Annotated in this window: 51 protein-coding genes (3 of these 51 running past the window's edge); 18 read left to right on the top strand and 33 right to left on the bottom strand. The window is 71.1% G+C overall.

What is annotated here, in order from left to right; genetic code table 11:
• From HUO13_RS25480 to HUO13_RS25470, 3 genes are all read left to right on the top strand, one after another.
• On the top strand, window positions 1-212 hold the final stretch of the coding sequence (locus tag HUO13_RS25480; protein ID WP_211897577.1) for a sugar phosphate isomerase/epimerase family protein. The gene continues 655 nt to the left of window position 1, outside the view; only the last 212 of its 867 coding nucleotides appear in the window; the start codon falls outside the window, past its left edge; the stop codon is at window positions 210-212.
• Window positions 213-380: 168 nt separating this feature from the next.
• Entirely contained in the window at window positions 381-968 is a 588-nt protein-coding gene (locus HUO13_RS25475) for a winged helix-turn-helix domain-containing protein (RefSeq protein WP_249124041.1), read from the top strand.
• Complete coding sequence (locus tag HUO13_RS25470) at window positions 866-1,456, top strand: IS630 family transposase (RefSeq protein ID WP_211897576.1); 591 nt, start codon at window positions 866-868, stop codon at window positions 1,454-1,456. Before HUO13_RS25475 ends, HUO13_RS25470 begins: the two co-directional genes overlap by 103 nt.
• A gap of 29 nt (window positions 1,457-1,485) precedes the next feature.
• Here the strand turns inward: HUO13_RS25470 and HUO13_RS25465 are convergent, their stop codons facing one another.
• The 3 genes from HUO13_RS25465 to HUO13_RS25455 form a co-directional block, all read right to left on the bottom strand.
• A complete protein-coding gene (locus HUO13_RS25465) occupies window positions 1,486-2,250 on the bottom strand; it encodes a hypothetical protein (RefSeq protein ID WP_211897575.1) in 765 nt (254 codons plus the stop codon).
• Window positions 2,251-2,660: 410 nt separating this feature from the next.
• Window positions 2,661-4,775: an ATP-binding protein gene (locus HUO13_RS25460; protein ID WP_249124040.1), complete on the bottom strand. Its 2,115-nt coding sequence runs from the start codon at window positions 4,773-4,775 to the stop codon at window positions 2,661-2,663.
• A gap of 7 nt (window positions 4,776-4,782) precedes the next feature.
• Window positions 4,783-7,140, bottom strand: a complete 2,358-nt coding sequence (locus HUO13_RS25455; RefSeq protein WP_349253337.1) for an ATP-binding protein — start codon at window positions 7,138-7,140, stop codon at window positions 4,783-4,785.
• A gap of 188 nt (window positions 7,141-7,328) precedes the next feature.
• On the opposite strand from HUO13_RS25455, the gene HUO13_RS25450 reads away from it, so the two are divergent.
• Window positions 7,329-9,638, top strand: a complete 2,310-nt coding sequence (locus HUO13_RS25450; RefSeq protein WP_249124039.1) for an ATP-binding protein — start codon at window positions 7,329-7,331, stop codon at window positions 9,636-9,638.
• A 58-nt stretch (window positions 9,639-9,696) separates the two neighbouring features.
• Here HUO13_RS25450 and HUO13_RS25445 read toward each other — a convergent pair whose 3' ends face one another.
• Complete coding sequence (locus HUO13_RS25445) at window positions 9,697-10,536, bottom strand: TauD/TfdA dioxygenase family protein (RefSeq protein WP_211897573.1); 840 nt, start codon at window positions 10,534-10,536, stop codon at window positions 9,697-9,699.
• A 165-nt stretch (window positions 10,537-10,701) separates the two neighbouring features.
• Here HUO13_RS25445 and HUO13_RS25440 point away from each other — a divergent pair, with 165 nt between their 5' ends.
• A complete protein-coding gene (locus tag HUO13_RS25440) occupies window positions 10,702-11,703 on the top strand; it encodes a methyltransferase (RefSeq protein ID WP_211897572.1) in 1,002 nt (333 codons plus the stop codon).
• Between the two features lie 8 nt (window positions 11,704-11,711).
• On the opposite strand, the gene HUO13_RS25435 is transcribed toward HUO13_RS25440, so the two are convergent.
• From HUO13_RS25435 to HUO13_RS25405, 7 genes are all read right to left on the bottom strand, one after another.
• Window positions 11,712-12,959 carry an FAD-dependent oxidoreductase gene (locus HUO13_RS25435; protein WP_211897571.1) on the bottom strand — a complete coding sequence of 416 codons (1,248 nt, stop codon included), beginning with the start codon at window positions 12,957-12,959 and terminating at the stop codon, window positions 11,712-11,714.
• Window positions 12,956-14,617, bottom strand: coding sequence for a prenyltransferase/squalene oxidase repeat-containing protein (locus HUO13_RS25430; RefSeq protein WP_211897570.1), 1,662 nt, complete (start codon window positions 14,615-14,617; stop codon window positions 12,956-12,958). The genes HUO13_RS25435 and HUO13_RS25430 overlap by 4 nt, the downstream gene beginning before the upstream one ends.
• The gene (locus tag HUO13_RS25425) at window positions 14,614-15,570 is read right to left on the bottom strand and encodes a UbiA family prenyltransferase (protein ID WP_211897569.1); all 957 of its coding nucleotides are present in this window, start codon (window positions 15,568-15,570) and stop codon (window positions 14,614-14,616) included. The genes HUO13_RS25430 and HUO13_RS25425 overlap by 4 nt, the downstream gene beginning before the upstream one ends.
• A gap of 59 nt (window positions 15,571-15,629) precedes the next feature.
• Window positions 15,630-16,637: a polyprenyl synthetase family protein gene (locus tag HUO13_RS25420; protein ID WP_211897568.1), complete on the bottom strand. Its 1,008-nt coding sequence runs from the start codon at window positions 16,635-16,637 to the stop codon at window positions 15,630-15,632.
• Window positions 16,634-17,668 (bottom strand): aminotransferase class I/II-fold pyridoxal phosphate-dependent enzyme, encoded by a 1,035-nt coding sequence (locus tag HUO13_RS25415; protein ID WP_249124038.1) that lies wholly within the window; start codon window positions 17,666-17,668, stop codon window positions 16,634-16,636. The genes HUO13_RS25420 and HUO13_RS25415 overlap by 4 nt, the downstream gene beginning before the upstream one ends.
• A 257-nt stretch (window positions 17,669-17,925) precedes the next feature.
• Window positions 17,926-19,119, bottom strand: coding sequence for a glycosyltransferase (locus HUO13_RS25410; protein WP_249124037.1), 1,194 nt, complete (start codon window positions 19,117-19,119; stop codon window positions 17,926-17,928).
• On the bottom strand, window positions 19,116-19,253 hold the full coding sequence (locus tag HUO13_RS25405; RefSeq protein WP_211897566.1) for a hypothetical protein: 138 nt from the start codon (window positions 19,251-19,253) through the stop codon (window positions 19,116-19,118). Before HUO13_RS25405 ends, HUO13_RS25410 begins: the two co-directional genes overlap by 4 nt.
• A 591-nt stretch (window positions 19,254-19,844) precedes the next feature.
• On the opposite strand from HUO13_RS25405, the gene rox reads away from it, so the two are divergent.
• Entirely contained in the window at window positions 19,845-21,272 is a 1,428-nt protein-coding gene (rox, locus tag HUO13_RS25400; protein ID WP_211897565.1) for a rifampin monooxygenase, read from the top strand.
• Between the two features lie 228 nt (window positions 21,273-21,500).
• On the opposite strand, the gene HUO13_RS38165 is transcribed toward rox, so the two are convergent.
• Entirely contained in the window at window positions 21,501-21,632 is a 132-nt protein-coding gene (locus HUO13_RS38165) for a hypothetical protein (protein WP_282974552.1), read from the bottom strand.
• A 262-nt stretch (window positions 21,633-21,894) separates the two neighbouring features.
• Between HUO13_RS38165 and HUO13_RS25395 the strand changes: the two genes are divergently transcribed.
• Window positions 21,895-22,989, top strand: a complete 1,095-nt coding sequence (locus tag HUO13_RS25395) for a hypothetical protein (RefSeq protein WP_211897564.1) — start codon at window positions 21,895-21,897, stop codon at window positions 22,987-22,989.
• Window positions 22,990-23,386: 397 nt separating this feature from the next.
• Complete coding sequence (locus tag HUO13_RS25390; RefSeq protein ID WP_211897563.1) at window positions 23,387-24,853, top strand: DHA2 family efflux MFS transporter permease subunit; 1,467 nt, start codon at window positions 23,387-23,389, stop codon at window positions 24,851-24,853.
• Window positions 24,854-24,965: 112 nt separating this feature from the next.
• On the opposite strand, the gene HUO13_RS25385 is transcribed toward HUO13_RS25390, so the two are convergent.
• The 10 genes from HUO13_RS25385 to HUO13_RS25340 form a co-directional block, all read right to left on the bottom strand.
• Window positions 24,966-27,284 (bottom strand): PQQ-dependent sugar dehydrogenase, encoded by a 2,319-nt coding sequence (locus tag HUO13_RS25385; RefSeq protein ID WP_211897562.1) that lies wholly within the window; start codon window positions 27,282-27,284, stop codon window positions 24,966-24,968.
• A gap of 100 nt (window positions 27,285-27,384) precedes the next feature.
• On the bottom strand, window positions 27,385-28,074 hold the full coding sequence (locus HUO13_RS25380; RefSeq protein ID WP_211897561.1) for a hypothetical protein: 690 nt from the start codon (window positions 28,072-28,074) through the stop codon (window positions 27,385-27,387).
• A gap of 19 nt (window positions 28,075-28,093) precedes the next feature.
• Window positions 28,094-29,008, bottom strand: coding sequence for a sugar phosphate isomerase/epimerase family protein (locus tag HUO13_RS25375; protein ID WP_211897560.1), 915 nt, complete (start codon window positions 29,006-29,008; stop codon window positions 28,094-28,096).
• Complete coding sequence (locus HUO13_RS25370; RefSeq protein WP_211897559.1) at window positions 29,005-30,171, bottom strand: dihydrodipicolinate synthase family protein; 1,167 nt, start codon at window positions 30,169-30,171, stop codon at window positions 29,005-29,007. Before HUO13_RS25370 ends, HUO13_RS25375 begins: the two co-directional genes overlap by 4 nt.
• On the bottom strand, window positions 30,168-31,319 hold the full coding sequence (locus tag HUO13_RS25365) for a Gfo/Idh/MocA family protein (RefSeq protein ID WP_249124036.1): 1,152 nt from the start codon (window positions 31,317-31,319) through the stop codon (window positions 30,168-30,170). Before HUO13_RS25365 ends, HUO13_RS25370 begins: the two co-directional genes overlap by 4 nt.
• Complete coding sequence (locus HUO13_RS25360; protein ID WP_211897558.1) at window positions 31,316-32,116, bottom strand: ABC transporter ATP-binding protein; 801 nt, start codon at window positions 32,114-32,116, stop codon at window positions 31,316-31,318. Before HUO13_RS25360 ends, HUO13_RS25365 begins: the two co-directional genes overlap by 4 nt.
• Window positions 32,106-32,861 (bottom strand): ABC transporter ATP-binding protein, encoded by a 756-nt coding sequence (locus HUO13_RS25355; RefSeq protein ID WP_211897557.1) that lies wholly within the window; start codon window positions 32,859-32,861, stop codon window positions 32,106-32,108. The genes HUO13_RS25360 and HUO13_RS25355 overlap by 11 nt, the downstream gene beginning before the upstream one ends.
• Window positions 32,858-33,919: a branched-chain amino acid ABC transporter permease gene (locus HUO13_RS25350; RefSeq protein WP_211897556.1), complete on the bottom strand. Its 1,062-nt coding sequence runs from the start codon at window positions 33,917-33,919 to the stop codon at window positions 32,858-32,860. The genes HUO13_RS25355 and HUO13_RS25350 overlap by 4 nt, the downstream gene beginning before the upstream one ends.
• A 4-nt stretch (window positions 33,920-33,923) precedes the next feature.
• Window positions 33,924-34,808 (bottom strand): branched-chain amino acid ABC transporter permease, encoded by an 885-nt coding sequence (locus tag HUO13_RS25345; protein ID WP_211897555.1) that lies wholly within the window; start codon window positions 34,806-34,808, stop codon window positions 33,924-33,926.
• A 7-nt stretch (window positions 34,809-34,815) separates the two neighbouring features.
• A complete protein-coding gene (locus tag HUO13_RS25340) occupies window positions 34,816-35,997 on the bottom strand; it encodes an amino acid ABC transporter substrate-binding protein (RefSeq protein WP_211897554.1) in 1,182 nt (393 codons plus the stop codon).
• Window positions 35,998-36,221: 224 nt separating this feature from the next.
• On the opposite strand from HUO13_RS25340, the gene HUO13_RS25335 reads away from it, so the two are divergent.
• Window positions 36,222-37,256, top strand: coding sequence for a LacI family DNA-binding transcriptional regulator (locus HUO13_RS25335; RefSeq protein WP_211897553.1), 1,035 nt, complete (start codon window positions 36,222-36,224; stop codon window positions 37,254-37,256).
• A 72-nt stretch (window positions 37,257-37,328) separates the two neighbouring features.
• On the opposite strand, the gene HUO13_RS25330 is transcribed toward HUO13_RS25335, so the two are convergent.
• Together HUO13_RS25330 and ykgO are read right to left on the bottom strand one after the other, a co-directional pair.
• Window positions 37,329-38,087, bottom strand: a complete 759-nt coding sequence (locus HUO13_RS25330; RefSeq protein WP_249124035.1) for a glyoxalase — start codon at window positions 38,085-38,087, stop codon at window positions 37,329-37,331.
• Between the two features lie 164 nt (window positions 38,088-38,251).
• Window positions 38,252-38,374, bottom strand: coding sequence for a type B 50S ribosomal protein L36 (gene ykgO, locus HUO13_RS25325; protein ID WP_009943488.1), 123 nt, complete (start codon window positions 38,372-38,374; stop codon window positions 38,252-38,254).
• Window positions 38,375-38,471: 97 nt separating this feature from the next.
• On the opposite strand from ykgO, the gene HUO13_RS25320 reads away from it, so the two are divergent.
• The 3 genes from HUO13_RS25320 to HUO13_RS25310 all read left to right on the top strand — a co-directional run bounded on the left by HUO13_RS25320 (window position 38,472) and on the right by HUO13_RS25310 (window position 40,850).
• Window positions 38,472-39,554, top strand: a complete 1,083-nt coding sequence (locus tag HUO13_RS25320) for a DUF4185 domain-containing protein (protein WP_249124034.1) — start codon at window positions 38,472-38,474, stop codon at window positions 39,552-39,554.
• Between the two features lie 173 nt (window positions 39,555-39,727).
• Window positions 39,728-40,186 carry a DUF6010 family protein gene (locus tag HUO13_RS25315; RefSeq protein ID WP_249124033.1) on the top strand — a complete coding sequence of 153 codons (459 nt, stop codon included), beginning with the start codon at window positions 39,728-39,730 and terminating at the stop codon, window positions 40,184-40,186.
• A gap of 19 nt (window positions 40,187-40,205) precedes the next feature.
• Window positions 40,206-40,850, top strand: coding sequence for a GOLPH3/VPS74 family protein (locus HUO13_RS25310; protein ID WP_211897550.1), 645 nt, complete (start codon window positions 40,206-40,208; stop codon window positions 40,848-40,850).
• A gap of 56 nt (window positions 40,851-40,906) precedes the next feature.
• Here the strand turns inward: HUO13_RS25310 and HUO13_RS25305 are convergent, their stop codons facing one another.
• From HUO13_RS25305 to HUO13_RS25295, 3 genes are all read right to left on the bottom strand, one after another.
• Window positions 40,907-42,058, bottom strand: coding sequence for a M20 family metallopeptidase (locus tag HUO13_RS25305; RefSeq protein ID WP_211897549.1), 1,152 nt, complete (start codon window positions 42,056-42,058; stop codon window positions 40,907-40,909).
• 40 nt (window positions 42,059-42,098) lie between these two features.
• Window positions 42,099-43,643, bottom strand: a complete 1,545-nt coding sequence (locus HUO13_RS25300; protein ID WP_432757771.1) for an AbgT family transporter — start codon at window positions 43,641-43,643, stop codon at window positions 42,099-42,101.
• A 282-nt stretch (window positions 43,644-43,925) separates the two neighbouring features.
• Entirely contained in the window at window positions 43,926-44,498 is a 573-nt protein-coding gene (locus HUO13_RS25295; RefSeq protein WP_211903134.1) for a TetR/AcrR family transcriptional regulator, read from the bottom strand.
• A 228-nt stretch (window positions 44,499-44,726) separates the two neighbouring features.
• Between HUO13_RS25295 and HUO13_RS25290 the strand changes: the two genes are divergently transcribed.
• From HUO13_RS25290 to HUO13_RS25280, 3 genes are read left to right on the top strand one after another with little or no spacing between them, the layout of a single operon-like run.
• Window positions 44,727-45,179, top strand: coding sequence for a (2Fe-2S)-binding protein (locus HUO13_RS25290; RefSeq protein ID WP_211897548.1), 453 nt, complete (start codon window positions 44,727-44,729; stop codon window positions 45,177-45,179).
• Complete coding sequence (locus tag HUO13_RS25285; protein ID WP_211897547.1) at window positions 45,166-46,125, top strand: FAD binding domain-containing protein; 960 nt, start codon at window positions 45,166-45,168, stop codon at window positions 46,123-46,125. The genes HUO13_RS25290 and HUO13_RS25285 overlap by 14 nt, the downstream gene beginning before the upstream one ends.
• Window positions 46,125-48,296 (top strand): xanthine dehydrogenase family protein molybdopterin-binding subunit, encoded by a 2,172-nt coding sequence (locus HUO13_RS25280; protein WP_211897546.1) that lies wholly within the window; start codon window positions 46,125-46,127, stop codon window positions 48,294-48,296. Before HUO13_RS25285 ends, HUO13_RS25280 begins: the two co-directional genes overlap by 1 nt.
• Before the next feature lie 44 nt (window positions 48,297-48,340).
• On the opposite strand, the gene HUO13_RS25275 is transcribed toward HUO13_RS25280, so the two are convergent.
• The 3 genes from HUO13_RS25275 to HUO13_RS25265 are packed head-to-tail and all read right to left on the bottom strand — an operon-like array spanning window position 48,341 to window position 51,286.
• Window positions 48,341-48,853, bottom strand: a complete 513-nt coding sequence (locus HUO13_RS25275; protein WP_211897545.1) for a methylamine utilization protein — start codon at window positions 48,851-48,853, stop codon at window positions 48,341-48,343.
• Window positions 48,850-49,347 carry a MauE/DoxX family redox-associated membrane protein gene (locus HUO13_RS25270; protein WP_211897544.1) on the bottom strand — a complete coding sequence of 166 codons (498 nt, stop codon included), beginning with the start codon at window positions 49,345-49,347 and terminating at the stop codon, window positions 48,850-48,852. Before HUO13_RS25270 ends, HUO13_RS25275 begins: the two co-directional genes overlap by 4 nt.
• Before the next feature lie 37 nt (window positions 49,348-49,384).
• Entirely contained in the window at window positions 49,385-51,286 is a 1,902-nt protein-coding gene (locus tag HUO13_RS25265) for an ABC transporter ATP-binding protein (RefSeq protein ID WP_211897543.1), read from the bottom strand.
• Window positions 51,287-51,584: 298 nt separating this feature from the next.
• Here HUO13_RS25265 and HUO13_RS25260 point away from each other — a divergent pair, with 298 nt between their 5' ends.
• Together HUO13_RS25260 and lanL are read left to right on the top strand one after the other, a co-directional pair.
• On the top strand, window positions 51,585-51,755 hold the full coding sequence (locus HUO13_RS25260) for an SflA family class IV lanthipeptide (RefSeq protein WP_009943505.1): 171 nt from the start codon (window positions 51,585-51,587) through the stop codon (window positions 51,753-51,755).
• Window positions 51,756-51,855: 100 nt separating this feature from the next.
• A complete protein-coding gene (gene lanL / locus HUO13_RS25255) occupies window positions 51,856-54,450 on the top strand; it encodes a class IV lanthionine synthetase LanL (RefSeq protein WP_211897542.1) in 2,595 nt (864 codons plus the stop codon).
• A gap of 55 nt (window positions 54,451-54,505) precedes the next feature.
• Here lanL and HUO13_RS25250 read toward each other — a convergent pair whose 3' ends face one another.
• Window positions 54,506-54,826, bottom strand: a complete 321-nt coding sequence (locus tag HUO13_RS25250) for a GYD domain-containing protein (protein WP_249124032.1) — start codon at window positions 54,824-54,826, stop codon at window positions 54,506-54,508.
• A 160-nt stretch (window positions 54,827-54,986) separates the two neighbouring features.
• Window positions 54,987-55,739, bottom strand: a complete 753-nt coding sequence (locus tag HUO13_RS25245) for a LysR family substrate-binding domain-containing protein (protein WP_211897540.1) — start codon at window positions 55,737-55,739, stop codon at window positions 54,987-54,989.
• Between the two features lie 61 nt (window positions 55,740-55,800).
• Here HUO13_RS25245 and HUO13_RS25240 point away from each other — a divergent pair, with 61 nt between their 5' ends.
• On the top strand, window positions 55,801-56,191 hold the 5' portion of the coding sequence (locus HUO13_RS25240) for a DUF5997 family protein (RefSeq protein ID WP_211897539.1). 8 nt of this gene lie beyond the right edge of the window; 391 of the gene's 399 nt are visible here — the first part of the coding sequence; it begins with the start codon at window positions 55,801-55,803; the stop codon falls past the right edge of the window.
• Window positions 56,153-56,191, bottom strand: the end of a protein-coding gene (locus HUO13_RS25235; protein ID WP_211897538.1) for a hypothetical protein. It continues 177 nt past the right edge of the window; the window shows 39 of its 216 coding nt (coding positions 178-216); its start codon lies beyond the right edge, outside the window; it ends in the stop codon at window positions 56,153-56,155. The two genes, HUO13_RS25240 and HUO13_RS25235, sit on opposite strands and share 47 nt — an antisense overlap.

Genomic DNA, 56,191 nt, shown 5'->3' with positions numbered 1-56,191 from the left:
GCTACATCCTCAACCCGCCCGGAACTCCCGCGCGCATCCACCAGCACCTCGACATCGGGCAGGGCGAGGTGGACTGGGACGTGTTCTTCGGGACGCTGCGGGAGATGAACTTCGACGGCATCGCGACCGCGTGCGTGTTCGCGTGGGAGGAACGCGCCGTCGACTCCTCGAAGTTCATGCTCGAGCGGATCACGAAGGAACTCGTGCGCTGACGGGTGTTCCGCCCGTTCGACTCCGGTAGCTCCTGCCCGCCCCCATGCGCCGACCGCGCGTGGGGGCGGGCAGGTTCCATTCCTGTGGTGATGCAGAACCTAATGATCTTTCGGTAATAGGGCGAGTCGCTGTGCGTGGTTTGTGTTGTGCGGTGAGATGATCGTGGTGTGCCGAAGTCTTCACGATCGACGGGCAAGCAGGCCCGTGAGAGCAAACCTGTTGCTGCTAGACGGGATTTCGAGGCGTTGCGCCAGCGGCGGATGCGAGCGGCGGAGATGTTCGATCGCGGCGAGCGGCAGGTCGATGTGGCTTCGACGTTGGGGGTGTCGGCGCAGACCGTGTCGAAGTGGTACCGGGCGTGGTCGGCCGGTGGTCGTGAAGGGCTGGCCGGTGCCGGTCGTGCCGGGCGGGTGCCCAGGCTGTCCGATGAACAGCTGGCCGAGGTGGAGGCGGAGTTGCTCAGAGGCCCACGTGCCAACGGGTTTTCTACTGAGATGTGGACGTTGGCCCGGGTGGCTGAGGTGATTGAACGCCTCACCGGTGTCCGGTATTCGCTCACGCAGACCTGGACGATCCTGCGCGAGCGGTTGGGCTGGAGTCGCCAGCGTCCGGCGCGCAAAGCCGCCGAGCGCGATGACGAGGCGATCGAGGAATGGGTCAAGGCCGAGTGGCCGCGGATAAAAAGGGGGCCCGGCGCCGAGGAGCCTGGATCTGCTTCCAAGACGAAAGCGGTTTCTCTCTGCTGCCCGCGGTGAGGGCCACCTGGGCGCCACGAGGCCAGACCCCGGTGCTGCGGCACCGGTTCTCCTGGAAGCGCATGTCGATGTCCGGCGCGCTGGCCTACCGACAGGATCGCAGTGCAGCGGTGTTTGTGTTTCAGATCAAGGAGGACAGCTACAACACCACCTCCCTGATCGAGTTCCTCACCGACCTGCACACCCACCTCGACGGAGAGCCGGTCACGCTGATCTGGGACGGGCTGCCCGCCCACCGGTCCAAAGCCATGAAAGCCTGGCTGGCCACACAGCGGCATTGGCTTGTCGTCGAACGACTTCCCGGATACGCACCCGACCTCAACCCGGTCGAACAGGTCTGGGGCAACCTCAAAGCCACCGAACTGGCCAACCTCTGCCCCAACGTCATCGATGAAGCTCATGCCGCTGCGGAGACCGGACTGGAACGCATCGGCAACAGCTACCAACTGTGCTACTCCTTCCTCGAACACACCGGCCTCCGCCTATGAACCAAGATCACCCAAATACCGAAAGATCATTAGTGGTCGGTGGGTACGGCGATTTCGCCGTCCTCTCGGATCAGCCGGTCGAAGACCTCGTCCGGCATCCACACGCGGTGCGGGTAGCCGGTGCCCCACGAGTTCAGGAACGGCACGGCGCCGAGCTCGTCCGCGCGCGCGTTGCCGAGCACCGAATGCACCTCGTCCACCGAACGCGCCCAGCGGAACACCTTGATGCCGTCGCCGGCGTCGGGGACGTAGCCGCTGCGCCGCGTGTGGTTGTGACCGGCGAAGGAGTCGTCCCAGTCGACGTGGCCGGCCGATGCCAGGACCTCGGCCGCGGCGCGGCAGGACGTGCCGTTGTCGTCGCCCGGGTTGGTCTCGGCCCACTGGTCGCGCTCCTTGGCCCGGTCCCACAGCCACCTGGCGGTGTAGATCTCCTTGTTGAGGATGCTCATGCACCGCGACCAGGCGAACCCGACGCAGGCGCCCTCGCTGCCCTGGTCGTAGAACTCCCACCACTCGTCCTGGTCGGGTTCTCCGCCGGGTTCCAGGCAAACCGCGTGGCCGCCCCGGATCGCGGTGAGTGACGCCGGTCCGCCCCGGGCCACGAACTCGACACCACGGCGGTCGGGTTCCGGCTCGTCGAACTCGGCGTACCAGTTGACGCCGATCACCACCGGCACGTGCACGGGCCGGGTCCGCGCGGTCAGCGGGTAGCTTTCGACGTGGTGCCAGTCGTCCGGGATGAACCGCCCCAGCCGCTGGTCGTCCGGATCTCTCTCAATAGGTCTGTAGCGCATGGTCCCCTCCGTTCATCGCTCGCACCGGCCGCGCCGGTGTGGGGACGGCTTTTTCCTCGGTCCGCGTTCGATCCCGTTCGTGCGAAAGCACTTCAGCGAGGAGGAGGCCGGGCCGCCGGGCGCTCGTGGGCGCTGCGCGGGACGATGGCCAGGCCCCCGGTGGAACCTGGTCGCGGCGATGCCGATGAGCTCGATCACGGTGAACCACCCCTGGCACCACGTGTTCCGCGAACTCGTTTCACCTTGGTGCGGCGGTGTTTGCCGATCGCCGGACGTCCTCAGCGGACTCGGGCCCGACGCTAGCAACCGCGATGCGCCCGCAGTACGGCAAATGGTCCTCAATCCACGGACACGGTCGAGCTGCGACGCCTGGTGAGCCGTCGCGCCGGCTCACCGAAGGTGCGCCAAGGTCACGCTTCCTCGCTCTGTTGGAGGGCGTAGGACGTCACCTCGGGCACGGTGAGCTTCCTGCCGTCTTCGAAAGCGTCCTCGAAAGCCCGCGGGCCGAGGGTCTTGCGCGCTTGTTCCTCGCTGACGTGGTGCCGGGTCACGTACGGCGCGAACCCGAACAACGGCGTGCCGATCTCGCTCCACAGGGTGTGGCTGGCGCCCAGCAGCCGGGCGGTGCGGTCGGCGTCGTGCTCCGTCGCGGCCCAGGCGAGCAACTCGACGGACAGGGCCACGCCGACCAGGTCGTTGAGATGTTGTTTGATCCGCAGGCATTCCCGGGCGTAGGAGCCGGCCCGCCGGGTGTCGCCGTCGGTCCAGGCGGCGACGCCCAGCACCCACAGCGCCCAGGAACGCGACCAGGGAACCTTGTACGGGGGTCGCAACGCCAGGCATTCCTCGCAGAGGGCGCGCGCCCGCTCGGTGTCGCCGAGCAGCAGCACGGTGCTGGCCAGGATGGGACGGCTCACCGCGGTCACCGCGCTGGGCACGCCGAGGGTCTTCTCCTGCTCCAGGGCCTGTTCCAGGTACTCCACCGCGATGTGCTGGTTGCCGCGCATGTGCTCGGCGTAGCCGGACACGCACAGGGCGGAGGTGAGCTCGGAGGTCTCTCCCGTCCGGCGTGCGAGGTCGCGGGCCTCGTCGAGCATCGGCAGCGCACTGCCGACATCGCCCTGCAGGGTCGTGATCCAGGCGTTGGCCCACAACGCCTTGGCCCTTTCCGCGCACGGTTCCGTCGCGAGCGCGAGCAGGTGGTCCAGCCAGTGGCGCCCCTCGGCGACCCAGCCGCCGCCCACCCAGCAGAACCACAGCGCCCCGGCCAGCCTCAGCCCCTCGCGCTCCTCACCGGGCGTGGTGAGGCAGAACTCCAGCGCCGCCCGCAGGTCGGCGTGCTCGGAGCGCATGCGCTCGTGCCAGTCCTCCTGCTGCGGACCGAACCACCTCGCTTCCGCCCGCTCGGCCAGCCACCGGTAGTGGTCCCGGTGGCGGCGGCGCAGGCGGTCGCTGTCGCCGGACTTCGCAAGCCGCTGCGCACCGTACTGGCGGGTCGGGTCGAGCAGCCGGTAGCGCGTCCACCCGGCCCGGTCCCTCCGGCTCAGGACCGACTTGTCCAGGAGCGAGACCACCAGTTCGAGCACTGCCTCCCGCGGCACCGCGTCGTCGGAGCACACCGCTTCGGCGGACTCGAGGTCGAAGTCCGCCGCGAACACCGAAGCCCGCGCCCACAACGTCCGCTCGGTGGGGGAGCACAGCTCGAAGCTCCAGTCGAAGCTCGCCCGCAACGTCTCGTGGTACCGCGCCACCCGGGCCCCCTGGTCCGGTATCTCCTCCTGCTCGGGCCAGTTCCGCAGGCCGGTGAGGATCTGCTCGACCGACATCGTCCGGAGCCACTTCGCCGCCAGCTCCAGGGCGAGCGGCAGTCCCTCCAGCCTGCGGCAGATGGCGGCGACCGCGCCGCAGTTCGAGGCGTCGACGGTGAAGCCGGGGACCAGGACCTTGGCGCGCGCGGTGAACAGCTCCACCGAGGCGCTGGCCAGCACCGCCTCCAGGGGCAGCGGGCTGTCGTCGTCGGGCACCGGCAGCGGGGGCACGGTCACCACGTGCTCGCCTTCGGCGCCCAGGAGATGGCGGCTGGTGATCAGGATCCGCAGCCGGGGGGCGGTCTTGAGCAGGGCGGTCACCAGCGTGGCGCACTCCTGCACCAGGTGCTCGCAGTTGTCGAGCACCAGCAGCAGACGCCGGGACTCCAGGTACTCCGCCAGCGAGTCGATCGGCCGCCGCAGGGAGTAGTCGCCGACGCCGAGGGTCTCCAGCACGGTGTGCGGCAGGAGTGCGGGGTCCTCCAGCCCGGCCAGGCCCACCAGCCACACCCCGTCGGGGAACTTCCGCCGCACCTGCGCGGCCACGCGCAGGCCCACGCGCGACTTGCCGACCCCCGGAGGTCCGGTGACGGTCAGCAACCTCGCCTGCGACAGCGTCCGCTTGCCCAGGGCCACCTCGTCGCGGCGCCCCACGAAGCTGCTGTCCTCTTCCGGCAGGTTCCCCACGTGCCGCCGCGAACCCCCTGCGCTGGTCATCTCCGGCTCACCCACTTCGGCCGTCGCGGGCGTTCTGCTGGTGGGCGCTCTGCTTCGCCATCCAAGCCGCGACCTGGTTCCGGGAGTTGAGTCCGAGCTTGGTGAAGATGTGCTCCACGTGGGCGTCGACGGTGCGCTTGGCGATGACCAGCCGGGAGGCGATCTCCTTGTTGGACAGGCCCTGGGTGACCAGCTCGGCGATCTCCCGCTCGCGCCGCGTCAGCGGTGAGCTGGACCCGGCCCCACCGCCGCGGCCTGCCTTGGGCTTCTCCTCCAGGGCGTAGGCCGTCGCCGCGGGGAGATCGAGTCCGCGCCCGTACCGGAAGGCGTCGTCGAATCCGGCGTCGCCGAGGGCCTGCCGCGCCCGGGCCTCGGCCTGGTCGTGCCAGTCGAGGTAGTAGGCGAACCCGAAGAGGAACTCGCTGAGCGGTTCGAAGAGCCTGCGGCTGACCCCGAACAGCGTCGCGGCCCGTCTCGGCTTGCCCCCGGCCGCCGCGATCCAGCCCAGGACCTCCACGCACAGGGCGACGCTGATCGGGTCGTGGAGGACCCGTTCGATCTTCAGCGACTCGCGCACGTTGTCGTCGGCCGGTCGCGGCTCGCCCCGCGCCCACTGGGCGAGGCCGAGTATCCAGAGGGTGCGCGACAGGCTCCAGCGCTCGCCGCAGGACTCGCACATCTGCCTGCACTCCTGGCACAGCGCCACGGCGCGGTCCAGGTCGCCGCGCGTGCACACGGCCAGGGCCAGGTAGAACATCGTGAGGGCGAGGTTGGCGTTGGGTTCGCCCGCGGCCCGGTGGTGGACCAGCGCTTCCTCCAGCAGCTTGACCCCGCGGGCGTGGTCGCCGTGCATCAGCTCGGCCAGGCCGGTCATCTGGAGCCCGCGCACGAGCGCGGCGTCGTCGCCGAGGAGCTGGGCGAGGTCCTGGCACTCCTCCAGCATGGCCAGGGCCGCGTTGTTGTCGCCCTGCCTGGTGGCGATGTAGCCGTTGACCCACAACGCCTTGACCCGCTCGGGACCGGGCTCCGCGTCGAGGGCCAACGCCTTGTCCAGCCAGTGCCGCCCCTCGGTGAGCAGGCCGTGCGCGATCCAGTAGAACCACAACGCGCCCGCGAGGCGCTGCGCGGTTCGCGCACCACCGGGCTCGGCGAGGCAGAACTCCAGCGCCGCCTGGATGTTCGGATGCTCGGCGTGCAGGATCTCCAGCCATTCGAGCTGGCGGGGACCGAACCAGTCGGCCTCGACCCTCTCCGCCAGGCGCAGGTAGTAGTCGCGGTGCCGCAGCCGGAGCGCGGCCTCGCCGTCGGATTCGCGCAGCCGCTGGTGTCCGTACTGGCGCACCGTTTCGAGCAGGCGGTAGCGGACCGCGGAGCCGGTTTCCTCGCGCGCCAGCAAGGACTGGTCCACCAGTCCCGCCACGCAGCCGAGGATCTCGTGCGGCGGCAGGTGCTCGTCCGCGCAGACCGCTTCGGCGGCCTCGAGGCTGAAGCCCCCGGCGAACACCGACATCCGCCGCCACAGCGCCTGCTCCTGCCTGGAGCACAGGTCGAAGCTCCAGTCGAAGGTCGCGCGCAGCGTCCGGTGGTGCGGAGGATCGATGCGGCTGCCTCCGGTCAGCAGGCGGAAGCGGTCGTCCAGGCGCGAGAGGATCTGCTCCATGGACAGTGCACGCATCCGCACGGCGGCCAGCTCGATCGCCAGCGGCAGTCCTTCCAGCCGCTGGCACAGCCGGGCCGCCGTCGCCAGGTTGTCGGAATCGACCGCGAATCCGGGGAGCACCGCGGCCGTCCGCAGTTCGAACAGCGACAGCGCCTCGTAGCGGACGTCGCCCGGTGCGGATCGCTCGTGGGCGTCCTCGGCGTCCAGCACCGACAGCGGGGGCACCTGCCAGACGTGTTCGCCGGCCGCGCCGAGCGGCTCCCGGCTGGTGGCGAGGATGCGCAGGCCGGGAGACACCGCCAGCAGAGCGGTCACCAGCCGCGCGCACTCGTCGACCACGTGCTCGCAGTTGTCCAGGAGCAGCAGAAGCTGCTTGTCTGCCAGGTAGTCGGCAAGCACGGTTTCGGCGTCGCGCGTGGACAGCTCGCGCAGCCCCAGCGACGCGGCGACCGCGGCGCCGAGCACGGAGGGAGCCTGGAGCCGGGCCAGCTCGACCAGCCACGCCCCGTCGCGGAAACCCCGCTGCGCGCCCCTGGCCACGCGCAACGCGAGCCGGGACTTGCCCACTCCGCCCACCCCGGTCAGCGTCGTCAGCCGTGACGACGACAGCATGGCCCTGACCTCGGCCATCTCCCGCCGACGCCCCACGAAGCTGGTGACGTCGGAAGGAAGACCTCCGGACCTCCCGCGCGGCGATGGGTCCACCGCCCAACTGTACGACCGCCCGGGCCCGCGGGCCTGACCTCGGCGAGCGGCTGCGGCCCCAGGTCGCGGAGCCGGTCCGGGCCCGCGTGGTGGCGCGGAGGAAGTCGGGAGGTATACGCTCCGCCAGAGCGACCCCAGGCAGCAGGGCCGGGGCGACCAGGTCAACAGCCGCAAACCAGGTACCAGTGGTGTCGCCGCCGACGGTCGGGAACCTTCCCCTTGATCTGACCAGCTTCGTCGGGAGACGACGGGAGCTGGCCGATGCGAGATCGCTGCTGGCGCGCTCGCGCCTGCTGACCCTCACCGGTGTCGGTGGCGTGGGCAAGACCCGGCTGGCGCTCCAACTGGCGGGCAGCGTCGGCAAGGCGTTCCCGGACGGGGTGTGGTGGGTCGACCTCACCAGGCTCTCCGGGCCGCGTCTGCTGTCGCGGGCCGTCGCCGAAGCCGTCGAGATCCGGGAGCACTCCCGTCGGGACCCCCTTCTCGTGCTCTGCGAGCACTTCGCCGACCGGCGCGCCCTGCTCGTGCTGGACAACTGCGAGACGATGTCGGACGAGTGCGGCAGCGTGGCCGACGCGCTGCTCAAGCAGGCGCCGGAGCTGCGCGTGCTGGCGACGAGCCGGGAGCGGCTGAACATCCCCGCCGAAGTGCTCATGGTGGTCCCGCCGCTGTCGCTGCCCGCGGAGTCCGGCGGGCCGGGCCAGGAGCAGTCCGAAGGTCTCGAGCTGTTCGTCAGGCGCGCCCAATCGGTCCAGGCCGAATTCAGGACCGACAGCGGCAACCGCGCGGTGGTGGAGGACATCTGCCGCAGGCTCGACGGCCTGCCGCTGGCGATCGAGCTCGCCGCCGCCCGCGTGCGGGCGCTCTCGCCGGAACAGATCCTGGAGCGGCTCGACGACCCGTACCGGCTGCTCAGCGGCGGGACGGCGGGCGCGGAGCCCCGGCACCGGACCCTGCGGGCGCTGATCGACTGGAGCTTCCAGCTGTGCACCGAGCCCGAGCGGCTGCTCTGGATGCGCTCGTCGGTGTTCGCGGGCAACTTCGACCTGGAGGCGGCCGAGGCGGTGTGCCAGGGCGACGGCATCGCGCCCGGGAGCGTCGTGGACCTGGTCACCGGGCTGATCGACAAGTCCATCCTGCATCGCGAGCAACACGGGAGCGTCTCGCGGTACCGGCAGATCGAGACGATCCGCCAGTTCGGCCGCGAGCGGCTGGCCGGCACCGGGGAGGAGCAGCTCGTGCGGCTGCACCACCGGCAGCACTACCAGCGCATCGCCACCCGCACCTGGTCGGAGCGGTTCGGGCCGCACCAGGTCGACTGGTTCGCCCGGCTGCGGCTGGACCACGCCGACCTGCGGGTCGCGCTCGAGGACTGCGCGTCGGATCCCGCCGCGGCGTCCGACGGGTTGCGCATGGCCGCGGACCTGCTCTACCACTGGCTCAGCAGCTTCTACCTCGACGAGGGCCGGGGCTGGCTGGACGACTTCCTCGCCCTCGCCTCCGCACCGTCCACGACCCGCGCCGACGCGCTGTGGGTCAACGGCTGGCTGGCACTCATCCAGTCCGATTTCAGCGCCGCGGGGTCGATGCTGGCCGAGGCCCGCGCCCTGGCGACGCGACTCGGCGCCGCGGAGGCGCTGGCCTACACCGCCCTGTTCTCCGGCATGGCGGCGAGCTTCGACCACGATTCCCAGGCAGCCCTGGACCTGTACCAGGAGGCCCTCGACAGGCATCGCACCGCGGACAACCCGCACGGGGTCGCCTCGACCCTGATCAGGTCGGCGATGGCCTACTCCCACCAGGGTGACTCCGCGCGAGCCATCGCCCTCGCCGAGGAGTGCCTCGCGGTCTGCGACGCGGCGGGCGACGTGTGGCACAAGGCCTACGCGCTGACCGCGCTCGGCATCGAGGTGTGGCGGCAGGGCGACATCCGGCGGGCGGAGGTGCTGGAGCGGGAGAGCCTCGGGCTCAACCACGAGCTCGACGACCGCCTGGGCATCGTGCTGAACCTCGAGATCCTTGCGCTCGTCGCCGAGACCGACGGCCGCGGCGAACACGCGGCCCGGCTCTTCGGCATCCTGCGATCGCTGAGCCGCTCGCTCGGCGTGTCGCTGCGCGCGTACACCCACCTCGCCGACGACTACGACGAATGCGTGCGACGACTCCGAAGCACTCTGGGCGAGCGGGGCTACCAGGCGTTGCTCGACGAGGGCGCGTCCCTCACCCTCGAAGACGCGCTGCACCTCGCCGCGCAGGAGGAGCCGCGACCCGACGAGCGGTCGGGCGCCGGCGACGCGCCGCGGCTGACCCGGCGTGAACGGGAGGTCGCCGAGCTCGTCGCCCAGGGCATGAGCAACAAGGAGATCGCGGCCAAGCTCATGATCGCCTCGCGCACCGCCGAGAGCCACATCGAGCACATCCTGGTCAAGCTCGGGTTCACCTCGCGCGCCCAGATCGCCACCTGGGTCGCCGACCGCTCGAGGCTGGACGCGGAGTGACCGGGCGCCGGCGGCCGGCCCGGTGTGCCGACCACCGGATCGGCACACCGGGCCGAGGTCACCGGCTGGTGGACGCGCTCAGCTCACCCGCCTCGTGGTGGGGCCAGCGGGGCGGTTCACCGACGGGCTTGTCGCCGAGCACGGTGACGCGGCGGCCGACGCGGCGGCCCGTGTAGTCGTTGACCGCGTAGTGCTGGGTGACCCGGTTGTCCCAGACGGCGATCGCGCCGGGGACCCAGCGGTAGCGGCACACCCGTTGCGGGCTCTCGGAAACCTCGAACAACTGGCGTAGCAACGCGTCGCTCTCCCCGGAGGTCAGCTGCGGGATGCGGCGGGTGAACATGCGGTTGACGTACAGCGAGCGGCGGCCGGTTTCCGGGTGCGCGCGCACCACGGGATGCTCGGCCTCGCTGCGGAACGAGCCGTTCGGGTGCTCGAAGACGTGCACGGCGGTGAGCCCGTCGAGCAGTTCGCGCACTGGCGCCGACAGTGCCTCGTAGGCCAGGTACTGGTTGCTCCACATCGTGTCGCCGCCTGACGGCGGGCACTCCACGAGCTGCAGCACCGACGCGATCGGCGGGGAGGGGCTGAACGTGACGTCGGTGTGCCAGACGTCGGCACGCGCCCCCTGCTCGGAGTCCAGCACCACCAGCTCGTCGTGGCCGGGCAGCTTCGGCAGGAACGGGTGCACCTCCAGCTCGCCGAAACGGCGGCCGAACGCCTTGTGCGCCTCCGGTTCGAGCCCGGCAGCGTCGGGGAGGAACAGCACGAGGTGTTCCAGCAGCAGTTCCCGCACTGCGGTGAAATCGGAGTCGGTCAGCGCGTCGAGCGGCACGCCGCGCACTTCCGCGCCCAGCGCCCCGGACACCGGGCGCACGTCGAAACGGTTCTCGTTCATTGTTTTTCCGCCTTTCTCGGACGTTTTCAGGCAGCGCGAAATGGCCTTTCGTCAACCGGCCGGAATGCTCCGGAAATGGTTGACGGGAATTGTTCGCGACTGACACGCTGGCCGTGCCGGACCTTTTTCCGGCGGTCCCCGGACTCCCTCGTCGAAAGGACGCCCATGCCGCACGACGCCGCCGCTGAGCTCGCCCGTCTCGTGGACCTGGCAACCCCGTTCGCGATCCGCACCGCGGTCGCCCTGCGGCTGCCCGAGCTGGTCGAGGCGGGCACCACCGGCCTGGCGGAGCTGGCCGCGGCGAGCGAATGCGACGAGGACTCGCTGGCGCGGCTGCTGCGGCACCTGGTCGCCGTCGGCCTGTTCGACGAAACCGCGCCGGGGACCTACGGGCTCACCTCGCTCTCGCGCGAGCTGCTCGGCGAGGACCAGCGCTGGCAGCGCGGCTGGCTCGAGATCGACGGTCCGGGCGCGAAGATGGACCTCGCCTACACCGGGATGCTGCATTCGGTGCGCACCGGCGAATCCGCCTACGGCCGGGTGCACGGCGTCGACTTCTGGGCCGACTACCAGCGCGACGAGCGGCTGCGGCTGTTCTTCGGCGCGATCATGGCCGCGCACGCCTGGCAGACCGGCCCGGCCGTGGCCGCGGAGTACGACTGGTCCGGGGCCCGGCGGGTGCTCGACGTCGGCGGCGGGACCGGGGCGCTGCTCGCGGACGTGCTGCTCAAGCACTCGCACCTGACCGGCGCCGTGCTGGACCTGCCGCCGGTGCGTCCGGAGGCCGAGCAGGCGTTGGCCGACGCGGGGCTCTCCGGACGCGCGGAGTTCGTCGGCGGCAGCTTCTTCGACCCGCTGCCCACCGGCTACGACGTGCTGCTGGTCTCGCGGGTTCTGACCGACTGGAACGACGAGGACGCCGCGAAGATCCTGCGCCGCTGCGGCGAGGCCGCCGGGCCGCAGGGGCGGGTCCTGATCGTCGAAGTGCTCGCGGGCGAGGAGCACGCGAAGAACAACTCCTCGTTCGACCTCCAGTCGCTCACGCTGCTGGGCGGCCGCGAGCGCACCGTCACCGGCTTTCACGGGCTGGCCGCGGCCGCCGGTCTGCCGGTGCACGCCACGCACCGCCTTCCGGGCGGGTTGGTCGTGGTGGAGTGCGCGGGCTGACACCACGCTCACGCCCAGGACGGGAGCCGCCGGGCCCGCGGGTCCGGCAGCACCCCGAGCTGGTGCAGCCGGTCCAGCGGCGTCAGCGGGTGCACGCCGAGCCCGGACATCGTGTGCATCACCGTGTAGCGGATGCGGTCGTTGCCGCCGGTGCCGCGCAGCGCCCGGCGGCCGGCGAACCGGCCCACCCGCGACAGGTCCGTGATCATCCTCGCCGCGTTGTGGCTCGTCCGGCCGATGTGGGCCAGGTTCTCCCGGCGCGCGGCCGAATACCGCGCCAGCGCGTGGTCGACGGCGGCCGGGGCGAGCGAACCGCCCTGCCGCAGCACGGTGGCGAGCTCGTGGGCGTCGGCGATGGCGCTGTTCATGCCCTGCGCGGCCATCGGGTGCACGGCGTGCCCGCTCTCGCCGGCCAGCGCCAGGCCCGGTGCGGAGAGCGTCGGCGCGAGGAACCGGGACACCGGTAGCACCTGCCTTCCGGTGAGGTTCGCGCGTATCGACGCCTCCAGCGGTGCGAGCGCGGGAGTCTCCCGGACCAGGTCGCCGACCCAGCGGTCCAGGCCGTCGGCGTCCAGCCCGCGCAACTCGTTCGCGCCGGCCTGCGCGTAGAGCCGGATCCGGCCGTCCGGCAACGGGTAGCGCAGCCGCAGCCCGCTCGGGGTGACGTAGGCGGAGAAGTCCGGGTCGACCTCCGGTGCGTCGTGCAGCTCCAGCGCGACCAGCCGGTGCGGGTACTCGTCGCGGCGGACCTCGATGCCGGCCTCGCGGCGCAGGCGGGACGACATGCCGTCGGCGGCGACCACGAGCGCCGCCTCGACGACGTCGTCGGCCAGCCGGACGCCGGTGACCCGGCCGCCGGCGGAAACCAGGCCCGTCACCAGTTCCCCCCGTCGGAGCTCGACGGTGTCGGGCAGGGACTTCGCCAGCGCCTCGAGGATCACCGGGTAGTCGTGGGCGAGCAGCCAGTTGTTCCGCGCGGGCAGGCGCGCGTAGTCGAGAACCATCCGCGCGCCGCCGCCGGCGTCGCGTGCGACCAGCTTCTCCAGCCGCAGCGCCCCGGCCGCCTCCAGCCGCGGCGCGACGCCCCACTCGTGCAGGATCGCCAGCGCTCCCGGCTGGAAGACCTCGCCCTTGGCGACCGGCCGGACCCGCTCCTGCTTGTCCAGCAGCAGCACGCGCCTGCCCAGTCGTCCCAGTGCGCACGCGGCCGCCAGCCCGGCGACGCCGGCGCCGCACACCACGACGTCGTAGGTCATCGCGCCACCGCCTTCCGGTAGCGGGCGAGGGCCCGGAGCGCGAGACCGTGCGCCAGCGCGGGGTTCGGGTACCGGGAGACGTGCCGCACGTACTCGTTGACGTTGGCCGCCGGCCAGCCGCCGGTGGGCAGCCGGTGCTCCAGCAACCAGTCCACACCGGACCGCACGGCTTGCGGCTCCGCTCCGGCGGCCAGCAGCGCCGACACCGCCCAGCCGGTCTCCTCGACCGTCCCGGGCGCACCGTCGCCGGTGCCCCACGAGCCGTCGGCCAGCCGCGTGCGTTCCAGCCACGCCCGCGCGCGACCTGCCGGTTCGCCGTCGGCCGCACCGGCCTTGGCCAGCGTCTGGAGCACGGCCGAGGTGCCCGCGGTGTGCATGCGGTACCAGACCGACTCGAAGCTCCCGTCCGGTCGCTGCGCCTTGCCCAGCCAGCGCAGCGCCCGGCGCACGCGGCGGTCTTCGGTGGGCACGCCCGAGTCCAGCAGCCCGTCGACGGCCTGCGCGGTCATGTGCGGGCACGGCCCGCTGTTGGCCACCCTGGTGTTGCGCACGCACAGGCCCCACGAGCCGCGGGTGTCCTGTTGCAGCGTCAGCCACGTGACGCCGCGGCGCACCGCATCGGCCTGGTCCGCGCCGGGCAGGTGGCTCAGCGCGGACAGGATCTCGCCGGTCTCCAGCGTCGCGGGCCAGCCCCGTGAGCCCGACCAGCCCCAGAAACCGGGCGGGCAGCCGAACGCGGTGAACGGCCGGTCCTGTTGCAGGCGCAGGAAAAGCTCCTTGACCGGGACCAGCCGGGGGTCCCGCGCGTAGCCCGCTTCGACCAGGCCGGCGGTGGCGTACATCGACCACGTCAGGTCCAGCGGCCCGCTCGACCACGAGCCGTCGGGTGCGGCCATCCGGCGGAACCAGCCGACGGCGCCGTCGACCATGTCATCACCCAGGCCGGCGCGCGCGAGCCCGGCGCAGACCAGTCCGGTCACCCAGGCGTCCTCGCACCAGCCACCCGTGCTGCCCTCGTGCTCGTAGACCTGCCGGATGACCGCGAGGGCGTTCGGCTCCGCGAGTTCCGACAACGTGCGCTGGAGGCGGGTCAGCGGCTTGTGCCGCGTCTGGGCCAGCCCGAGCGCGGAGACCATCGGGGCGCGCAGGTCGAACAGCTTCCGGTACAGCCCGGGCAGCAACGCGAGCTCGAGCGGGAACCGCCGCATCCCGCGCGGGTCGAGCCAGCCCGCGAACCCGTAGAACTGGCGGCACCACGCGACGACCTCCGGGTGCGGGATCGCTTCCAGGCCACCGAATCCGCGCATCCACTCCTGGCCTGCCTCGACCGCGGCGGCGTTGCCGCGCGGGTCCACCAGGTGCAGCACGGCCGAGGCCACGGCCGTCGGCCCGGCCTCGGACGCCTCGCCGGGCACCATCGCCCAGCCCCCGTCGGCTCCCTGGGTGCGCTTGAGCCAGCCGACGCCTGCCCCGATCAGGTCCGCCGACCCTCCGGGGTCGGCGAAGTGCAGCGCGCACACCGCGCCGACCGTGCCGAGCGTCGAGGTCAGGCTCGCGCCGCCGTAGTCGAACACCCCGTCCTCGCGCTGCGCGGCGAACAGCGCCTCGGCGCCCTCGTCGATCGCCTCGGTGATCCGGTCGGCGCGTAGGAAGGTCATCCCCAGTCCTTTCCCCCGGCCGCCACCGCGGCGGGCGGGAACTCGTGGCGTGCGCGCATCAGCGCCTGGGTGAGCAGCGAGAACAGCAGGACCGGCAGCACGAGCGCGACCGCGAAGCGGCCGCCCGCGGCCCCTGCGAAGACCGCGGCGGCGAGCACGAGGCGTTCGGCCACCAGCAGCTCGTGCGCGCGCAAGGCCGCCCGCGCACCCACGACGTCGCCCGCGCGCACCAGCGGCGCGAACGCGATGACCCCGGTGGTGGCGGCGACGGTGGTGAGCGCGAGCTGCGCGACCGGATCGGCCGTGGCCCATGCCGTGCCGAGCGCGACCAGCGCGACGCCACCGGCATAGAGGCGCAGGGCGAGCCGCACGGCGTGCCGGGCCCCGCGCTGGACCGCCACCGAGCGGTATCCGCCCGCGCGGTCGCCGTCGACGTCGCGGACGGTGCCCACCAGGTTCGACGCGGTGTCGTGCAGGAGGAAACCCACCGCCACCGGCAGCAGCGGCCACGGCGGCAGCGGCGCGGCCACCATCGCACCGATCACGAGCGTGAGCGCGGTGAGCGAGCCGCGCGTGATGTTGCCCGCGATGCCGCGTCTCTTGAACACCTTGCTGTAGCCCACGATTCCGGCCATCGCCACGGCGAACAGCGGCACGATCCGCCAGTTCGCCCACACCACCAGCCCGGCCGAGAGGGCCGCGCACGCCAGGCCGCCGTACAGCGCGGCCTCGGTGGACAGCCGTCCCGACGGGATCGGCCGGTGCGGTTTGCCGATCGCGTCGAGGCAGCGGTCGAAGTAGTCGCCGAGGTAGTGCCCCGACAGCCAGCCCAGCGCCGGTGCCAGCGCCGCGACGACCAGCGCGTCCGGCCGGCCCGCACCTCCGCCCACCGCGCAGCCGGCGAGCCCGAGCAGCGCCGGATAGCACGACGTGTAGGGCCGCCAGGTCTGCACGTGCGCGAGGACCGACCGGCCGATCCGGCGGCCCAGCGCCGCGATCGGCGGCGCCGCGGTCAGCGGTCCCTCCGCACGGCCAGCTCGGCCACCGCGCCGAGCAGACCGGCGGCCTCGGCGGACCGCAGCGCACCGAGCCCGGACCTGGCCAGCCGCACCTCCTCCTGCGCGTGCGCGAGCGCGAGGTCCAGCGCGCCGGTGGCCACCACGACCTCGCGCATGGCGGCCAGCGCCGCACCCGGCCCGAGTCCGCCGGCCAGCACCCGCTCGATCCGGCGCCGCTCGGCAGGCCCGCCCTCGCGGTGCGCCAGCAGCACCGGGAAGGTCGGACGGAGGTTCGACACGTCGCTGGTGTCCGGTTTCCCGGTGACCGCGGGGTCACCGAGGAACGGCAGCAGGTCGTCGTACATCTGGAACGCGAGACCGGTGTGCTCGGCGAACTCCGCGACGACGGCGACCTCACCGGGCGTGCCGCCGCCGAGCACCGCACCGGCCTGGCACGCACCGCGGAACAGCGCGCCGGTCTTCAGCGCGGCCATCCCGAGGTACGCCGCCAGGCCACTGCCCGGTGCGCCGGCCGCGGGTGGCACCAGCAGCGCCTCCTGCATCTGGCCGCGGCACAGGTCCTCGCCCGCCCGCGCGAGGATGCGCACCGCGGACAGCACGTCGGCCTCGGGCACCGGGCATTCGGCGAGCGAACCGAACAGCCTGATGATCAACGCGTCCCCGGTGATGATCGCGTCGGCAACCCCGTAGCGCGCGTGCACCGACGCCCGCCCGCGGCGCGTGTCGTCGCCGTCGATGATGTCGTCGTGCACCAGCGTCGCCGCGTGCAGGTACTCCACGGCCAGCGCCGCGGGCATCACCGCCTCCCGGTCGCCGCCGACGGCCTCGGCCGAGGCCACCAGCATCAGCGGCCGCAGCAGTTTGCCCGGGGACAGCAGCGCATAGCGGGAGATCTCGTCGAGCGGCTCACCGCCGCCGGACCAGCGCGCGTTGAGCGCGCGCCGGATGTCGGCCGCGACGGGGGATGAGGTGACCTCGTGGATCAGGGCGTCGGCGGTCATCCGGCGAACTCCTTGGCCAGCCCCAGCACCGCGTCGTTGGCCTCTGGTGTCCCGGTGCTCACCCGCACTCCGGCGCCTGCGATCTCGCGCACTGCGACGCCGTTGGCGGCGAGGTGTCGAACGAATGACTCGTTGCGGTCTCCGAGGCGCAGCCACAGGTAGTTCCCGCCGCTGGGCGGGACGTCCCAGCCCAGTTCGAGCAGCCCGGCCCGCACCCGGTCGCGCTCGGCGGCGACCTCCCGGCAGCGCTCGCGCATCTCGTCGCCGGCTTCGAGCGCGGCCAGCGCCGCGGCCTGCGCGACGGTCGGCACGCGGTAGAACGGCAGCGTCGGCCGCAGCGCCGCGGCGACCGGTTCGGCCGCCACCAGGTAGCCGACGCGGAGACCGAGCAGGCCGTGGGACTTGGAGAACGTGCGCACGACGGCGACCCGGTCGTCGGCCGCCGCGAGTCCGAGCCCGTCGGCGATCCGCGCGGGGTCGGCGAACTCGCGGTACGCCTCGTCGATCAGCACCAGCACGTGCGGCGGCAGCGCGGCGAGGAAGTCCGTCAGTTGCGCGTCACCGAGTACTTCTCCGGTCGGGTTGTTCGGGTTGCACAGCAACACGACCTTCGTCTCCGGCGTGACGGCGGCGGCGAGTGCGGCCAGGTCCTGGCCGTCGCCGGCCGAGGGCACCGCGACCGGTTCGGCCCGCGCGTTGCGGATCAGCAGCGGGTAGAGCTCGAACGACGGCCAGGCGTGCACCACCGAGGCGCCGGATCCGGCGTGCGCGAACAGGAACTGCTGGAGCAGGGCGCCGGAACCGGCGCCGGCGACGACCCGTTCCGGCGGGAGCGCCAACCGTTGCGCGATCGCGCCGGTGAGGCCGGTGGCCAGTGCGTCGAGCGTGAGGTTCATGCTTCCCAGACTGTCCTGGGCCGCTTTCAGCACACCGGGCAATGGCGGGGAAGTGTTCTCGTTCAAAGACAGCTGATGAATGATCTGAGCCACGCGAATGAAGGACCTTTCCCGTGCCGCGCGCAGGCTCCTCATCGCCTGTCGCCACATTTTCCGGATCAGACTCACAGCCAGTGTGCTTGCGGCCATGATCCAAAGTCAAGAAGCCAAAAGTCGTCTTCCGGACAAAGCGAAGTGACGACAATCGGTGCGTGTTTTCACGGGCAGAGCGCGCGGAATTATCGTGCGCATTTCTCGCCAGTGGATCGACAGCCGACGTGCAATTCCGTACCATCGCGTGCGCGACCGGCCCGCTCCGGTTGCCGGGGCGGCGAAGTCGTTCGCGCCGACTTTCAGGCCAGTGCGGCGAGATCCGCCGCGAGCACGTCGAATCCGGGCGCCTCCCGCGACTGCCTGGCCAGTTCCGCGGCACGCCGCCGGAATCCGCCGTCGGCGAGCACGCGGCCTGCCGCGTCGGCCAGTGCCTCCGGTGTCGCCGCGGCGGGGTCGACGTGCAGACCCAGTCCAAGCTCGGTGACGCGGCGTGCGTTGTCCGGCTGGTCGGCGAACAACGGCAGGTTCACCATCGGCGTCCCGGCCTGCACGGCCTCGTGGACACTGCCGAAACCGCCGTGTGAGAGGAAAAGCGCGGCTCTGCCCAGAATCTCGCGCTGCGGGGCGAAGGACACCAGCCGGACGTTCGCCGGCCGCGGTCCGGACCAGGTCTGCAACGCCGGTCCCAGGGACACCACGCCGTTGCACGGCAGTTCGCCGAGCGCGGCGACCATCGCGGCGAGCAGCCGCGGGGCCTCCGGCACGACGGTGTGCGCGACGGTACCGAGCCCGGCGAGCACCATCGGCTGTTCGGCGTGAACAGGAAACCCTTGTGGCGCAGCCGGATTCGGCCGATAGGAGCGTAGCGAGGATACCCGCAGCCGCTCCGGGTACCACGCGGCGGGCACGACGGCGGCGAGCAGACCGGCGTTCGGCTCCCACGGATCGTCCGAGGGGGCCAGTCCCAGTTCGTCCAGCTGCTTGTTGAGCGTGTTGCGCAGAAAAGGCAGATGCGCGCAGGAGTACGGTGCGATGTCGAGCACCGCGCGGGGCAGGCCGAGCCGTTCCGCGGCGAGGTAGCCACCGAACTCGTTGCACTCCCGCACGATCACGTCGGGCCGCCAGTCCGCCGCCGCTGCGATCAGGTCCCGGGCGAACGTCCCGGCCATCGGCCCGGCGAACGCCTTCGTCAGCGGACCGGGATCCTCGCGGGCACGGGCGGTCTCCTCAGCGCCTTCTCCTTCCGCGCCGGGCATGCCGGGGCCGGTGAGGAACGCGGGGTCGGCGAGCAGTTCTTCGAGGGTGCGGACGTTCGGCAGCGGCAGGTGCTCGACACCGTGCCGTGCGAGTTCCGCGGCCATGGCAGGCGCGGTCGCGACGGTGGCGGTGTGCCCGGCCCGGCGCAGCGCGTGGGCAACCGGGACCACGACCGGCACCAGGTGGGAGTAGTAGGGCAGGCAGGTGAGGACGATCCGCATCGGTGCCGCGCTCACCGCCGCGCGTGGACGGTCTCGGTACCCAGCCCGCCGGGCACGCCGTCCGGCCGGTCCGCGGCGACGGTGAACCCGCTGAGCGGCCCGTAGCACCCGAAGCCGGTTTCGAGTTCGACGTACCGGAGCCCGTCCACCCCACCCGCCACCTTTCCGCCACGTCCGCCGAGCAGCATAGGAGCGCCCGATCAAGAGGGTCAACGGCCGGTTCGTGCTGTCGTGACCGAGTGGGAAACGCCGACGACCGCGTTCAACCGGGCCGCCTCGCGCAACATGTACACAGTGGACTAAGCGCGAACCTGGCGGCGGCCGACGCCCGCAGGGGAGGAGCCCTACATGTTCCGCCACGGGTCCGCGAGGAACAAAAGGGTTGGGCACGGGGCGCGGCATCGGGATGGGTGTGGTGATCGGGCTGCACATCGGCGCCGTCGTCGTGGACCAGCGCAGGCGCGTCAGGGCCGGGAAAGTCGCCGCTCCGCCAACGAGTGTGCTTGGCGACTTCCGGTCCTGCTGTTCCGCTGGAAGTTGCGCGATGGCATCAGGTGGGAATGTCGAGCGGGAACGTCACTCGTTCCGTCCCATTCTCAACTTATAGCGCACCCCTGGGCTTGCGGCAAGGCCCGGGGCATGCCGCAGAATCTGCGGCCGAAGCCAGGACCTGCGGAAATCAGGGATTCGCGAAGTACGTGCGGCTGGCCCGCATCCAATCTCGTTGAACGGGCGTGTTGATGATTGACGTGATCGTGGCCGGCGGCGGACCGACCGGCTTGATGCTGGCCGGCGAGTTGCGGCTGCACGGTGTGCACGTGGTCGTGCTGGAGAGGCTGACCGAGCCGACTGGCGAGTCCCGCGGACAGGGCCTGCACGCGCGCAGCGTCGAGGTGATGGACCAGCGCGGCCTGCTGGACCGGTTCCTCGCGGTCAGCGAGAAGTTCCAGGTCGGTGGCCTGTTCGGCGGCATCATGAAGCCGTGGCCGGACCGGCTGGACACGGCTCACCCGTACGGCGTCGCCACCCCGCAGCCGGTCACCGAGCGGCTGCTCGAGGAGCGGGCCCTCGAACTCGGTGCCGAGATCCGTCGCGGCTGCGAAGTGGCCGGGCTGAGCCAGGACGAGGACGGGGTGACCGTCGAGCTGGCCGACGGCGCGCGGCTGCGCTCGCGCTACCTCGTCGGGTGCGACGGGGGCCGCAGCACGGTGCGCAAGCGGCTCGGCGTCGGCTTTCCCGGCGAGCCCGCAAAGGTCGAGACGCTGCTGGGTGTGATGGAGGCGACCGAGGACCCGGCGACGATCGCCGCCGTCGTCGAGGAGGTCCGCAAGACCCAGCTGCGGTTCGCCGTACAGCCCGTCGAGGACGGGCTGTACCGCGTCGTCGCGCCCGCCGACGGTGTGGCCGAGGACCGTGCGACCGCGCCGACCCTCGAGGAGTTCAGGACGCGGTTGCGAGCCTTCGCGGGCACCGACTTCGGGGTGCACTCGCCGCGCTGGCTGTCCCGGTTCGGCGACGCCACCCGGCAGGCCGAGCGCTACCGGGTCGGCCGGGTGCTGCTGGCCGGCGACGCGGCGCACATCCACCCGCCGACCGGCGGGCAGGGCCTCAACCTCGGCGTGCAGGACGCGTTCAACCTCGGCTGGAAGCTGGCCGCCGCGGTCGGCGGCTGGGCTCCGGACGGGCTGCTGGACAGCTACCACACCGAACGGCACCCGGTGGCCGCCGCCGTGCTGGACAACACCCGCGCGCAGATCACGCTGCTGGGGACCGAGCCGGGTCCGGCCGCGCTGCGGGAGCTGCTCTCGAAGCTGATGGATTTCGAGGAGGTGAACTGGTACGTGACCGAGATGATCACCGCGGTCGGGGTCCGCTACGACTTCGGCGAGGGCCACGAACTGCTCGGCAGGCGGATGCGGGACGTGGGCCTGAAGCGGGGTCGCCTTTACGCGCTGATGCACGGCGGCCGCGGTCTGCTGCTCGACCAGACCGGCCGGCTCTCGGTGGAGGGCTGGGCGGATCGGGTCGACCACGTCGTCGACGTCAGTGAGGAGCTGGACGTGCCCGCGGTGCTGCTGCGGCCGGACGGCCATGTGGCCTGGGCGGGTGAAGATCAGCAGGATCTGCTCGGCAGGCTGCCCAGGTGGTTCGGCACTCCTGTCAGGTAAGGACGCCAACGCGACGAAGACCCGCGGGTCTTTCGGGTCGCCATGGCGACTGCTATGACCAGCACGAACAGCGGGATGACGATTTCATGCCGGGAGACGACTCGGCGATCGCCATGGCTGGCGCGATCGTGGCTGAGGCGGTCTCGGAGATTCGGGTGTTCCGGATGGTCGCCGGGCACTGGGATGTGCTCGGCAAGCCTGCGGTGGAGCTGGCGCGGCTGGAAGCGCTCATGAACCGCCCGAGCGCCGTTTGTTGGCGCCGATGCCGTACGCGCATACGAACAGGACGGCAACGGACGTGCCGATCAGGATCCACTGTGCGGTGTCGCTGACCATGCCGTTGAGAGGGATCAGCAGCATGGCCGTGCCGAGGCAGATGAACGAGGCCGCCTTGTTGGAAAGTGACGTCTGATCATGATGGCAAAAGTCAGTCGGTCATGCGCTGGTTTCCGGAAGGTCCGGTTCCCCGCACGCCACGCAAATCTGGAGACACCGTGGTTCAGGTTCCTGGTTCCCCTGGCGACCGTCTGAAGCGGCTGTCCGGGATGCCGGGGCGCCGCTGGCAACCTGATCGATTCGCCCGGCGTCTCCTGGGGTAGTTGATCCCGGCTGAGAGGCAGCGATGTCGATACGAACCGGAACGACCCTGGCCGTGGCGCTGGCCGCCGTCGTGGGCGTGGGCATGGCAGGCACGGCGTCGGCGCAGGACGTCTGGACCGGCGAGGAGTTCCCGACCCGGCCCGGGATGGCGTCCTATGTGAGTACCGCGGCCAGCGGCGGTGGAGCGACGTGGGCGTTCGGCAGCTACAGCCCGGCGGGCTCGCCGATGTCGATCACCGCGCAGGCGTTCCGCCGGGAGGACACCGGTGTCTGGGTGGAGGCGCCGGTGCCGAACATCGGCCAGATCGTCGCCTCCGCGGTGACCGGTCCGGACAACGCGTGGGCGGTCAGCCAGTTCACCAAGGTCAGCACGGGCGCCACGATCCACTGGGACGGCAGGACGTGGACCGAGGTCCCGCTGGAGGTGCCCGACGCTCCCCGGGTCTCTCCCCGTGACGTCGCAGCCATTGGTCCGGACGTCTGGACCATTGGCAAGGCGTACCGAGACGGCAACGCTCCGTTGGAGCGCAGCTTCGCGATGCGTTGGCAGGACGGTGGTTGGCAGCCGGTCGCGCTGCCGCCCGCCGCCGACCAGCAGAGCTTCACCAGCGTGGGCGGCATCGGGCCGGACGACGTCTGGATGGCCGGAACCACGGTTGAGCGTCCGCAGCAGATCGTCTCGATGCACTGGGACGGCGTGCGGTGGAGCCATGTGCAGGTGCCGCCGGTGGACACCGGGAACTCCGACTTCCTCACCGTCCACGACGTCGCGGCCTACCAGCCCGATGACGTCTGGATCTCGGCCACCAAGACGCCGTACGACAATCCCGAAGGGCGCCGGCCGATCTTGATGCACTGGGACGGTGCGCAGTGGAGTCAGCAGCAGCCACCGGCTTCCACCGGCGGTCTCGGGGATCTCGTGCACGCCGAGGGTGCGCTGTGGAACCTCGGCACCGACGCGCTGCTGCGCTATGACGGCGCCTCGTGGCAACCCGTCGGCGGACCGCAGCAGGGGCACCTCGTGACCGGCGTGGAGCTTCCCGACGGTCGCCTGGCCGGTACTGGTTCGCAGGGTTCCTCGTACGACCCGCAGCCGTTCGCTGCCGTGCACGGCTGACGTACGGGCGGAGAGCCGACAGCCGGCGGCGCTTGTGCCGAGCGCCGCCGGCAACCTCGTCCTCCGAGACCCGCGAGGGTGGGCAAGCTTACGTCGTTTTCCCCCACCGGCAACCCGCCGCAGGCACGTAAGCTGAAGCGGCGACCGGGGGAGTGCTGCGTCGTCCGACGCTCGTCGGACAGCCGGCAGCACCGTCGAGGGGGCCGCTGGGGGCGTCTTCCACTCGCTGTCGCTGATGCACGAAGCCGAGTTGAGTTCTGCGGGGGCGAGGGAGAAACGTGTGGCTGGTGGCGCAGGGCGACCGATTGTCGGTTCCTGATCTTCTTCTGGACCACGACCGTCCGCATTGGCTGTGGTCGGGTCAGTGGTCTGCTTCGCACCTGCGGGGTGCGGAGTCATGACGGCGACCATGAGAGCCGAGTCCGGGGAAGCCGACCGCGAAGCCGGACCGCGGCGCGCGGCCGTGCTGATCGCCGTGCTGGTCGTCTCGGCGTTCGTGATGATCCTCAACGAGACGATCCTCAGCGTGGCGCTGCGCGACCTCACGGTCGACCTCGACGTGTCGACCGCGACCGTGCAGTGGCTGACCAGCGGGTTCCTGGTGACCATGGCGGTGGTGATCCCCACCACGGGCTTCCTGCTGGAGCGGTTCACCCCGCGCCAGGTCTTCCTCGCCTCGTTGACGCTGTTCAGCGCGGGGACGCTGATCAGCGCGCTGGCTCCGGGCTTCGCGGTGCTGCTGGTGGGCCGCCTGGTGCAGGCGTGCGGCACCGCGGTCATGCTGCCGTTGCTGATGACCTCGGTGATGCGGCTGGTGCCCGCGGAGAAGCGCGGCGCGACGATGGGCACGATCACCATCGTCATCGCCGTCGCGCCAGCCGTGGGCCCGACGATCGGTGGCGCGGTGCTGGCTTCGCTGGGCTGGCGCTGGATGTTCTGGATCGTGCTGCCGCTGGCGGCTCTGGCACTGGTCATCGGCGCGGTCTGGATGCGCCTGGACAGCACGACCCGCTCGGTGCCGCTGGACTCGATCTCGGTGTTGCTGTCGGCCGTGGGCTTCGGCGGTGTCCTCTACGGTCTGTCGTCCCTCGGTGAGTCCGGAGGCGGCGGGCACCCGGTGCCACCGTGGGGCGCTATCGCCGTCGGCGTGGTCGCCCTCGGCGGGTTCGTCGTCCGCCAGCTCCGCCTGCAGCGCCACGACCGCGCCCTGCTCGACCTGCGCCCGCTGACCTACCGCGCCTTCAGCATCGCGTTGCTGCTCAGCGCGTTGCTGTTCATGTGCCTGCTGGGTGCAGCGGCGATCCTGCTGCCGCTGTACCTGCAGACCGTCCTGCACACCAGCACGTTCGTCAGCGGGCTTGCGGTGCTGCCCGGCGGACTGGTCCTCGGCCTGCTGGGACGACCGGTGGGACACCTGTTCGACCGCTTCGGCGCACGCCCGCTGGTGATCCCCGGCGCGCTGGCGATGGCGGTGTCGCTGTGGTTGTTCTCGGCTCTCGGGCCGGACTCGCCGCTGGCCGCGGTCATCGGCATCCACGTCCTGCTCATGGCCGGGCTCGGGTTGATGATGACGCCGCTGATGACCGAGTCGCTCAGCGCGTTGCCCGCCCACCTGCACTCCCACGGCAGCGCCATCCTGTCCACCCTCCAGCAGGTCGCGGGCGCGTTCGGCACGGCGGTGTTCGTGACGGTCGCCTCCGTGGGCACCGCGGCCCCGTCCGGTGCTCCCGGCGCCGACGGCCTGCACGCGGCGTTCATGGTCGCCGGAGGCATCGGTGTGCTGGCGTTCGTCGTGTCGCTTTTCGTCCGCCGGCCTCAGCGACCGGCCGAAGCGGCAGGGGCGGGTCCGGCCGAGCACGGATAGTCACGGATTTCTGGCGGAGCGTGAGCGGCCGGCCCGGCGGATGATCCGCCGGGCCGGCCGCCTTTGCCGCGGTGCGCGTCGAGCCGCAGCCGGACGGTGGCTCGACTCGGGCTCAGTGCCGCAGGAAGCGGCGGTACTGCTGCGCGATCGTGTCCGCGCCCGCCGCGGTGTCGAGGAACATCAACGAGTCCATCCGGCAGTTGCACGGATTGCGTTCGACGTTGTTCTGCGGGAAGCTCCCTCCGATCTTGATGCCCCGCGGGTTCGTCGAGCTCGCACCGGACCCGTCGATCTGCCACGGGTCGCCCGGGACGGTGTAGAAGCCCGGGAGGGGTCGCCCGTTGCGGTAGAGGGCCATGTCGCCGGTGGTGTAGTCGAACGTCGCGGCCAGGTGCACCCATTCGCCGGGCGGTAGCAGCTCCCGCCAGTCCTGCCGCGCGGCGAAGGTCTGGGAAGCGCCGCCGTCGAGCCGCCGGCCCAGCGCGACCAGGCGGAGCCTGCCGTCCACGTTGATCAGTTCCAGCAGCGCACGGACGTCGTGACCGTCGGAGTCGCCGCTGAGGACGCCGGCCAGGCCGACGGCGTTGAACCGGTCGCCGGGTTCGGGCGTCGTGGAGTCGGGACTCGGGTTCTCGCCGGTCATCTTGAACCAGCCCATCACCGTCGCCCCCTTGGTGCCGTTGAAGGCGCCGAGCGACCCGACACCGTCGGCGTCACCGTCCCAGGTTCCGGCCTTCCAGTCGTCGTTGCCGTTCGCCTCGGGCTCGACCTGCCGCACCTGGAGCGCGTTGTTGCTGCCCGGGAACGCGCTGTCGGCCACCCGCATGTCCTCGCCGCCGTTGACCTGCGTGAGCAGGGTGCGCGACGAACCGCCGTCCAGCTCCTTGGAGTCGTCGGCCGCGAAAGGGTGCTCGAAGTCGTAGTAGGCGACGAGGTCGCGCTCGACACTGCCGGTGACCTCGGACCCGGCGCCCGTGCGGGTGCCGACGACCTTCCAGATCTTGCCGTTGGCCTTGGCGAGCAGGTAGAGGTTGCGTTGGGAGTCGGTCCCGAAGCGCAGGTCCACGCGCCCGTCGCCGGCGAAGTCGGTCATCCGCATCCGCTTGCCGCCGGTGTCGAACAGTTGCATCTCGTGCAGGGGCGCGCGCTGCTCGCCGCGCCTCATCTCGTCGACCTCGGTGTAGAGGACGCGGCCGTCCACGAGGTCCCCGAAGACGTACTTGCCGCGCAGCCGCGGCAGATCCGCCCCGCGGTAGACCTGACCGCCGGAGATGGCGTGGCCGCTGTCGGAGTTGCACGGCCAGTTCGGCGGCGGGTCGTGGTCGTAGGCCGCGACGGGGTAGACGTAGCCGTACTTCTCGTCGTCCTCGGGCAGGGGGTACAGCCAGCACTGGTTCTCCGGGCGGAACTCGAAACGTCCCTCGCGCGGACTCCACCCGAGGTTGTCGCCCGCGCGGACCTCGTACACCGCCTCGATCGCGTGCTGGCCGATGTGGCCGAGGTACATCGCGTGCCTGCCGCCCGGGTCCCAGCTGAACCGGTGCGGGTCGCGCATCCCCAGCGCGTAGATCTCGCCTATCGCGCCGGGCTTGCCTGCGAACGGGTTCGACGCCGGGATGCCGTACTGGCCGTTGGGTCCGTTGGTGCCGTCGGGATCGATCCGCAGGATCTTGCCCGCCGGCGTGCTCATGTCCTGCGGGATGTCGGTGTCCAGGCCGATGCCGCCGTCGCCGACCGCCATGTAGAGCAGGCCGTAGTCGGGGTCGCCGGGCCTGGCGGTCGGGTTGAAGTCGATCTGCTGGACGGCGTGGATCTGGGTGCTGAACCCGAAGCGGAAGATCTCCCGGCTGGTTCCCGAGAACTCGTCGGCGGACGGGTCGTCGGCCGTCCACTCGGTGACCACGCTCTGCACGAACGCGTCCGGCTGGTTCGGGTAGGTGGGCTCCTCGGTGGCGATCGCCTCCTCGTCCTCGGTGTGCACCGTGTAGAACCGGCCGTTCCCGGCGAACTCCGGGTGGAAGGCGACGAAGCCGAAACCGCTGCCCATGCCGCGGCCGGAGAAGAAGTGCTCGAAGCGCTCCTTGAAGTCGAGGTAGACGTGCTGCCGCCCACCGTCGAGCAGGTAGAGCGGGCCGTTGAGGTCGGGCACGTACATCCGGCCGGACCCGTCGGGGACCTCGCCGACGTAGTTGATCCGGTTGTGCCGGATCAGGCGCGGGTCGGTCGCGGGCGGCGTCGCCTGCGACGCGGGGAGCTGCGCGTACTCCTGCAGGACCAGCCCGAGGCGGGACTGCTCCGGCTGCTCGGGGATCGGATCGGTGATCGGTGCGTCGGGGGCGGTCGTGGGGCCGGCCCCGGCCGGTGGTGCCACCAGGGCCGCCGCGACCACCGTCGCGGTGATCGCGGAGACCCATCTTCTTCGCACGCCCATCTCTCGGACTCCATCCGTCGGCGTTGTGGGTGGTCAGCGCCACCGGTGGCAGCCGGTGGCCGGTCGGCCCGGCCTTGGGCGGGGCCTGCGTGTTCGCGGGCTACGGCCGCACGGCCGTCCCGGCCACGGTCACGTCGCGCACGCGCCCGTAGTTGTCGAACGAGCCGAAGCCGAAGCGGCCGCCGGAGAAGCTCGTGTCCGTGGCGGTCATCAGCGGTTGGTCCGAGCCGTCGACGTACACCGCGATCTCGCCCGACGACGCGCGGTAGTCGAGGCGGACGTCGTGCCAGTCGGTGTCGTCGATCGCCGGGGGAGCGCCCGTGGTGCCGTTCCACTGGTCGTCGATGCGCTCGCGGTCGGCGTCGTCGACGACGAAGATCCCGTTGTGCGGGTAGATCGTGTTGTCCTGCGAGAGGTGCACGTAGTAGAAGCGGGTGGGGGACTGGTAGTTGAAGATCAGGACGACGTCGCGGTCGTTGCGGGTGACGGGTTCGTCGATCCGGACTTCGGCGCTGTACCGGAGAGAACCGAGTTCTGGTCCTTTGTCGACGATCGCGTACTCGAACGGGCGGCGCGGGCCTTCGGGGGCGTCCCCGCGCTCGGTCATGATCACCTGCCGGTGCGCGAAAGCCCACTTCGCAGGGGTCAGCGGCTCCCAGAACCGGTCGGTCGCCTGCGGCCGCACGACCACGAGGGCGTGCTCGGCGGCCGGCGAGGCGGTGGCCGGCGCCGGAATCGCGACCGCGAGCAGGGACGCGGCCAGCGCGGCGATCAGTCTTCGTTCTCCCATGCGGGTTTCCTTCCCGGCGCTAGAGGTACGGCTGCACGAGCTCCACGTAGCGGCGGGCCATCGTCGCCAGGACGTCGGCTCCGGGCGCGGCCCAGACATCGGCGTTGAAGATCTCGACCTCGACATCGCCCCGGTAGCCGGTGGCGGCGACCGCCCGGGTGAGGGCGGCGAAGTCGACGTGGCCGTCGCCCACCATCCCGCGGCTGAGCAGGGTGTCGGCCGGCAGCGGGGTGATCCAGTCGCACACCTGGTAGCTGACGATGCGCTCGCCCGCCCGGTCGATCTGCTCCAGAACACCCGGTTCCCACCACACGTGGAAGGTGTCGACCACGACCCCGGCCACGTCGCTCGGGTGCTGCTCGGCGATGTCGAGCGCCTGGGCGAGGGTGGAGACCACACCCCGGTCGGCGGCGAAGATCGGGTGCATCGGCTCGATGCCCAGCCGGACCCCGCGTTCGCGTGCATGGGACACCAACGCGGCGACGGCCTCGGCGACGCGCGAGCGTGCCCCCGCGATGTCGCGGTCGCCTTCCGGCAGTCCACCGGGTACGAGCACGAGCGTGCGGCATCCCAGCGCCGCGGCCTCGTCGATGGCCGCGAGGTTGTCCCGGTGGGCGGCGGCTCGCGCCGCCGGCTCCGCCGCGGTGAAGAAACCTCCTCGGCACACCGACGACACGCGGAGCCCGGCGTCGCCGATCATCCGCGCCGCGGTGGCGAGGCCGGCCTCGGCCACCGGTTCCCGCCAGACACCGATGGAGCCGAGCCCGGCCGCGGTGCACCCGTCCACCGCCTCGCGCAGCGACCAGTTGGCGGTGGTGCGCTGGTTCAGCGAGAGCCGGGCCAGCCGCGGATCACCCGGTTCCGGAGTGGACATCCGAGCCGCGACACCGGAGGGAACGTCGCGATCCCGCACCGCATGGGGGAAATCGGTCATCGCAGAGCTCCCGCGGTTTCCAGGTGCAGACGCATCCGGTGGGCGGCGAGTCCGGGGTCGGGCAGCAACCGGGCCTCGTTGGCGAGCGCGAAGATCCGCGCCAGGTGGGTGGTGCTGCGCGCGGACTGGAGTCCGCCGACCATCGTGAAACCGGGCTGGTGGCCGCACAACCAGGCCATGAACGCGATTCCCGTCTTGTAGTAGGAGGTCGGCGCGCTGAACACGTGCCGCGACAGCGGCAACGTGGCCGCCATCTCGGCGTCGTAGGTCGCGACGTCGTCCTCGTCGAGCGCGGCGAGCGCCGCCGACGCGGCGGGAGCGATGGCGGAGAACGCGCCGAGCAGGGCATCCGAATGGTGCTGCGAGTCGCCGCGGATCAGGTCCGGGTAGTTGAAGTCGTCACCGGTGTAGAGGCGCACACCTTCCGGAAGGGCGGCGCGCAGATCGCGCTCGTGGTCGGCCGACAGCAGCGAGACCTTGACCCCGTCGACCTTGCCCGCGTGCTCGCGCACCAGGTCGAGGAACGTCGCGGTGGCCGTGGGCACGTCGGCCGAACCCCAGTAGCCTGCCAGGTTCGGGTCGAAGACCTCGCCGAGCCAGTGCACGATCACCGGCTCCGAGACCTGCCGCAGCACGGTGCCGTAGACCTGCCGGTAGTCCTCGGCGGATCGGGCGATCCGGGCGAGTTGCCGGGAGGCCATCACGATCACCTGCGAGCCGGTCGACTCCACGAATCCGACCTGCTCGGCATACGCCTCGACGACCTCGTCGAGGGTGGTGATTTCGTCGCGGTGGTCGGTGCCCGCTCCGGAAGCGATCCGGGCACCGAACGCGCGGGCCTGCTCGGCGCTGCGGCGGATGAGCTCCCGCACCGCGTTCCAGTCCAGGCCCATGTTGCGCTGGGCTGTGTCCATCGCCTCGGCGACACCCAGCCCGTAGCGGAAGAGCTCGCGGCGGAAGGCCAATGTGGACTCCCAGTCCACCGCGGCCGGTGCGCCCGGGGTGTTGTCCCCGAGCGGGGCGGCGACCACGTGCGCGGCGGCGAAGGCGACCCGCGAGGAGTGGGGCTTCGGGTGCTCGGTCCACTCTCGCGGCTCGTTCAGCCGCACGTCGGTCCAGGTGCCGTCGGCGTTGGGCAGGTCGATGCGCGCGGACGTGCTCATCCGGCGCCTCCGGGCAGCTCGACGCGGCGTCCCTGCGCCGAGGAGGTGAGCCCGGCCTCGGCGAGCCGGAGGCCGCGCACCCCGGCGGCCAGGTCGTAGGGGTGCGGCCTGCCGTGGTGCACGTCGAGCAGGAAGCGCTCCCACTGGGCGCGGAACCCGTTGCCGAACACCGTGTTGTCCGGGACCTCGTCCCACTGGGCGCGGAAGTCCTCCGTGGTCGGCTCGTCGGGGTTCCACGTCGGCCTCGGGGTGCGCACCCGCGGCTGCACCCGGCAGCCGAACAGGCCCGCGACGGCCGAGCCGTGCGTCCCGTCGACCTGGAACTCCACCAGCTCCTTGCGTTCGACCCGCACCGCCCACGAGGAGTTGATCTGTGCGATCACGTCGCCTTCGAGCTCGAAGATCGCATACGCCGCGTCGTCGGCGGTGGCGTCGTAGCGGCGACCCTGCTCGTCCCAGCGCTCGGGGATGTGGGTGACGGCCTTCGCGGTCACCGCCCGGACCGGGCCGAAGAGGTTCTCCAGCACGTAGTTCCAGTGGCAGAACATGTCCAGGACCACCCCGCCGCCGTCCTCGGCGCGGTAGTTCCAGCTCGGCCGCTGCGCGGGCAGCAGGTCGCCCTCGAAGACCCAGTAGCCGAACTCGCCGCGCACGGACAGGATGCGGCCGAAGAAGCCGGACTCCACCAGGCGCTTGAGCTTGCGCAGTCCCGGCAGGAAGATCTTGTCGTGCACGACGCCGTGGGTGATCCCGCTCGACTCGGCGGCCCTGACCAGCTCCTCCCCCTCGGCGACCGAGGAGGCCACGGGCTTCTCGGTGTAGACGTGCTTTCCCGCGGCCACGGCCTTGAGGATCGCCTTCTTGCGCTCGGAGGTGGCCTGGGTGTCGAAGTAGATCTGGGCGTCGTCCTCGGCGAGCAGGGCGTCGAGGTCGGTGCTCCACTCCGAGACCCCGTGCTGGTCGGCGATGCGCGCGAGCTTGCCGGCGTTGCGGCCCACCAGGACCGGCTCGACCAGGATCCGGCCGCCGTCGTCGAGGGCCACCCCGCCGTCGTCGCGGATCGCGAGCACCGAGCGCAGCAGGTGCTGGTGGTAGCCCATCCGGCCGGTGACGCCGTTCATCAGGATTCGGTACGTGTGATCGCTCATGCTGGCTCCCGAGGCGATGTCGTGGTGGTCGGGTGGGGCGCCGAGCCGGAGGCGCGGCGCTGTCCGAGGTAGAGCTCGCCCAGTTGCGGGTCGGCGAGCAGTTCGGCGGCCGGGCCGGAGATGTGCACCCGGCCGAGGTCGAGGACGCAGCCCAGGTCGGCGGTCTCCAGCGCGCGGCGGGCGTTCTGCTCGACGAGCAGGACCGCCGTGCCCGCGTCGCGCATCCGCAGCACCTGCTCGAAAACGGTGTTGGTCGCCCGGGGGTCCAGACCCATCGACGGTTCGTCGAGCAGCACCACGCGCGGGCTGACCATCAGCGAGCGGGCGAACTCGACCTGCTTCTGCTGCCCGCCGGAGAGCGCGCCGGCCGGCGAGTCCCACCGCTGGGCCACGACGGGGAAGAGGTCCTTGACGAACCCGACGCGTTCGGCGACCGCCGCCCGGTCTTTGACGGTGTAGGCGCCGAGCAGCACGTTCTCGGCCACCGACATCTCCTTGAACACGCTGTGGCCCTGGAGGACGTGCGACAGACCCGCCTGGAGCATCTGCTGCGGTCGCCGGCCGGTGACGTCGCGCCCACCGACCACGATCCGCCCCGAACGCGGCGCGAGCATTCCGCTGGCCACCTTGAGCACCGTGGACTTGCCCGCGCCGTTGGGTCCGACCAGGCAGACCACGGTGGCGGGCGGCACCCGGACCGTGAGCCCGCGCAGCACGAGCGCCGCGCGGCCGTAGCCCGCCTCGATGTCGATGAGCTCGAGCAGGTACTCGCTCGACCCCTGCTGCTCAGATCCCAAGGTAGGCCTCCAGGACTCGCGGGTCGTCGCGGACCTCGTCCGGGGTTCCCGCGGCGATCGGCCTGCCGCGGTCGAACACGACGACGTGGTCGGACAGGCTCATCACCAGTTCCATGTTGTGCTCGACGATGAGGAAGGTCTTGCCTTCGGCGTTGAGCGCGCGCACCAGACCCGCGATCCGGTCGATCAGCGCGGGGTTCACCCCGCCCGCGGGCTCGTCGAGCATGATCGTCTCGGGGTCGGCCATCAGCACGCCCGCGAGCTCCAGCAGCTTCTGCTGCCCGTAGGAGAGATCGCGTGCCTCGGCACCCTCCAGGTGCTCGATGCCGACGCGGGCGAGCAGTTCGCGCGCCCGGTCGACGTCGGTGCGCTGGCGCGCCGACCGCAGCCGGCCGAGCAGCGTCCGCGAGCGCACCGGGACCAGCATGTTCTCCAGCACCGTCATGCGCGGGAAGATCCGGCAGAGCTGGAAGCTGCGCCCGATCCCCGCGCGGGCGATCCGGTGCGGCTGCTTGCCGGTGATGTCCTGGCCGCGGTAGCTCGCGGTGCCGGAGTCCGGTTTGACCAACCCGGTGACGCAGTTGAAGAAGGTGGTCTTGCCCGACCCGTTGGGGCCGATCAACGCGTTCACCGCGCCGTGGCGGAAGACCACGCTCGCGTCGTCGACGGCGCGCACACCACCGAAGGACTTGCTCAGCCCCGTCGTTTCCAGCCCCCGCACGTCCGGGGATGCAGCCGTGCTCATCGGCCCACCTCCTGCGTCGCCCCGGCCGCGGGCGGCTCCGCTTCGCGGCGCCGTTCGGCGAGCTCGCCCTGGCTGACCTCGCGGATCGACGCCGCCCGCGGGCGGAACCGGTTCACCAGGCCGTTGAGCGCGGGGATGATCCCGTCGGGCATGAACAGCACCACCACCGCGAGCAGCACGCCCATCGCGACCAGGTGCAGCTGGGTGTCGCCGTACTGGGCCTTGAAGTACTCCATGGCGTAGCCGACGACCACCGCTCCCAGCAGCGGCCCGAACAGGCTCCGGATGCCGCCGAGCAGGCTCATCAGCACCAGGTACGAACCGGCCAGGATGGAGAACTGGAAGACCGGGTCCAGGAAGCCGAACCACAGCGCGTAGAGGCCCCCGGCCAGCGCGGTGAAGAACGCCGAGACGACGAACGCGACCAGTTTGTAGGTGAAGGTCGGGACGCCGAGCGACTGCGCCTTGTCCTCGTCCTCGCGGATCGCCTTGAGCCCGGCGCCGAAGCGGGAGCGGTCGATCACCCACCAGCACAGCAGCGCGACGGCCAGCAGTGCGGCGTGCAGGTAGAAGAACCGCTCGTGCTGCTCGGGGCGCATGACGTCCGGGCCGAACGGGCGCGGCACCCGCAGCCCGTCGGAGCCCCCGGTGAAGTCGCCCCAGCTCTGGAAGACCAGCAGCGTGATCAGCACGAGCGCGATCGAGACGATGACGAACGACGCGCCGCGGACCCGCAGGCTGGCGATGCCGATCGGGATGGCCAGCAGCGCGACCAGCACGCCGCCGACCAGCAGCGCGGCCCACGGGTTGAACCCGGCGCGGACGATCAGCAGCCCCGTGGCGTAGGCGCCGAGTCCGGAGTAGGCGGCGTGGCCCAGCGAGATGTAGCCGGTGAAGCCGCCGACGAAGTTCCACGACGTGGCGAGCACGGCGTAGCTGGTGATCACCACGCCGACGGACAGGATGAACGGGTCCGGCGCCAGGCTGGGGAACGCGATCACCAGCGCGGCCAGCGCCAGCAACCCGATCACCCTGCCCGCGCGGAGTGCGACGCCCACGGCGTCAGAATCGCTGCGCAAGGCGGCCTCCGAAGAATCCCTGGGGATGCAGCATCAAGGTGGCGAACAGCGCGACGTAGAACAGCGTCTGCGCCCAGGTCGTGCCGAGCGGGATCTGCAGCAGGCTCTGGCCCAGACCGAGCACCATCGCGGCGATCGCCGCACCGGGGATGCTGCCGAGCCCGCCGACGACGATGATCGCCATCAGCGGTCCGATCCAGTGCCAGTGCAGCGACGGGTAGATCGTCGAGTCCAGCGCCAGCGCCGTGCCACCGATCGCGGCGGTGGCCAGCCCGAGCCCGAAGCCGTAGCCGGCGATCCGGTCGGTGTTGATGCCGACGAGCTGCGCGGCTTCCCCGTGCTGGATCGTGGCCCGCAGCGCCTGGCCGAACCGGGTGGCCTTCAGCAGTACGTACAGTCCCGCCAGTGACACCACGGCGAGCCCGAAGGCGATCAGCTTGACCACGGGGATGCTGGCGCCGAAGAGCGCGATGTCGGCTCCGGAGTAGGACAGGCTGATCCGGCGGTGGGTCCCGGTGAAGGCGAACCCGAGCATCCCCTCGATCACCAGCGCGATCGAGAACGTCAGCAGCACCGACATCATGGTCAGCGTCGCCGGGCGCAGCCGGGAGATCAGCAGCCGTTGCATGCCCACCCCGATGCCGAAGAACAGCGGGACGGTGAACACCAGCGACAGCAGCGGGTCCAGACCGGTCTCCACGGTGAAGAACCAGGCCAGGTACGCCGCGAGGATGAGGAACGCCGAGTGCGCGAGCATGACCACGCGCATCACGCCGAAGTACAGCGTCAGACCTGCCGCCAGGAGGGCGTAGAGACCGCCGAGCAGCACGCCGAGCAGGAGGCTCTGCAGGAGAAGGGATCCGCTCACGTCGACCTCACCACGTCGGTTTGGGGTGGACCAGGTCCGCTTCCTTGGTGTCGGCGGGCAGGACGATCCGGATCTGCCCGCCGACGTACTGCTGGATCAGGTGCGCGCCGCGGGGTTTGCCGGTGGCGTCCCAGCTGAGCTCGCCGACGACGGTGTCGACCGAGTTGCCGTGCAGCCAGTCGATGAGCCTGCGCTGGCAGCCGAGGTCCGGGTCGGCGCATCCGACCGCCTGCACGGCCGCGGCCACGACCTGCCCGGTGGTCCAGGCGTTGGCCTCGTCCTCGGTGGGCGTGGACCCGTGCATCGCGGTGTAGTGGGCAACGAACTCCTTGTTTGACGGGTAGTCGGCCTCCGGCGTGTAGCCGGTGGGGGAGAGGATTCCCTCGGTCTGCGCGCCGATCGCCTTGGGGAACTCGGGGTTGGTCGGCGCGGTCGAGAACGCGGCCATCGCGGGCTGGTAGCCGAGCTGGCGCAGCGTCACGATGAGGTTCACCGCGTCCTGGTACTGCGTGCCGCCGACCACGAGGTCGGCCCGGGAGTCGGCGATCTTGGCCGCGATCGAGCCGAAATCGGTGGTGTTGGGCGGGTAGACCTCGTCGACCACCGTGCGGATGCCCGCCCGCTCCAGCTTCTCCTTGAGCCCGTAGGCGGTGCCCTGCGCGAACGGGTCGTCCATCGCCGCGTACGCCGCGGTCCTCGGCCGCCGGTCCGGGGGTATCGCCAGGATCGCCGCGGCAAGGTGGTTGTAGTGGTCTTCGGCGACCGCGGGCGCGGCGTAGAAGAGGTTGTCGAAGCCCTGGGCGAAGACCTCTTCGGCCGCGCCCGCCGGTTCGACGAACAGGAAGCCGTAGTCCTTGGCGACCTGGGCGGCCGGGATGACCAGACGGGTGGAGAACGGACCGAAGACCAGGTCAGCGCCGTTCTGGTTGATCAGCTTCTCGTAGTCGGCGGCGACCCGGTCGGCGCTGGACTGGTCGTCGAGGATCATCAGCTCGACCCGGCGGCCGAGGAGCCCGCCGCGGGCGTTGACGTAGTCGGCCCACGCCTCGTACCCGCGGCGCACGCCCTTGCCCGGCTCGGAGAAGTCGCCGGTGAGCGGCAGGGAGATGCCGATCCTGATCGTGTCGCCGCCGCCCTGCCCGGCGCTCGAGCTGAGGCAACCGGTCAGCACCAGCGCCGCGCTGGCCACGAGGGCTCCGAGCCGGAGACCGTTTTTAGTTTTCATGGTCCACCCGTCGTTGGGGGCATCCGTAAGCGCTTTCGAAAGCGCTTACGGCAGAATAGGGACCGCGGGCGGTGGCGGCAAGGGGCACCGAGGATCATGTGCGGGGTCCGCGGAGGACCTGCGTGCCGTGGGCACGGCACGCGGGGCGGTAGTCCCGGCGGGCCGCGCGGACGGAGGGAGAGGCGCAGATGACACAGGAGCGCGCGAGGCTCCGGCTGGTCGACGTCGCCGAGGAGGCCGGGGTCTCGATCGCGGCGGCCTCGCGCGCGCTGTCGGGCTCGGCGGGGGTCAGCGACGTCATCGCCCAGCGGGTGCGCGAGGTGGCCGAGCGGATGGGCTACGTCGCCAACGTGCACGCCCGCACCCTGGCAGGCGGTGCCAGCACGAGCGTCGGGCTGCTCGTGCACGAGATCGGCGACCCCTACTTCACCGAGATCGCCAGCGGGGTGCTGCGGGTCGGCGCCCGGGAGGGGCTGACCGTGCAGATCTGCCACACCGGCCGCGACCCGGAGAACGAGCTCGCCCAGGTCCGCACGCTCATCGCCAACCGCGTGCGCGCGATCCTCATCGCCGGTTCGGGTTTCGTGGACGCGCGGGCGCAGGCCGCGGTCAAGGAGGAGCTGCAGGCGTTCCAGGCATCCGGTGGCCGGGTCGCGGTCATCGGACGCCACCACCTCGGTGCGGACGCGGTGCTGCCGGACAACGCCGCGGGCGGCCGGTCCATCACCGAGCACTTGCTTTCGCTGGGGCACCGGCGGATCGCCTTCGCCGTCGGGCCGCCCGCGCTGACCACGGTCGCCGACCGGCTCACCGGAGCGGGGCAGGCTCTCGGCGAGGTCGGGCTCACCCTCGACGACGTCCCGGTGGTCGAGGCCGCCTTCACGCGGGAGGGAGGATGCCAGGCCACGCGGCGGATCCTCGACGAACATCCCGACGTGACGGCGGTGATCGCCCTCAACGACGACATGGCCATCGGGGTGCTGTCGGCACTGCGGGCGCGCGGGGTCGCGGTGCCGGGGCAGATGTCGGTCGCGGGCTTCGACGACGTGGCCGTCGCCGAGCACCTGTCGCCCGCGTTGACCACGGTGCGGCTGCCCATGACCGAGATGGGGGAGCAGGCTCTCCAACTGGCGTTGAAGCCGCGGTCGGCCCGGCCGCGCCGACGTTCCACGGCGCACACCCTGGTCGTCCGGGAGTCGACGGCGCCGCCTCGCGATTCGTGAGCGGCCACGCCTCTGCTGTGAACGTGGGTGGGCGGGGCCGAACGGGGCCGTTCGGTCAGACCGGCCGTGGCTCTACTGGCCCGGCGGGTTGCCGGTGTCCGCGAGCCACGACTCCAGGTTCGTGGCCTCGCGCAGCTTGTCTTCGGCGACGCGCTTCTCCTGGGTGTTCAGGGGGATGCTTCGCAGCTCGGCGATCCACTCGTCGATCCCGTCGCGGTCGTCGCGGGCGATGGCCAGCTCGACGAGGGTCGCCAACGCGAGGGCCCGGTCGACCGGCGCGGCCTTGTCGCCGTGCCTGCGAAGGGCCGACTTCACCGCTCTGAACGCCGCGAGGTCGTCGTTCTTGAAGTCCCGGAAGATCCGCGCGTTGTCGAGCGCCTTGGCCAGGCCCTGCAGTTCCTTGGAACCGCCGTACTCCAGTTCCGCCGGCTCGTCCCGCTGGATGAAGATGAGCGAGTTGCCCGAGGGGTCGACCAGCGTGAAGCGGCTCGCCCCGGGCCGCAGGCGGGTGATCCGCGGCCGTCCGGACGCCAGGACCTTGCCGTGGGCCCGCCGCATGGACCGGGTGAACTCGCGGTGATACGGCGCGACTTCGTCCACCATGACCAGGCAGCCTCCACCGTTCTCGCGGCTGGGGTCCATGCCTTCGGGGACCGCGCCGAAATGGACTTCGAATCCGCTGCACCGCAGCGCCAGGTACAGGTAGGGCTTCTTCTGCTTGTAGGTGACCTCGAAACCGAGCATCTCGTAGAAGTCGAGAGTGTCTTCCAGTGACGCACAGGGAAGCACCGGGATCGTCGTCTCGTTCTTCGGCATCGCCGTGTCGGTCAAGGATTCCGCCCTCGCGGTCATCGAGCACTGGTCGGTTTCCCGGTCCGTTCTACTCTGCTCGGCGAATCGCCGCACATGCCTGCTCGCGGAAACCGTCGCCATGGGCGGGGAGACGGCTGCGTCTCCCCGCCCATGGCCCGGCGCCCGATCCCTTCGGGCGGGCGTCAGCCCTGGCGTCCCTTCCACCGGGGGTTGCGCTTGTTGACGACGTAGAGCTTGCCCCGGCGGCGGACCACCTGCGAACCGTCCTTGTCCTTCAGGGACTTCAGCGACGCTCTTACCTTCATGTTCCTTCCTCCCTGCGTGCCGACTCGGCGCCGAGTGTAGACGATAATGATTATCGTTACCATGTGCGGTCGTGCCGTCGAGGGCCGACAATCAGGAGTGGCCGTTTTCGCGCCCGCGGGTCGGCGGCGGATCGGCTCCTTCGCCGGGGCCGTCGTCCTGCTGAGCTGCGTGCTGACGCCGGTGGCCGTGGCGGAGCCGGTACCCCGCGTTGCCGAGGTGAGCGCGGTCGGCTGGGTGACCGGTGCGGAGTCGCCGAACCGCACCGACCTGCGGTTCCGGGTCCACGGAACGGACCTGGGGATCATGTGGGACGACGGTCGCGGCGGCGTGCTGATGGCATTCGGGGACACCTTCGGGCCCGGCGGCAGCGGTCACGGGACGCGGGGCGACCCGGACTGGCGGACGAGCGTGCTGGGTCGCGCCGCGATGGGCCCGCCGTCCGCCGGCCTGGTCATCGCGGACATGGTCCAGGACCCGCCGGGACGGGCGGTCGAGGTGATCCCCCGGGATTCCGCCGTGCAGGAGCACACGGTCAACCCCACGGCGGGAATCTCGGTCCGGGGTCGCGAGTACCTGCACTACATGTCGGTCCGGTCGTGGGGCGCTCCCGGCCACTGGCGCACCAACTACGCCGGTATCGCCTACTCCGATGACGGGGGCGCGCATTGGGCCAAGCCCGCGACACCGCGTTGGGACAATCCGGATGGAGGCAACGGGTTCCAGCTGGCGGCGATGGTCCGCGACGACCGGCACGTGTACCTGTTCGGGAAGCCGAACGGCCGGTTCGGCCCGGCCTCGCTGGCACGGGTGCGCGACAACGAGGTCCTCGACAAGGCCGCCTACGAGTACTGGGACGGCCTGGCCTGGCAGCCCGACGAAGCGCGCGCCGCACCGGTGTTCGGGGGCGCCGTCGGCGAGCTTTCGGTCGACCACCGCAGGGGGTGCCGGTGCTGGATGGCGATGTACCTCGACGAACTTCGCGCGGCGATCGTTCTGCGAACCGCGCCGACTCTCACCGGTCCGTGGAGTCCGGCTCGGGAAGTCGTGACCAGCCGTGACCATCCCGGCCTCTACGCGCCGTTCATCCACCCGGAAACGGAATCTCACGACGAGGTGTACTTCGTGATGTCGCAGTGGGAGCAGTACAACGTCCGCCTCATGCGCGTGCGGCTGGGGTAGTCGCCGGCCGGAATCCCTTGGTATGTGGCGATCGTGCCCGTTCCGGTCCTGGTTGGACGGCGCTAGCGTCGTGGCGTCACCAGACGGAGGTGCGTCTCCGGAACGGCAACGCCTTTGCCGGTCGGACGTGCGTGCCCTCCACTGACCTCACCCGGAGATGGCAGACCTCGACCATGATCGTCGTAACGGCAGTTCTGATCGGCGTCCTGTACGCGTTCGTCAGCTCGTTCGTCCCCGAACCGAACCGACGCCGGTTCAACGCCGTCATGGTCGGCGGCGCCGGGGCCGCCTACCTGAGCGGTGGTGGTTTCGGGCCTTGGGAGTTCGCCTTCGCGATCGTCGCCACCTACTGCGCTTACCGCGGGCTGGAGTCCTGGACGTTCATCGGCATCGCGTGGCTGCTGCACACCGCCTGGGATGCGGCCCACCACCTGTACGGCAACCCGATCATCCCCTTCTGCGAGCATTCCTCGCTGGGCTGCGCGATCTGCGACCCCGTGATCGCCGTGTGGTGCCTCGCCGGTGGTCCCTCGCTCGTCGAACCGCTGCGACAGCGGTTCTCCCGCAGCCGTCCGGCCGGTGACCACCACCACGCCGCCCTGAACGCGCGATGCGATCTCGCCGACGGCTGATCACTGCGAGGATGTGGCCATGTCCTCGCTTTCGCTACCCGAAGAGTTCGTGCTGTTGCTCCACAAGGACAACGGCGGCTACCACATGATGGCCGACTACACCGCGGGCGCCGAGCTCGGCGAGCTCGCGCTGCGCGGGCGTGTGGACCTCGCAGGCAAGAAGATCCGGATCACCGATGCGAGCCCGAGCGGCATCGCGTGGATCGACGACGCGACGGCCCTGCTGCGGAAGCTCTCCGGATCGGAGGAAAAGCCGGTCGATGCCGGGACGTTCTTCTGGCGCCGCAAGTCGCGGCGCAAGGTGCACTGCGCCGCTCTCAGCGAGCGGCAGCTGATGCGCCACGAGCAGAAGTCCGCGCTGCTCGTCTCGTACGACTCGTACTTCCCGGACATCGCCACGCGGGAAGCGCTGGTCGACAGGCTCCGCGCGGCCGGCCGCAACGAGTGCGAGCTCGACGACCGGCTCGTGATGCTGGTGGCGGTGGTGCGGGCGAGCGGGTTGGCCGACTCGCTGGGATTCGACCGGGAAGAGCGCACGCGGCTCAAGGCGATCAGCAAGGGGGAGGACCTCGGCGCGGTGGCCGGATCCGCAGGCCCCGCCGCCGCCACGCTCGCGACGATGGTGACCAGCGCGAACTGGATGAACGTGGCGACGATGGCTTGATCCGCTCGCTGACGCACCGTTCGGTGCGTCGCCACACCGGACGTGGACGGGCGGGGTCAGAAGTCGCGGAGGCGGCTGATGAGCCCCGCCAGCATGGCGATCTGGCCCGGCGACTCGCTCGGAACCACGTGTTCGTCGCGGGAGTGCGGGCCGGCGCCGACCGCGCCCAGACCGTCGAGCACCGGCTTTCCCAGCGCGGAGACGAAGTTCGCGTCGCTCACCCCGCCGACCGAGGTGCCCTCCAGCGTGCGGCCGATGTCCTCGGCGGCGGCGCGGGCGTGGTCGAACAGCCGCTCGGAGGGCGGGTTCGGGTTCATCGGCGGCCGGTTCCAGCCGCCGGTCACCTCGACCTCGATCCGGTCGTCGGCGACCGCCAGCGCCGCGAACCCGGCGTCGATGCGCGGCATTTCTTCCGGGTCCTGGATTCGGATGTCGATCTCGCAGCCGGCTCGCCCCGCCACCACGTTCCGGACGGTGCCGCCGCTGATCAGCCCGATGTTGATCGTGGTGCCGCGGTCGGGGGCGGCGAGCGCGGTGACGGCCGGGATGAGCTCGGCCAGCGCGTGGATGGCACTGGCCCCGGCGGCCGGGTCGAGCCCGGCGTGCGATTCGACGCCGCGCACCGCGAGGTCGAACAGGCCGAGGCCTTTGCGGCGGATCTTGGCCTTGCCCGCGCGGCTGGGTTCCAGCACGAGCGTCGCGGTGCTCTCGGTGCACGCCCGCTCGATGTGGGGGCGGGAGGAGTGGCTGCCGATCTCCTCGTCGCCGTTGAGCAGGAACCGCACCGACGGGTGCGGGATCTCCAGCTCGCGCAGGAGCCGCAGGGCCCACACGCCGTGCACGATGCCGAGCTTCATGTCCAGGCAGCCAGGAGCGGTGATCCGGTCGCCCTCGGTGGTGAACGGCCACTCCGCGAGTGTGCCCACCGGCCACACCGTGTCGTAGTGGCACAGCAACAGGACGGTGCCGGACGCGGTACCGGGCAAGGTGATGTCGAGGACGTCGCCGTAGTGGCCGCCGTCGTGGCGCTCCCGGGCCACCGGCTCTCCGAGACGTTCGGTGAGCCAGGTTCCGATGTCGGCGAGCCCGGCGTCCAGCGCCTGCTTGTCGTTGCTGGGGGTCTCGCTCTCGACCAGCCGGCGCAGGTCGGCCAGCACGTCGGGCAGCACGTCCCCGGCCCGTTCCACCAACGCTGTCGCGTCGTTCAACACTCGTCACCTTTCTTGTTGTTGCGTTTCGGGGTGCGCCTCAGCGCACCGGGGCGCCGGGGCCCAGCGGAACGCCGAGCGTCCACCACGCCATGAAGAACAGCATCCAGCTGACCAGCACGGCGAAGGAGATCGGGATGGTCAGCGACATCAGCGATCCGATCCCGGCGTCCTTGCGGTAGCGCTGCAGCATCCCGAGCGCCATCGCGAAGTAGGGGCTCATCGGGCTGATCAGGTTCGTCGCCGAGTCGCCGATCCGGTACACCGCCTGCGTGGTCTCCGGTGACACGCCCAGCAGCATGAACATCGGCACCACGACCGGGCCGACCAGCGCCCACTGCGCGGAGCCGCTGGTGATCAGCAGGTTGATGCAGGTGACCAGCGCGGTCAGGCCGAGCATCAGCACCAGCGGGTGCACGTGGGCGGACTTCAGCAGCGCCGCGCCGTGGATGGCGAGGATCTCGCCGATCCTGGTCCACTTGAAGTAGGCGAGGAACTGGGAGGCGGCGAAGAACAGCACCACCACCGGTGCGAGGTCGACCACGCCCTTGGCCATCGCACCGGGGATCTCCCGGGCGCGTGCGAGGCTGCCGGTGGCGCGGCCGAAGACGGCGCCGGTCAGCAGGAACACCAGGCCGAGCAGGTAGGCGACGCCGGTGATCACGGGTGAGTCGAGGATGCCGCCGCCCTCGCCGCGGAACGGCGAGCCGGCCGGGACGAGAACCGCCACCAGCACCGCCACGACGGCCAGCAGGGTGAGGCCGGCGTTGCGCAGGCCGCGCCGTTCCGCCGTGCTCAGCCGCATCTCGCCGAGCTGCTGGTCCAGGCCCTCGCCGTCGGCGGTCATGCCCTCGGTCCGCCTGGTGAGCACGAACTCGGTGACCAGGGTGATGACAACGGCCAGGAAAAGCGCCGAACCGAACGAGAAGTAGAAGTTGGCCAGCGGCGTCACCGAGTAGTCCGGGTCGATGAAGCGCGCCGCGCTGGTGGTCAGCCCGGCCAGGATCGCGTCGGTCGGGGTGAGCAGCAGCGATGCGTTGTAGCCCGCCGAGATCGATCCGAACGCGACCACCAGGCCGAGGATCGGGCTGCGCCCGGCGGCCTTGAACACCAGCGCGCCCAACGGGATCAGCACCACGTACGCGGCGTCGGAGGCGACGCTGCCGGTGATCCCCACCAGCGCCACGACGAACGTCAGGTACCTCGCCGGGACGCGGGTGACGCTGCCGCGCAGCATCGCGTTGAGCAGCCCGCTCCGCTCGGCCACCGACACCCCGAGCATCACCACGATGATCAGCGCCAGCGGCGGGAACTTCGCGAAGTTCTCCACCGCGTCGCCGATGATGGTCGACACGCCCTCGGCCGACAGCAGGCTCCTGACCCGGATGGTCTTCCCGTCCACTGGGGACACGGCGGAGGCGCCGAGCGCGCTGAGCACGCCGCTGAGGACCACCACCAGCCCCGCCATGATGGTGAACAGCCAGAACGGGTGCGGCAGCTTGTTCCCGAGGCGTTCGACCCCTTGCAGGAAGCCCAGCAGCAGAGCCATCGAACGCTTGCGACGTGCGCCGTCCGTCGTGGTCACCTGAGCTCCTCCCGCTCCGGCTCGGCAGCCCCGGTGCTGCGTTCGCAGCATTCAACGATCACGTGACGCAAACTGTCAATGGTTCACATCGCGGTGGTGTTTCTATTCGGTAGCGGCCGGTGCGGTGGGTGTACTGCCTTCTGCGTGGTGGAAGGTGTCGCACTCGTCGAGTGTCCGAATCGGCTACGCTCTCCACTGAAAATAGATCTCGTCCATTGCTTCAGGGCGGACTGAAATCAACTGGTCAGGCCAAAAGCCGGTCAGGGGAAGCGATGGCGCGGGTCAGTCCTGCGTGCGCATGCCGCGCCACAGCAGATCGGCGAGGTTCGCGGTCTGGTTCTGCCAGTCGCCGCCGGGGTCCAGGAACAGCAGGCCGCCCAGCCCGCGCAGCACCGTCTCCGGGTCCAGGTCGGCGCGGACTGTGCCTGCCTCGACGTTGGCTTCCAGCAGGGTGGCGACCGCGCCCACCATGGCCTCGTGGGCACTGGCGGGCAGCTCCCCGCAGGACGCCGTCGCGGCGCTGAGGGCCTTCGCCAGCCCGCGCTTGGTCATCATGTAGTGCGCCAGGTGGTCGCTGGTCCACACCCGGAACGCCTGTTCCGGCGGGTGTCTCTCGAGCAGGCTGGGCACGACCTCGACGAGGTGGCGCACCTCGCGCCGGTAGACCGCCAGGATGAGCTCTTCCGGGGTGGGGAAGTGCCGGTACACGGTGCCGACGCCGACCCCGGCCTGCTTCGCGATGGCGTTGAAGGACAGCGCGCCGCACCTGGTCAGCGACTCGGCGGCCGCGGTGAGGATGCGTTCGTGGTTGCGCCGGGTGTCCGCGCGCCGCGGGCTGACCGATCCCGTCGACATCATCCCTCCCCGGTCGTCGCCTCGTCCCCCTGGAATGTAATGCACGGCGGCGCTGGAGCCGGGACAGCGCCGCGACCTGGGCACTTTGCGAAGCGGATAATAATCCACTAGCCTCGGAGCCGAAACGGATGACTATCCGTTCGACTCGGCGGTGGGCCGGACGGAGCGCTCCCACCACTTTGACACCGCCAGGTTTCCGACGCGGGCGATCCGCGGAAAAGAGATCCAGTGGACATCTCACTCGAAATCAACGGCAGGACGGAACAGCTGAGCGTCGATCCCGGTGTGACGCTGCTGGACGCGTTGCGCGAACGCCTCGACATCACCGGGCCGAAGAAGGGCTGCGACCGGGGCCAGTGCGGTGCCTGCACGGTGCACGTCGACGGCAGGCCCGTGCTGTCGTGCCTCACCCTGGCCGCGACCGTGAAGCAGCCGGTGACCACGGTCGAAGGGCTCTCCTCGGAGGAGGGCTTGCACCCGGTCCAGCAGGCGTTCGTCGACCAGGACGCCCTGCAGTGCGGGTTCTGCACCTCCGGGCAGGTCATGTCGGCGGTCGCCGCCGTCAGGCAGGACGTCGAGGACGTCCGGGAGTTCATGTCGGGCAACCTCTGCCGCTGCGCGGCCTACCCGAACATCGTCGCGGCAGTCGAACAAGCGAGGCAGGCCGATGCGACCCTTTGACCTCACCGAACCCGCCACCGTCGAGGCCGCCCTGGCCGAGCCCGGCACGTTCCTGGCCGGCGGCACCACGCTCGTCGACCTGATGAAGCTCAACGTCCTGACACCGCAACACGTTCTGGACATCAACGCGCTGCCGCTGCGCGGCATCGACACCGGTGACGGCCTGCGGATCGGCGCACTGGAGCGGATGGGCGACGTCGCCGAGCACCCCGGCGTGTACCCGGCCATCTCCCGCGCCCTGCTGCTGAGCGCCTCGCAGCAGCTGCGCAACATGGCCAGCATCGGCGGAAACCTGTTGCAGCGCACCCGTTGCACGTACTTCCGCGATGTCGCGACTCCGTGCAACAAGCGGGAGCCGGGCAGCGGTTGCCCCGCGATCTCCGGGGCCAACCGGATGCACGCCGTGCTGGGCACCAGCGACGCGTGCGTGGCGACGCACGCCAGCGATCTGGCGGTGGCCCTCGTCGCGCTCGACGCCGAGGTCCGGCTGGTCAGCGCCACCGGCGAGCGCACCGTCAAGCTGGCCGACTTCTACCGGCAGCCGGGCGGCACCCCCGATGTGGAGAACGACCTGCGCGACGGCGAGCTGATCAGCGAGGTCGTGGTCCCGCGGCTGGACTGGGCGTCGCGTTCCACCTACGTCAAGGTGCGGGACCGGCAGTCCTACGAGTTCGCGCTGTGTTCGGCCGCGGTGGCACTGGACGTCCGGGACTCGCGCATCGCCGGCGCCCGGGTGGCGGTCGGTGGTGTGGCGACCGTGCCGTGGCGGCTGCCCGCGGTGGAGGAGGCGCTGCGCGGCGCGCCCGCGACCGAGGAGTCCTTCGAGGCCGCCGCGTCCGCGGCGGCCGACGGTGCCCGGCCGTTGTCCGCGAACGGTTTCAAGGTGCCTTTGCTGAAGCGGACCGTCGTCCGCGCGCTGCTGGAACTGACCGAGGGGAGCCGCTGATGACCAGCAGGCTTGACGGCCCGGCGAAAGTCACCGGGCAGGCCAGGTACGGGGTGGACCACAACCTGCCCGGCATGGTCCACGGATACGTCCTGCTCAGCACGATCGCCCACGGCGAGATCGCGGCCATGGACGTCGCCGAGGCCGAGCGCGCTCCGGGCGTGCTGGGCGTGTTCACGCCGTTCAACCCGCTGGAGCTGCGCACTCCGAGCTCCCCGCTGTTCGGCGAGACGTGGGTTCCTCTGCAGGACAAGGAAGTCGCCTACTACGGCCAGCCGATCGGCTTCGTGGTGGCGCAGACCTACGAGCAGGCACGGGACGCGGCGATGCTCGTCGAGGTCTCCTACCACCAGCGGCCGGCCCTGACCTCGCTGGAGGACGGGCTCGGATCGGCCGAGGACGCGCCGGAGGACCGGGGTTCGCCGCCGTCGCTGACGGTGCTCGCGGACGGTGTGGAGTCCATCGAGGACGCGCTGTCGTCGAGCCCCGTCGTGTTCGAGGCGACCTACAGCACCGCGACCCAGAACCACGCGGCGATGGAACCGCATTCCGCGGTCGCGGTGTGGGACTCCGACGGCCTGACGGTCTACAGCGGCAACCAGGGGGCCCACCTCCAGGCGGCCGAGCTGGCCGGCGCGCTCGACGTCGAGCCGTCGTCGGTCCACGCGGTGAACCCCTACGTGGGCGGGGCGTTCGGCGGCAAGGCCCGCACCTCCGCGCCCGCGTTCCTGGCGGCGGCCGCGGCCAAGGCCCTGGACCGGCCGGTCAAGGCGGCGTTGAGCAGGGAACAGGTCTTCACCGCGACCGCGACGCGTCCCGCGACGGTCCAGAAGATCGCCCTCGGGGCCCGCACCGACGGCACGCTGGTCGCGTTGCGCCACGACTCGTGGTGCAGCACCCCGATGGACCGCTCGTTCGTCGAACCGACCTCACACGGCACCTCGCGCGAGTGGTACGCCACCGAGAACCTGGCCATCAGCCAGAAGATGGTGCCGCTGAACGTCCCGCCGACCACGTTCATGCGCGCGCCGGGCGAGGCGCCCGGGTCGTTCGCGCTGGAGAGCGCGATCGACGAGCTCGCGGTCGCGCTCGGCATGGACCCGATCGAGCTGCGCCTGCGGAACAACTCGACCGCACCCCCCGGCAAGGATCTGCAGTGGTCGAGCAAGCACCTCGACGAGTGCTTCCGGATCGGGGCGGACCGGTTCGGCTGGGCGAACCGCACACCGCGCGGTCGCACCGACGGCGACTGGCTCGTCGGTCTCGGCACGGCCACCGCCATGTTCCCGGCGCTGCGGTTCCCCGCCACGGTCGAGGTCACCCTGCGGGCCGACGACACCGCCGTGGTCGCGACCAGCGGGTCGGACCCGGGAACGGGCCTGCTGACCGTGCTCTCCCTGGTGGGCGCGGAGTCGCTGGACATCTCGCCGGAGCGGGTCGCGCCGAGGCTGGGCGACTCGGCGTTGCCGCCCGGGGGCCTGTCCGGTGGCTCGACCGCCACGGCGAGCGTGGGCTCGGCCATCATGATCGCCGCGACCGAGGTGGTCGACGAGCTGGTGGCCCTGGCCTCGTCGCCGGGCGCGCCGTTCGAAGGCATGGAGGTCACCTACGAGGACGGTCGCGTGCTGGCCGGTGGCCGGTCGATGACGTTCGGCGAGCTGCTGCGGGCGGTGAACCGCTCCTCGGTCGCGGCGACCGGTTCGTCGGCCCCCGGCGAGGAGTTGACCAAGCACTCGTTCAGCTCGTTCGGTGCCCAGTTCTGCGAGGTCCGGGTGCACCGGTGGACGCGCGAGGCGCGGGTTTCCCGCATGCTCGGCGTGTTCGACGCGGGCCGGATCATCAACGAGAAGGCGGCTCGCAGCCAGATCATGGGCGGCATGATCTGGGGCGTGTCGGCGGCGCTGCACGAGGGACTGGAGATCGAGGAGAACGGCAGGCTGGCCAACGGTGACTTCGCGAGTTACCTCGTGCCGGTGAACGCCGACATCTCCGATGTGGACGTCCACTTCGTCCAGTACCCGGACACGCTGCACAACTCGGTCGGCGCGAAGGGAATCGGCGAGGTCGGCACCGTCGGCATGGCCGCGGCCGTCGCCAACGCCATCCACAACGCCACCGGCGTCCGCGTCCGCCACATCCCCATCGTGATCGAGGACCTCCTGGAGCAGTGACGGCCGCCGGTACCGCCACGAGCCCGGGCTCGTGGCGGTACCGGTTACGTCGCAGGAGGACGCAGGGCGTCGGCCCGCGACAGCAGTTCCTCCAACTGCTCCGGCCGGCTCGCCCCACCCTGCGCCAGCACGATGCCGCGGCCGTCGGTGACGACCGCGTAGGGCGGCCCGGGAACGTCGTTGGCGTCGAAGACGCCGGGACCGGTCACCAGCGGCAGGTCCACGTCGTGCGCGGCGAGGTGCGCCCGCATCTCCGCCGGATCGGCGGCGCTGACCAGCACGACCCGCACCCGCGCGGAGACGCGGACGAACTCGGCCAGCATGACCCGGCAGTGGCCGCACTGCGGTGAGATGAACCCGAACAGCACCCGGTCGGCTCCCGCGCTCAGCGATTCCACGGGAACACCGACGTCCAGGCCCGTTCCCGGTGTTGGGCCGTAGGGCGCGGGTGCGGGCCGCTCGGCGGAGATCCGCTGCCGCATCAGGGCGATGACCGCGGCGGAGTTCAGCACGGCGAGCAGCGACAGCAGCAGGAGCACCGCCCATTCCGCGGTCATGCCGACCTCCTGGTGAACGAGACCAGGGTCGCCGAGAGGAACACGGTGACCAGCATCAGAACCGCGATCAGGAGGTGCGCGGGGCGGAAGGGCGGGGCCCCGGGCAACGCCGCGAGCACGGCCAGCGCGAGGAGCAACGCCGTTCGCACGACTGTGCCGGGACCGACGATCTCCTCCGGGCCGGCCGCCCGGAAGCAGCCGCAGTCCACGCGGAGCCCTCGGCGGAGAACGCCGAGCATGCCGGCGAGGAAGGCGGTGAGGAGCACGAGCGACAGCACTGCTCCCCAGAACCGGGTTTGCGGCCACACCAGAAGAATCGCGCCCAGCAGCTCGCCACCGACGACCGTTCTGGCGGCGGTGCTGGTCCAGGACTCGGGCAGCATCCGGTAACCGGCGATCGCACCGGCGAACCCGCCGATGTCGGTGACCTTGCCCAGCGCTGCGAAACCGAGCACGGCGGCCAGCGCGTAGGCCGCGGGGGAGGAGAAGATCATCGTGCCCCCGCGGGGTGCGGTGTTCGCGGGTGACACCTCATGCGGGGCGCGCCTCGCGTTCCCGGTAGGCGGCGGCCTGCAGCTCGTAGAGGCGGGCGTACTCGCCGCCGGCCAGCACGAGCTCGGCGTGCGTGCCCTGTTCGCTGACCCGTCCCCGGTTCAGCACGTAGATGCGGTCGGCGTAGCGGACGCTGGAGAGCCGGTGCGTGATGAGCAGGACCGTGCGACCGTCGGCGTGCCGCCGGATCCGCTCGAACAGCGCGTGCTCGGCCCTCGGGTCCAGTGCCGAGGTAGGCTCGTCGAAGATCATCAGCTCCGCGTCCCGGTAGAACGCGCGCGCGATGGCGATCCGCTGCCACTGTCCGCCGGACAGCTCGTGCCCGCCCTGGAACCGGCGGTCGAGCAGCGTGTCGTAGCCACTGGAGAGCCGCGCGACCACCTCGTCGGCACCGGATGCCGCCGCCGCGCCCGCGAGCCGATCGCCGTCCAGCGGGCGGCCCATGGTGATGTTCTGCAGCGCGGTCAGCGGCCACCGGGTGTGGTCCTGGGCGATCACCGATATCCGGTCGTGCAACGCCTTGCCCGAGATCGCCGCGATGTCGGCGCCGTCCCAGCGGACCACTCCCGAGTCCGGCGTGTAGAGGCCCGCGAGCAGCTTGGCCAGCGTGGTCTTGCCGGATCCGTTCTCCCCGACCAGCGCGACGACCTCACCGCGGCCGACCTCGATGCTCACCTCCGACAGCGACGGCGCGCCTGCTCCCGGGTAGGTGAAGCTGACCGACTCGGCGGTGATCCGCCGGAATCCTTCCGGCGCCGCGGCGCCGCGATCCGCCGGGACCCGCCGTTGCGCGAGCTCGCAGAAGTCCAGGTAGTCACCGAAGTAGAGGCCCGCTTCGTAGAGCTTGTTCACCGCCTGCACGAGCGCGGCCAGCGACGTCTGGCTCGCGCGGATCGTCAGGACCGCGGTGCCGACCACGGCGAGCGGGACCATGCCGGCCGCGAGCATGCCGCCGAGCGTCGTGTAGACGGCACCGAGCGCGACACCGCCCATTAGGTCGCCGGCCACCCTGGTCCTGGTCCGCTGCCGGGCGACGTCGAGCTCCACCCGCTGTTCGACATCGGCGATCCGGTCGTACTCGGCCAGCAGGAACCCGCGCAGCGTGAAGGCGCGCACCTCGGCGGCGGGCGGCCGCTCGGCCATCAGGTCGGAGAGCATGAACTTGCGGCGCCGCGCCGTGGACACCCGCCGGAAGGCCGCGTAGCGCATCCGGGCGGACCGCAGCGCCGCCCACCCGTCCGGTACCGCGGTGACCAGCAGCAAGGGCATCAGCAGCGGGTGCAGCACGCCCAGCGTGACAGCGGCCGACAGGACGCCGATGACGCCGGTGAGCACGTTGACGGTCATCTCGACCACGGTCGCCGAGTCCGGCACGCCGTTGTCGCGTGCCCGCTGCATGGAGTTGTGGAACTCCTCGTCGTCGAACGCGGTCAGCTCCACCTCGGTGGTGAGCCGGAAGAGCCTGGTCTCGGCGAGTCGCTCCACCTGCGGTTTCAGCCGTTCCTGGGCCCATCCGGCGCCGGCGAGCAGCGCGGCGCGCAACCCGGCCGCGGCGGCCACCACCAGCAGCGCGGGCAGCGCCGCGAGCACCCTGTCGGTTGTGGGGCCCGCGGCGAACAGCGACTCCAGCACCCCGGTCGTCGCAAGCAGGCCGAAGGCGGTGAAGAACCCGGCGACCACGTTGAGGCCCAGCGTGGCGGCGGTGTCCAGCCTGCTGGCCTGCCACGCGACCCGCAGCGCGCCGGCGACCAGCGCCGGCAGCCGCCGCGCCATCGTCAGCAGGCCCGCCGACAACAGCTCCTCGTCGTGCCACTGCCAGTACGGCACGACCAGATCGGACGGTTCGGCCGCCGGTTTTCTCCGGCGGAGCAACGACTTCATCGAGAAAGCCCGGTTTCGCACGGCCAGTGCGCACCAGACGGATCACACCCCATCACAGGCGAGAAACTAGACGACCAATGCAGTTGTGTAAACGTCCTTTATTCGTCCATTTGGCTCTAGGTGAACCAGGCTCGCTGTGCCAACAATTCCAAAGGTTCGCCGACGGCAGCTTCCGGGCCTGGGGGCCCGCCAATGGCCGTTCGCCGTGCAGAACCTGGGGGTGCACGCCGAAGAATCCGCACGCACCTCCGTCGTCCCAGCAGGGATTGCCCACGAGGCACCCGGAAAGGAGAACGCCATGTCCGCGCTCACGCTGGAGCCCCGCGACGCGGGAGTTCTCGAACTCGACGACGTCGCCGTCGACTTCGAGACCGAGCTGAAGGAAGTCCTGCACGGCCCGCAGGCGTGCGTGAACACCTGCAAGCGCACCGTCTGCAGCAGCTGGCCCTGCTGTCCTTCCATCGTCTGATTCCGACGCGAACGGCAGAAAGGCCGCTTTTCGCCATGGCGGCCTTTCTGCCTCGCGTGCTCGCAATTTCCGAGCTGCTGCGAATGCGGGAGGACGATCAATGGACACGGCCGTGGCCGTTTCGGATTCACCGGATCACGTGATCGAGGCGATCACCGAAGCCGCGACCGCCGCCTGCCGCGAGGTGGCGGTCGACGAAACCTGGATCAGCGTGCGCAAACCCGGGTTGGACATTCCCGCGCAGGGCTGGAAGCTGCACGTGTCGGCGCGGCCAGGCACGCTGGCCGAGACGCTGGACCGGGTGCTGCCGCTGCTGCTGTCCCGGGACTGCGACTTCAAGGCGGCCAAGTCGGTTGCGACGCTGCGCGAGCTGAACTCCGGTGACCTGGACCCCGGTGCGGTCGGCAAAGCCCTGACGGTGTACCCGCCGCAGACGTCCGTCGTGCGGCTCGGGAACGAGCTCGCCGAGGCGTTGGCCGGCATGTCCGCACCGAGGATCGCCAGCGACCGCCGCGTGCGGCGCGACGCACCGGTGTACTACCGCTACGCGCCCTTCCGCCCGCAGTTCAGGGTGGATGACAACGGCGACTTCGAACTCGTGGTGATCGGGCCCGACGGTCAGACCGAGGCCGGTGCGGCGGGGCCCGAGTACAGCTGCCCGCCCTGGGCCACCGACCCGTTCCGGCCGGAGCCGGCGGCGGAAGCCGGCCGGACCGCCGAACCCGCCCACACCACGCTGGGCGGCCGCTACCGGCTCACCTCCGGTGTCATGCGCGGTCCGCGCGGCAACGTCTACCGCGCCGTGGATCCCGACGGCCGCCAGGTCGTGGTCAAGGAGGCCCGGGCCTACGTCAGCGAGAACGTCAACGGCATGGACCTGCGCGGGCAGATGCGCAACGAACGCCGCATCCTGCACGCGCTGGAAGGGGTCGAAGGAGTCCCCGGACTGATCGACCACTTCCGCCACGGTGAAGACGAGTACCTGGTCACCACCGACGCGGGGACCCGCGACCTCAACCGGTTCGTCGGCGAGCACGGCCTGTTCTTCGACGAACCCGGCGACACCGGCCGCGATCTGGGCCTGCTGGCGGAACGGCTGCTCGCCGTCCTGGACGCGGTGCACGAACGCGGCGTGGTCGTCCGGGACCTGTCACCGAAGAACATCGTGCTCGACGACGACGGGCGCTGCACGCTGATCGACTTCGGCAACAGCCGCTACGACGGCCTCCAGATCCCCGGCTGGACGCGCGGCTACAGCGTGCCCGACCAGCACACCGAACGGCCCGCCGAACCCGAGGACGACTACTTCTCGCTGGGCGCGACGTTGTTCTTCGCCGCGTCCGGGATGAACCCGGTCGCCATCGACCCCGACCCGGTCCGCAACCTCGAACGCACCCTGATGTGCCTGACCCGGCTGTACCCGGACGCCGGGACCGGGGTCCGCGCGCTGCTGCCCGGGCTCCTGAGTCTCGATCCGGCGGAGCGCGGCGCCGCTGTCGCCGACATCCGCGCGGGCCGGCATCGCGGCGGTGCCGTCGCCGTGCGGGGCTCGCGGCCCGCGCCGCCGAAGTTCTCGCCCGACCTGCTGGAATCGGCCTTGCGGCACACGCTGCGGGAATGCGCCGGGTTCGCGACGAAGCTCATGGCGGACTCGCCCGACCCGGACCGCGCCGATCCGCCGGTGACCAACGTCTACAGCGGTTCGGCCGGGCTCGGCATGGAACTGCTGCACCACGCGGAGTCGGAGGCGGTCGCGGCCGACCTCGCACGGTGGACCGTCCGGATGACACCGCCCGCGCGGTTGCCCTCCGCGCTCTACTTCGGCCGCACCGGTACCGCGCTCTACCTGGCCACCGCCCGCCGCATGCTCGCACCCGACCTCGCGCCGCCGGAGCGGATCGAGCTCGGCGACCGGGAGCGCGGCGACTACATCCACGGCGTGGCCGGGATCGGCGCCGGGCACCTCGTGCTGCACGACCTGGCGCCCGGCGAGGGGCACCTCGACATCGCCTCGGAGTGCGCGCGGCGCCTGCTCAGCGGCGACGTGACCGACGCCGAGGATGTGGCCCCACCGGCGCAGCCCGGTTCCGGTGTGGCGCTGGAAGCCGGTTTCGCGCACGGCACCGCGGGAATCGCGTACTTCCTGCTGGCACACCACCTCAGGACGGGTGACCCCGCCTCCGGCGAGGAGGCCGGGAAGCGGTTCGGCGCCCTGGCCGCCGAGGCGGAGGAGCTGGTCGCGGTCATGCGGCGCCCGGCGGCCCGTCCGATGGCGGCGTCGTGGTGCCAGGGCATGTCCGGCATCGCCTCCGCCCTCGCATTCGCGGGCAGGGCTCTCGGCGACGACCGGTTGCTCGCGCTGGCCGGGGAAGGCGCCCGCGCGTGCATGGTGCTGGCTCCCCAGGCGTGGGTCGTCTCGCAGTGCTGCGGGCTGGCCGGCATCGGCGAGGCGCTGATCGACGTGGCGATGGTCACCGAGGACGACGAGTTCTGGCGCGGCGCGGAGGAGGTCGCCGAACTCATGCTGTGCCGCAGCGGCGGCACACCGGAGCGGCCGTCCTTCGCGGGCAACTCGCTCGACAGCGCCAGCGGCCACTGGGCCACGGGGTCTTCCGGGGTGCTGTCGTTCCTGCGCCGTTTGCGCCGGCGCGAGGGTGCCCGGCTGTGGAGCGTCGACTGGACCCCGCCGCGGTGAGCAGCACTTCCCGGTCCGCGGACCACGACCGTCCACAGTGGTCTGCGGCCGGGCATCACCCGCCCGGCGGCCGGTACTCGAACTCCTTCGCCACCGCCTCGTCGATCTCACCGGGCGTCAGCAGGACCACGGTGTCGGACCGAACGGCACCGCTGCCGGTGATGGCCAGCCCGACGGACGCGGCCGAGACGTTGTCCGGCAGGTCGACGACGACGTAGACGTCGTAGTCGCCGAAGGCGAAGTAGAACGACTCCACCTCACCGCCGAGCCTGGTGATCATGTTCCGCACGGCGTCCACCCGACCCGTGCCGCCTTCTCTGAGCACACCCTTGACACCGTCGGTGGTGTAGGCCGCTCGCACCAGGTACTTGGGCACTTCGATCACCCCACAGCCCGTGGACTCCTGGCGTGCCGCATGGCTAGGAGAAGCGTCCAGCTCGGGGCTCCGACGGCGGAAGAGTCCAAAGGACCCTCCGAACGGTGCCGGACCGGGGCGTCGCCATCTGCCCGGCGATCGGAACCTCGTACGCCGGTCGCTACGAGCGGCGGCGCGGCTTCCCGCGGTTGCCGCCCTTGGGACCACCGCGGCCTGGTTGGTGCTTCCTGCCGGCCGGTTTGCGGGCGGGCTTCTTGCCCTCCCCTTCGGGGCGCTTGCGCTTCGCCGCTGCTTGGGTCGGCTGACTCCCGCGGGTGCTGTTGACGGTCCGCCCCCGGACGATGCCGATGAACTGCTCCACGAGGTCGGTGGTCTCGTCCTCCAGCCACGACAGCGCGACCCGAGACTGCGGGGTCCCGGTGACCGGCCGGTAGGTGAGGTCCCGGCGGTGGTGCAGCCGGGCGAGCGACTGCGGGACCACGAGCAGGCCCACTCCGGCAGCGACCAGTTCGATGGCGTCCCCGGTGGTGGCGGGGCGTTCGACCGCCGGCCGTCCGGGCGGCTGCTCCCAGTCGAGGGTGTCGTCGAGGGGGTGCAGCACGACGTCGTCGGCCAGGTCGTCGGGCGACACCTCGTCGGCCGCGGCGACCAAGTGGTCCTTCGGGACCACCACGACGGTCGTCTCGGTGTAGAGGGGGATCGCGTGCAGGCCCGTCCGGTCGGCAGGGAAGCGGAGCAGCACCGCGTCGGCTTCGCGCTCCCGCACCACGTCGGCGGCTTCGGCGGCCGACACCTGGAGGAGGTTCAGCGGGACCTCGGGCAGCCGCTCGTTCCACTTCCGCACCCACTTGCCGGGGGTCACCCCCGCGACGTAGGCGAGGGTGAAGGAGGGGGATTCGTCCGAGCCGGCCACCGGGCCAGGTTACCGGGCGTCACCGCAGGTAGCGCGCACCCCGGTCGATACCCTCTACGGCATGACGTCGCAGAAGACCTCCCAGACGATGAAGCCCGCGACCGCGGCGAAGAAGCTCAACGTGTACCTGGAAGCCACCCCCGCGGAGTTCCAGGAGGGCGTGGTCTCCCGCGACGAGCTGAACGCCTTGCAGGCCGACCCGCCGGAGTGGCTGCGGGAGCTGCGCCGCAACGGACCCCACCCGAGGCAGGTCGTCGCGGCGAGGCTGGGTGTGTCCATCGGCGGTCTCACGCGCGGCGGGATCACCGAACCCCTCACCACGGACGAGATCAACGCGCTGAAGGAAGACGGCCCCGAGTGGCTGGAGCGGGAACGCGCCACCCAGGCCGACCACCGCAGGGAAGTGGCCCGCGTCAAGGCGAAGAAGGCGGAGTCGAGCGGCTCGCATCCCT

It is taken from the genome of Saccharopolyspora erythraea, assembly GCF_018141105.1.
GTDB lineage: Bacteria > Actinomycetota > Actinomycetes > Mycobacteriales > Pseudonocardiaceae > Saccharopolyspora_D > Saccharopolyspora_D erythraea_A.
Note: the sequence above shows the minus strand (reverse complement) of the source record. Positions and strands in the feature narration are given on the sequence as shown.

What these genes read in the sequence shown, in the direction of transcription:
- lanL (WP_211897542.1), top strand. Translation starts at nt 51,856, where the DNA reads ATGGACACGGCCGTGGCCGTTTCGGATTCACCGGATCACGTGATCGAG.
- HUO13_RS25365 (WP_249124036.1), bottom strand. Translation starts at nt 31,319, where the DNA reads ATGAGCGATCACACGTACCGAATCCTGATGAACGGCGTCACCGGCCGG.
- HUO13_RS25415 (WP_249124038.1), bottom strand. Translation starts at nt 17,668, where the DNA reads ATGAGGAGCCTGCGCGCGGCACGGGAAAGGTCCTTCATTCGCGTGGCT.
- HUO13_RS25375 (WP_211897560.1), bottom strand. Translation starts at nt 29,008, where the DNA reads ATGACCGATTTCCCCCATGCGGTGCGGGATCGCGACGTTCCCTCCGGT.
- HUO13_RS25420 (WP_211897568.1), bottom strand. Translation starts at nt 16,637, where the DNA reads ATGACCGCCGACGCCCTGATCCACGAGGTCACCTCATCCCCCGTCGCG.
- HUO13_RS25270 (WP_211897544.1), bottom strand. Translation starts at nt 49,347, where the DNA reads ATGATCTTCTCCTCCCCCGCGGCCTACGCGCTGGCCGCCGTGCTCGGT.
- HUO13_RS25355 (WP_211897557.1), bottom strand. Translation starts at nt 32,861, where the DNA reads ATGAGCACGGCTGCATCCCCGGACGTGCGGGGGCTGGAAACGACGGGG.
- rox (WP_211897565.1), top strand. Translation starts at nt 19,845, where the DNA reads ATGATTGACGTGATCGTGGCCGGCGGCGGACCGACCGGCTTGATGCTG.
- HUO13_RS25430 (WP_211897570.1), bottom strand. Translation starts at nt 14,617, where the DNA reads ATGACCTTCCTACGCGCCGACCGGATCACCGAGGCGATCGACGAGGGC.
- HUO13_RS25440 (WP_211897572.1), top strand. Translation starts at nt 10,702, where the DNA reads ATGCCGCACGACGCCGCCGCTGAGCTCGCCCGTCTCGTGGACCTGGCA.
- HUO13_RS25335 (WP_211897553.1), top strand. Translation starts at nt 36,222, where the DNA reads ATGACACAGGAGCGCGCGAGGCTCCGGCTGGTCGACGTCGCCGAGGAG.
- HUO13_RS25465 (WP_211897575.1), bottom strand. Translation starts at nt 2,250, where the DNA reads ATGCGCTACAGACCTATTGAGAGAGATCCGGACGACCAGCGGCTGGGG.
- HUO13_RS25380 (WP_211897561.1), bottom strand. Translation starts at nt 28,074, where the DNA reads ATGGGAGAACGAAGACTGATCGCCGCGCTGGCCGCGTCCCTGCTCGCG.
- HUO13_RS25385 (WP_211897562.1), bottom strand. Translation starts at nt 27,284, where the DNA reads ATGGGCGTGCGAAGAAGATGGGTCTCCGCGATCACCGCGACGGTGGTC.
- HUO13_RS25315 (WP_249124033.1), top strand. Translation starts at nt 39,728, where the DNA reads ATGATCGTCGTAACGGCAGTTCTGATCGGCGTCCTGTACGCGTTCGTC.
- HUO13_RS25295 (WP_211903134.1), bottom strand. Translation starts at nt 44,498, where the DNA reads ATGTCGACGGGATCGGTCAGCCCGCGGCGCGCGGACACCCGGCGCAAC.
- HUO13_RS25275 (WP_211897545.1), bottom strand. Translation starts at nt 48,853, where the DNA reads ATGACCGCGGAATGGGCGGTGCTCCTGCTGCTGTCGCTGCTCGCCGTG.
- HUO13_RS25395 (WP_211897564.1), top strand. Translation starts at nt 21,895, where the DNA reads ATGTCGATACGAACCGGAACGACCCTGGCCGTGGCGCTGGCCGCCGTC.
- HUO13_RS25435 (WP_211897571.1), bottom strand. Translation starts at nt 12,959, where the DNA reads ATGACCTACGACGTCGTGGTGTGCGGCGCCGGCGTCGCCGGGCTGGCG.
- HUO13_RS25445 (WP_211897573.1), bottom strand. Translation starts at nt 10,536, where the DNA reads ATGAACGAGAACCGTTTCGACGTGCGCCCGGTGTCCGGGGCGCTGGGC.
- HUO13_RS25260 (WP_009943505.1), top strand. Translation starts at nt 51,585, where the DNA reads ATGTCCGCGCTCACGCTGGAGCCCCGCGACGCGGGAGTTCTCGAACTC.
- HUO13_RS38165 (WP_282974552.1), bottom strand. Translation starts at nt 21,632, where the DNA reads ATGCTGCTGATCCCTCTCAACGGCATGGTCAGCGACACCGCACAGTGG.
- ykgO (WP_009943488.1), bottom strand. Translation starts at nt 38,374, where the DNA reads ATGAAGGTAAGAGCGTCGCTGAAGTCCCTGAAGGACAAGGACGGTTCG.
- HUO13_RS25310 (WP_211897550.1), top strand. Translation starts at nt 40,206, where the DNA reads ATGTCCTCGCTTTCGCTACCCGAAGAGTTCGTGCTGTTGCTCCACAAG.
- HUO13_RS25470 (WP_211897576.1), top strand. Translation starts at nt 866, where the DNA reads ATGGGTCAAGGCCGAGTGGCCGCGGATAAAAAGGGGGCCCGGCGCCGA.
- HUO13_RS25460 (WP_249124040.1), bottom strand. Translation starts at nt 4,775, where the DNA reads ATGACCAGCGCAGGGGGTTCGCGGCGGCACGTGGGGAACCTGCCGGAA.
- HUO13_RS25370 (WP_211897559.1), bottom strand. Translation starts at nt 30,171, where the DNA reads ATGAGCACGTCCGCGCGCATCGACCTGCCCAACGCCGACGGCACCTGG.
- HUO13_RS25280 (WP_211897546.1), top strand. Translation starts at nt 46,125, where the DNA reads ATGACCAGCAGGCTTGACGGCCCGGCGAAAGTCACCGGGCAGGCCAGG.
- HUO13_RS25265 (WP_211897543.1), bottom strand. Translation starts at nt 51,286, where the DNA reads ATGAAGTCGTTGCTCCGCCGGAGAAAACCGGCGGCCGAACCGTCCGAT.
- HUO13_RS25285 (WP_211897547.1), top strand. Translation starts at nt 45,166, where the DNA reads ATGCGACCCTTTGACCTCACCGAACCCGCCACCGTCGAGGCCGCCCTG.
- HUO13_RS25390 (WP_211897563.1), top strand. Translation starts at nt 23,387, where the DNA reads ATGACGGCGACCATGAGAGCCGAGTCCGGGGAAGCCGACCGCGAAGCC.